Source organism: Alteromonas lipotrueae (assembly GCF_019249255.1).
GTDB classification, from domain to species: Bacteria; Pseudomonadota; Gammaproteobacteria; order Enterobacterales; family Alteromonadaceae; genus Alteromonas; species Alteromonas lipotrueae.
This window is the reverse complement of sequence record NZ_JAESDJ010000009.1, coordinates 1-57,671: the sequence shown is the minus strand read 5'-3', so window position 1 is coordinate 57,671 and position 57,671 is coordinate 1. Positions and strand designations below refer to the sequence as shown.

The following is a 57,671-nucleotide window of genomic DNA, read 5'->3' as shown; positions in this document are numbered from 1 at the left end:
TATAATTTAAAAAGAAAGTTCAATTGTAATAATTGGTTACATTCAGACAAAACACTACACTAAAAAGTGCTTAACATTAACCTGTACTTTAGTTGTGCTTTTTTACTAAATACACAGTATACAAAGGGGTATGGTATTATCAGCATCGTCGATGCTATGTTGCTTATCTCGTATCATATTAGCGCCCCCTTTTTCGTAAAGGCTGAAACCGCGCCGTCTCTTTTTTTGCTACAAGGAATCGCATTTTTCAATGCCACTGTGCTTTATATCTTCTTTAAAAACGCTGCTAACGGGTATTAAAGCCTGGCGCTACCAAGGGTATGCTCTTCGGTTTTTATCGCTGTGCCTATTGGTAATTTTTATCGCCTCAGCTCAAGCGGTTACCTATAAAATCAATGGGGTAAAGCAAGACAAGCTTAAAGATAATATTCGCTTGCACTTGAATAATTTAGATGTAGAAACTGAACTACTGAACGATCCATTCTGGCAGGACGAGGTTATCGCTACAGTAGCCACCGCTGTGCAGCCCTTTGGCTATTACAATAGCAATGCAACGGTAGAAGTCACCAAGAACGATGAGGTCGTTGTAACCGTTTCACTTAGCGACCCTCTTCTTGTATCAAAAGTCACTCGAGAAATTATTGGTGTAGGCCGAGAAGATAGCGACTTTAGAAGCCGTTTTAATGCGTTTTCACTTAAAGAAGGAGATGTACTTAATCAGCCCGCTTACGAGTCGTTTAAGTCATCGATGTTCAATTATGCCTTATCTCATGGTTACTTCGATTTTTATTGGCAGGCCACGCGGTTAGATTTAGTCAGAGAAGAAAAAGAAGCTAACATTCTCCTCATTGCCCAAAGCGGCTCTCGTTATAACTTTGGTAAATTAAAATTCATTGGGGAAGACAAAGCGAAAGCGATTATCAAACGACTAACTCCGTTTGAAGAAGGCGAGCCTTATTCCTCAGCAAAATTGTCTGACTTCAACCGTTCATTAAATCAATCAGGGTATTTCAACCGTGTTATTGCACGGCCTGTAGTGAGTGACGCTGAGGGACTGAATGTCCCTATTGAAGTTTCGTTAGCACATCGTCCTCGTGATGCTTTTGATGTCTCTATCGGTGCTGCTACCGACACAGGTCCACGTGTTACATTAGGCTGGGAGCGCCCTTGGTTAAATGATCGCGGTCATTCTATTTCCTCCGATATTTTTATCTCTCAACCCGAGCAATCGGTTACGGCTGACTATCGCATTCCTATGCAGAATATCACCAAAGATTACGTTAGCTTTGAAGCGGGTTATCAGTTCATTGAATATAGTAACACTTCGTTTGAAAGTGAAACCTTATCGCTTGCTGCCCACCGTTACTTTCAAGAAAATCATTCGCCATGGCAACACGATGGATCTATCACCTATTTACGAGAAACCTATGATCAAGGTGACACTGACAACAACACAACGTCACTCATACTGCCAGGCTACTCTATTACCTACGTTACCAAAGATAACGACCTTAATATTAACAACGGCAATTATTTTCAGTTTTTAACCCAAGTAGGGCGAGATAATCTTGGCTCTGACATCAATATTGTGAAATCTGTAATGGAAGGCATGGTCATTCGTACATTTTTTGATGTGCATCGGGTGTCTATTCGGGGCGAGCTCGGCGCAATAAAAACCAATGATTTTTCGCAAATACCTACATCACTGCGGTTTTATGCTGGTGGCGACCAAAGTGTTCGAGGCTTCGATTATCGAGAAATATCTCCTACCGATGAGGTTATCGACCCTGAAACCGGTGACATCGTAACCGATGCTATTGGCGGAAAATACTTGGCCACGGCTAGCGTGGAATATGCCTATCGCATTGCACAAAATTGGCGTATTGCGGCCTTTACTGATGCGGGCACAGCAACCAATGATTTAGATACTACATTAACTTACAGCGTGGGGACGGGGTTTCACTGGCTGTCTCCCATAGGTCCAGTTCGGGTATACGTAGCCCGAGGCTTTGCGCCAGATGAAAAGACATGGCAACTGCACCTGATGTTGGGGCCTGAGTTATGAGAAAGCGAACGATTTCAACCATTCTATTAACGCCTGTAATTATCGTAGTGTTTGTTTATGGTTTATTAATTAGTCCATTAGGTGGGCCGACCATTCGCGTTATTGCCAATAACCTAGTGAATGGGCTAAGTATTAAGAGCATTGAGGGCGGCCTTGCTGACAACATCACCATTTCACATGTAAAGTGGGAAAATGCACAGTGGCGGGTGCACGCTGACTATGTGTACCTTGATGTCACGTGGCGCTGTATTTTTGAACCTAGAGTCTGCGTGAACGAAATGAATGCCAACGATATTATTGTTGAGCAATTAAGCACTTCACCGAAAGCAGAATCAACCGAAGAAACAGGAAGTTTTACGCTGCCTTTACCTATTGAGGTAAGCCTAGCCAAGGTTGAGCGCTTTACGCTAAAAATGCCGGGGGAGACGGTTGAATTAGGAAAATTAAGCTTAGATGATTTCTTGGGTAACGATACGCTGGCGATTTCATCGTTATCGCTTGAAAATTTAGCCGTTACCCTTCATCAAGATGAAGTTTCCTCTCAAGCGACAGCCAGTTCAAGTAACGCTAACAATAGTGATGCTGCCTCTGAGACTTATGCTAGTAACTCTAACAATGCACCTGAAAGTCGTACTGACAATAGTGCCACTAACAAATCACTGCCAAAGTCCTATTCGCTATCGTACACCGCTCCAGAACTGCCGACGGTTTCATCGCCTATTCCAATAAAAATCGGTGAGTTTTCATTGACCAATGGCACATTAAACCAAGGCGATTCAGCCCAAACCTTATCGGTATTCGCTTTTGAGGATTTTGAATTCGCGAATGCCAGTGTGTCCCTCGCCAATTTGAATGTGGAACACCCTCAAGGAACACTTAGTGGTGACATAGCCATTACCCTAGATGGTGCCTATCCGTTGTCAGTTTCACTGAACGGTAGCGGCCTTATAAGCGACAACCAGCAGCAAGTAGACTTTCAAGCATCAGGGTCGTTAGCAGCACTTGAAGCTGACCTTAAAACTGAAGGGGCGATGAATGCAAAAGTGAATTTGTCAGCCGATGTACTTAGCGACAACCTGCCCATTTCATTTAGCGCAACGTGGAAAAAACAACCCTTACCAACCATGAAATCCGGCACCTTACACGATGGCGCGCTAACCCTTAATGGCACCATGGGCGACTACCTCTTAGATGGCGGCGCTGCAGCTACCTTGCCTGATATCGGCAAGGTGCCTGTGGCGCTAAATGTGGTGCTAAAAGAACATAATATTTTTGTGAACGAGGCCAAAATTGAAGCATTGGAAGGCAGTATTAGTAATACCGGCACCTTGTATTTAGATGAGGCTATCTCTTGGGAAGGAAACACCACTTTTACCAATGTCTCTGGTGTTCAGTTTTCCAAGTACGCGCCAGCGCAATTAGAGGGCGGTTTTACCAGTGTGATGCAGTACACAGAAAAAGGCCCCCACGTCAGTATTCGGGAATTAGATCTTAAAGGCATTTTGCAAAACAAGCCCTTTTCAGTAGCGGGCGCTTTCGTTTATTCCGGCCCCAGCGACTTGCTTGTTGCCTCACTTACCGTAGAGCAAGCCGACAATAAAATTGATGTTATAGGTCAACTGCTAAACAAACGCTATATCAACGCCGATATTGGCCTTAATGTAGCGGCCATTGCCGACCTTTACCCTGAAATAGCTGGAGCGATTTCTGGCAACATAAAAGCCACCGGTCCGTGGACTAACCCTATTGCGATCGGCGCACTTAATTTTTCAAATATTACGGTGTCGCCAGCGCTTTCAAACGCAGTAGCCCAACAAGGCGAAATCAACGGCAAGCTTGTCATCGACGGCTCATACACAGACCATAAGGCCGACCTTGATGTAACCATACCGGAACATAGTGTTGCCCTAAGCGTTGCAGGAAAATGGCAAGACAACACATGGGCAGGACAGGTAGAACAGAGCAAACTAAAGCTCGCAAACATGCAATGGGCGTTATCTTCTCCTTTTGCGCTAAATATAGGCAGCGCCCCCTTTAGCGCAAGCGTGGGCGAACACTGCTGGCACTCTAGGGAAGATGGTGAGCTTTGTATCACCAGCTTGAACTACCAAGAGAATAAAGCGAAGTGGAATGTATGGGCCAAGGCATTACCTGTGGGGTTATGGGCATACGAGCTTGCGCCAGATATGATAGCGGCAGCCGCACCGGCAACCTTATCGATGAAAACCCAAGGGCAATATTCTCAAGCCGATCCTATCGATGCGACTTTTACGGCGTCTTTATCACCTGCCACCTGGCAGTTAGGAAAAGAAAGGCCACTAGCAATAACGGTTAACTCTGTGGAAACAACAGGAACGTTCAGGCAAGGAGAGCTTAAGTCCCAGTCGCTTATTAACAGTGAAGATTTAGGTAATGCCACCCTTAATGTAAATACGTCTCCCTTTGAAACGCGCAAACCCATTAGCGGTAACCTAGAACTGGTTAACATTGATGTAGCGCCACTGAAGCCTTTATCTCCAGCTATTCGCACCCTCACAGGTGTGATGAATGGCACTATCACATTGGCTGGGTTTATCGACTCACCAGACCTCACGGGTGAATTACAAATAGAAAACGGCGCCATTGATATTCAGGACACGCCAGTGTCATTAGAAAACTGGACTCAATCAATTACGTTAAACGGACAACAAGCCAACTTCGACGGCACGTTTTTGCTGGGCGGTGGAAAAGGGGCGCTAAACGGCGATCTCAATTGGTCTGATGTACCAAGCGCGAATATTAATTTGAAAGGTGACAAATTTGAGGTGCGCCAGCCCAATATGCGTTTACGGGTATCGCCAGATTTGAAAGTAGCGGCTACCGCTGACAAGGTTGATGTAACAGGCAGTGTAAATATACCGTGGGCGCGAATAGAAGTTGAGTCGCTACCTGAAAGCGCGGTGTCACCGTCTAAAGATGTTCACCTTCGCGGCGAACCCCCCAAAGAAGAGCCCCTTGATATTGTGCATGCGTCTGTGATGGTCAATATTGATAAAGCTAAAACCGGTGAAGTGAAGCTGGAAGCATTTGGTTTAACGGCAAGCTTACACGGTGGTGTAAAAGTGAATAACCAACCCGCCTTGGTGGGATTTGGTGATTTACAAATACTCAACGGCCGTTATAACGCCTATGGTCAGCAACTTGTTATTCAAACGGGTGAAGTACAGTTTAATGGTCCTATCGATCAGCCTATGCTGCTGATTGAAGCCATTCGCGACCCAGATAAAACTGACGATGATGTGATTGCCGGCATTAGGATAGACGGGGCAGCCGATTCTCCTAGTATTAATTTGTTCTCTGAACCTGCCATGGATCAGCAAAACGTACTCTCGTACCTGCTTACAGGGTCGGGGCCAGACGCTGAAAGCGAAGATCCTAACTACGCTGCATTGCTAGTGGGTTTTGGGCTTTCAAATACCAAAACCTTAACTGGCCAAGTTGGCAAAGCATTAGGTATTGATGATTTCAGCTTAAGCACTAACGAGAACAAACTATCTGTAACTGGCCAGATTAACGACAGGTTAACGGCTGAATACAACGTGGATGTGGGGTTAAGCAACAATGACTCAAGCAGCACCCTCCGCCGTCGGCAAGAACCACCCGATTTAGCATTGCGATACCGCTTGCTGCCTCGTTTGTTTTTAGAAGCGGTACAAACCACCATTGAAGATCAGTCTGAATTCGCTTTAGATTTATATTATGAATTCTTCTTAGGTGAAGAGAAAGACGATGACGATGATGTTGTTAGCAAGGATGAAAGCAGCGATACCAGTAACGGTGAAGCTGCTACCCCAAAAGCCGCGAACAGCAAAAATTAGATAACTAATATTGACGAGGTCGGCAGGCTCCGTATTACTCGTCAATAGAATTCGCCACTCTTCAACTGAATAAGAATATGGCTATCGTTTTTAATGGTCTTTGTTGGTTGACATCCATTCGATAGGCTTTCACGAATAGCTAGCCACCGTCACTCATATCCTCTAATGCCTTTAGCTTTTTTTCAAATTGCTTCTGTCTTCGATGGGCCCAAACATACCACACCGCCATGATGCCAGCGGTGATTGCCGTTACCAGCAGTACTACCCCATACTCCCTTTCTTCAGCTGCCTTAGCCAAAGTAAAAATGGTATTAAACGCAATAACAATAAATACGGCTACCCAGGCAGAGTGTTTATTAATAAAGGCAATACGTGCATTGTTTTTAAACTGCTTTTTCAATTGTTGTACATGATTGCTAGTTTGCGCATTACTGCCAAACGCAGCCACTCTTCTAAGCCAAAGCTGATAGCCAAGCAAAGGGATAACGAGAGACATAAGACCAAAATACAAGACGCGAGCTGCAACCGGAAGCTCTTCCCAGTAATGTATAAAAATCCAAATGCCTGGCACCAATGACAAACAATCCATTAAAAAATAAAGTCGCTGCTTTCTTATTTGGCTTTTAAACGTTTTTTTCACCTCTTCCACATCTACATTCGACACGGGTTGGGCTTGCCATAGCGCGCTAAGGTCATTGTCACGGCTATTATCAGCGCTTTTGTTGTTATCATTCATCAGAGTTTCCTTCCAATACACTTGCTTTAGCACGCTTTAAAATAACCCCTACATGCGATTTAGTGAGGCCGCATATATCTGCAATCTCATCGTAAGATAAGCCTTCTAAAGAAAGGGTAAGTACTTGGCGTGGCTGTACCGCGAGAGCGCGTACTTTAACGAGTAATCGCGATAGCGATTGTTGCTGGCTGGTGGCGGTTTCAGGGGAAATTTGCGACGCTTGCTCAATAACAACGTCATCATTGTACTCGTCGGTGTCGATGCGCTTCACCTGATTGGCCACGTGAGTAACGGCGCGGTTATGGGCTATTTTTAGAATATAGGTTTTTACACTGCTATCGCCTTTGAAACGAGTAAGCCCCTGCCACACAGCTATGGCTATTTCTTGTAGCAACTCTTGCTGTAGCGCATGGTTAGCCTCGTAACTGTTTGCGACACGGCTTAATAAACTGCCGTACTGCGCAAACACATCTTCAAATCCTTGCCCCAATCTCTCGTCCTCAGTATTTCTTATTATTAACTGCGCTGCATTGCCAACTATTACGGTAAAAGCCACTCATTTACTTTTCTAACATGCATGTTTTGACAGAAATCATTCGTGCTTATTTTGTGTAGTCTGGGGCTAGCGAAAAAAATTACATCTATCTGTAATTTTTTTTGAAAGCCAAAGACTAGTAATGATGAAGAGGGTGGTGAAAGCACCTTCATCGGTTACAACACTTTTACCTTGGAGCACACTATGTCTACGCTAAGCATTTTTTTACTTATTGGTTTTATTGCCACTATCGCCCTTGGCGCAAGTTACTTAGATGCCAAGTTTCAATGGCGCCTCAACGACTGGATGAACGGCACCTGTAGCAATCCTTTCATTGCTAGTAAAGCGACACAGCAACAACAGCTTATTGAGAAAAAAGATAAGCAAATTGAGGCTTTAATTGAACGGGTAGAAACCTTAGAGGCGATAGTCACAGAGCCCGCATTCGAGCTTAATCAAAAAATAAATGCACTTAAGTAAGGCTTAACTACTTAGGGGTGGTCGACGCATAAACATGGGTACTTTACCCATCGCTATGGCGTTGCCCACCAGCACCACTACTACGCCAAGTACAGACAGCCAGCTCCACCTATAACCTTCAAAAAAAGTGGAGATAACAAGTGCCACAATGGGATAAACCAGTACCACATAAGCCGCTTTGTCTGCGCCTATTTGCTTTAGTAGCTTCATGTACGAGCCAAACGCCAACACCGAACCGAAAATAGCCAAATAAAGCAACGAAATATAGAACTCAGGGGCAGTAGGAATGACCAAGGTGTCGTTTGTGAACCACGCGGTAACATAGAGCATCATCATGGCATAGCTCATGGCGTAAAAATTCATTTGAATAACCGGTGTGCCCGAGGTGAGGATCCGCTCTGAAATAACGTTACCAATTGATGCACTGAAAAAAGAAACAAATGCAATGGAAAGGCCCGCCACTAACGCAGCGTCCATCGATACTTTTGAAAACTCAGGCACGAACAAGCAAATAATACCCGCAAGCCCAAACGTAGCGCCCACCACCACTTCTAAACGAATAGGCTGCTTTAACCACCACCGCCGAAGTACCACATTAAAGTAAATAATGCTGGAACTCATAAGAGCGAGTAACGCGCTGATAATATGCGCCTGCGCCATATATAGCAGGGTATAGTTGAGGCAATATAGAAAGAAGCCTACTCCAGCCATTTTAATGTGTATGTGCAGCGGTAGCTTAAACGGCAAGCCGCGCACTATACAAAACAGCCCTAAACACACTGCAGCTAACGTATAGCGCCATGCAACGGCCAAGGTTTCAGCGGTATGCCCTATCTGATACGTGATGGCAATCCATGTAGATCCCCAAATGAGTGTACAAACAGCAAAGAGCACGCCATTGCTCATGGTTGAGCATCTATAAACTGAATTAGATGGTTTATAGCCATGTTAAACAGCCGCTGACGAGACTCATTCGCCATCCACGCCGTATGAGGGGTAACAATAAGATTGGGAATAGTACCCGTTAACAATGGATGATCGGCTGGGGGAGGTTCTTGAGATATAACATCAACCGCCGCGCCGCCTATTTTTCCGCATTTAAGCGCATCCACCAGCGCGGCTTCGTCAATTAGCCCGCCTCTGGCGGTATTAATAAGAAAACTGGTAGGTTTCATCAACGACAATCGACTTTCGTTAAAAAGGTGGTAGTTATCATCCGTTAGTGGGCAATGCAGGCTAACCACATCGGCGATAGGTAATAATGATTCTAATGAAGGTCGAGTGTCTCGCTTGTTATCGATGCGCCCCTCTGAAGAAACGCCGCCTGGCCGCGCTGCAATACTCACCTTCATACCCATTGCGATAAATAGCGCTTCAACTCGCTTTCCCAACTCTCCATGACCTACTATAACCGCGTGCTTTCCAGCAAGCTCCACAATGGGATGCTCGGTTAAGCAAAAGTGCGGCGATGTTGCCCATTTACCTTGGTTTACATCGTTATGATACTGAGGAAACGCAGTGGCTAAATTGAGGAGCAACATTAAAGTATGCTGGGCAACACTGTCGGTGCCATAACCTTCCACATTCTGCACGGGAATATTGTGCGTTTGGCAGTAACTAGTATCTACGTTGTTAGTACCTGTGGCCAATACACCCACATACTTTAGCACCTTGGCGTGTTGCAGCGCCTCGCTATCTAATACTACCTTGTTGGTAAGTACGATATCGGCATTCGCTATTCTGGCAACGACCTCTTCCGGAAGGGTGTTGTCATAGCAAGTTAGCTCAACATTTACGTTGTTGAGCAATGACGTATCTAATGTGTCTGAATTCAGTAAATCTGCACTAAACGTTTCAGCATCAAGAAAAACCCCTGTTAGCTTTTTATGAGTATGTTTTTTCGTGCTTTTAGTGCCTGCTTGGGCGGCTTGACTATTGGCCACCGGCATTTCCTTGATTGACTACCTCGCCGATAGACTCGCAAATAGACTCAAGGGCGGTTTTTATATTAACGGGTATAGGCACTGCTTTGTCAGAGAGTCTGTCGACAAATACATGTACAAACTGACCGTGCGCCACGCGGCGTTTGGCGTCACCGGCATATACCGACAAACCGTAAGTAACCGAACTTCGTCCTAACTTTATTACCCTTAACCCAACGTAAATTGTTTCGGGGTAGGCGGCGGGAGCAATGTATTGGCATTGACTGCTAACGACATAAGCAACAGCGCTACTTTCTTGAATATTAAGGCCACCTTCATCAATTAAAAAGCGATTTACAGCAGTATCAAAAAAGCTGTAATACATCACGTTATTAATGTGACCGTAGGCGTCGTTGTCTTGCCAGCGAGTGGCAATTTCAAGGTGATAAGGGTAATCGTTGAGCGATGGAGTAATGTCTGTCATGCGTGGCGTTATCCCAAAAGTTAAAAATGTGGAAACTAAAGCAATACCAAATCGTCGCGATGTACAACCACGTCGGTCGTTTCATAACCTAACACATCCGCGATGTGCTGCGACTTCTTCCCTTTTATCAGTATTAAATCTCGAGCGTTATAAAGGGCCAAGCCTTTGGCAATAACTTGGGCTTCAAAGCAAATTTCTACTGCTTCCCCTTGGTTAAAGTTACCTTCTATGTTCGTTATACCTGAAGGTAACAATGATGCTCCGCGGTCAACCAAAGCGGCTTTCGCACCTTCATCTACATGAATACGGCCACACGTTTTAAGCGTATGCGTTAACCATAAACGTCGTGCTTTTTTAGGTGAATTGCTGGCATGAAATAAGGTGCCAGGAATAGAACCGTTTAGCATCGCATCGAAAGACGCCCCTTTTCTACCATTCACGATAATAGTTTGTATACCACTACTGGTGCATTTATCTGCCGCTTCAATTTTTGTTTGCATACCACCTGTACCCACTGAAGTACCCGCACCACCAGCGAGTTTATAAATCGATTCATCGATGTTGTGCACTTCACTGATTAATGTAGCGTTTGGATCTTTACGGGGATCAGCCGTGTACAACCCATCAATATCGGAACAAATAATCAGTGTATCGGCTTGAGCGACGAGCGCGGTATATGCACCAAGGTTATCGTTATCACCCACTTTTAGCTCGTTCACGGCGACGGTATCGTTCTCATTAACAATGGGAAGCGCATTATGATTTAGTAGTTCTCTTAGGGTGTTTTTAATATTCACATAGCGAGTGCGGTCTCGAAGATCGTCGGCTGTAAGTAAAACCTGCGCACAAGGAAAGTCGAAAAAGCGTTGCCAGTTTGCCATCATTTGGGTTTGACCAATGGCGGCCATCGCCTGCTTTTCGGCAATAGATGCATTGTGGCGAATTTTCACTTTGCTTCGCCCTGCTGCCACGCTGCCCGAGGAAACCAAAATAATTTCTTTGCCAGATTCACGGCTTATCGTGATGAAGCGTGCTAATGCCAATAAAAATCGGGCGCTACACTCATCGCCATTTGGCGCAATAAGGGCGCTACCTACTTTAATTACGGCACGCTGCCAATTGAGACGGTTCATAAGAAGATGATGCAAGAAAACAGGGGTTAAGAATACGACACTTCGCTTTTTAAACAAACGTTATGTTACAGTTTTTTGCGTTAAAATAGGGCGAGTTTACGGCCAAAAACTGGGATAAAAGTAAAAGGGCTTATATAATAGTTCGCTTATTTTATTATAAAAATAACCGGGAATCTCCATGAATAAGCACCAACGACACCTTTTCTGGCTTGCGCCAGTGTTGTCTATGCTGATTTATCTTCCATTCGCCAACGCAGCAATAAATCAAACAAAAGGCGATTTTGAAGATAAGTTCCGTCAGCTAGATGAATCACTTCCTACCCCCAATGTATATCGAAATGCAGCGGGTGAGCCGGGTCATCAATACTGGCAACAACAAGTAGACTACAAAATTGACGTTAAACTGATTGAAGATACACGCCGTATTGAAGCCAGTGAAACCATTACTTATCACAACAATGCACCCGATACGTTGAAGTATTTATGGATCCAATTGGATCAGAATAAATTCCGCGACGATTCTATGTCAGCTCTTACCACTACGTTTGGTGGCATAGGCAACCGAGGCCCTGCAACGAAAACAGCCAGTGGCAGTAAGCCTGCTCAACTGAGCATGGCAGCACTTCGCCGCCAGCAGTTTGTTGACGATAACGAGTTGGGTTACACCATTTCACGAGTGCAAGACAGCGCAGGTAACGATTTACACCACGTTATCGTTGGTACGCTAATGCGTGTAGATTTAGCGCAACCTCTTCAACCTAAAAACAACGTCACTTTCGATATCGATTTTGCGTTCAATATTGTTGAAGAAGATGCCGTTTCTGCTCGTGCGGGTTACGAACACTTCCCAGATGACGAACGTGAAGGCGGTAACGATATTTTCTTACTAGCCCAATGGTTCCCTCGTCTAGCGGCTTATACCGATTACGAAGCATGGACAAACAAAGAGTTTATTGGCCGTGGTGAGTTCACCTTAGAATTCGGTAACTACGAAGTTGATATTACGGTTCCAGCCGATCATATCGTTTCTTCTACCGGTGTATTGCAAAACGCTGACGACGTGTTAACTAGCACGCAACGTAAACGTTTGAAAGAAGCGGAAGATGCTGAGCGAATTGTATTCGTGGTTACGGCTGAAGAAGCGCTAGAGAACGAAAAAGCGGGTACCAACAAGCAAAAAACATGGCGTTTTAAAGCCGAAAACGTACGTGATTTCGCATGGGCTTCATCACGTAAATTTATGTGGGATGCCCGTGGTTACCAGCAAGGTGGGGATACGCAACCACTAGTGATGGCGATGTCTTTCTACCCGAAAGAAGGTGGTGAACTTTGGGAAAAGTACTCTACTGAATCTATTATCCACACTATGGATGTATACAGCCGCTTTAGTTTTGATTATCCGTATCCTGTAGCCCAGTCTGTAAATGGACCTGTAGGCGGCATGGAATACCCAATGATTACCTTCAACGGCCCACGCACCGAGCTTCGCGATGATGGCTCTCGTACTTATTCTTTGGCTGAAAAGCGCTTTTTAATTGGTGTAGTTATTCATGAAGTCGGTCATATCTACTTCCCAATGACAGTAAACTCTGATGAGCGTCAGTGGACATGGATGGACGAAGGTTTAAACAGTTTCCTAGACGGGGTTGCTGGACGTGAATGGGATCCAACCATTCCATGGGGCGTTGAGCCTCGCGACATTGTCAGCTACATGAAATCTGAAACACAAGTGCCTATCATGACCCAGTCTGATTCGGTACTTAAACTAGGTCCTAACGCTTACACCAAGCCAGCCGTCGCACTAAACATTCTTCGTGAAACCATTCTTGGCCGTGATTTGTTCGATTTCGCCTTTAAAGAATATGCACAGCGTTGGATGTTTAAACGCCCTACACCTTCTGATTTTTTCCGTACTATGGAAGAAGCTTCTGGTGTTGATTTAGATTGGTTCTGGCGCGGTTGGTTTTATACTACCGATCACGTTGATATCAGCCTAGATAGCGTTTACAAGCTTCGTTTGAACACTGAAGATCCTGATATTGATTTCGCCCGTGAGCGTGAAGCCGAACTTGATAAACCAAAGTCACTTACCGATATTCGCAATAAAGAAGAAGGGAAAGAGCTTTGGGTAGACCGTTTCGAAGATATCAAAGATTTCTATGACGAAAACGATCGTTACACAGTAACTAACAAAGAGCGCAACAAGTACCGTAGTTTCTTGAAGAAACTTGAGCCTTGGGAACGTAAAGCGTTTGAACGTGCGGTACGTGAGGACAAAAACTACTACGTGCTCGACTTTAGCAACAAGGGCGGCTTGGTTATGCCGATTATTCTTGAGCTAGCATTCGAGGATGGCACTACACAAGAGATGCGTATTCCTGCTGAAATTTGGCGTCGTACACCGAAAGCGGTAAGCAAGCTGATTGTCACTGAAAAAGGCAAAGAGCTAGTAAGCGTAACGGTTGACCCACATTGGGAAACCGCAGACGTAGATGTTGAAAACAACCATTATCCGCGTCAAATCATTCCTTCACGTATTGAAGCGTACAAGTCTAAGCCTCGTAACACTTACGAGTATCGCGATCTTATGAACGACGTAAAAACCGAGCTAAAGACCGACGATGATGACGAAGACGAAGATGACAACTAAGGTTATGCCTTTTCAGTTATCTGCTAAAAACCACAAGCAGAGCCTAACGGCGCTGCTTGTGGCTGTTTTTTTATGTACCGGTTTATTCAGTACTTGGGCTAACGCGCACCAAGTTAAAGCCGCTATCACAACAGTGTTGTTCAACCCTAGAACGCAAAACATTGAAGTAATGCACCGCTTTAACCTGCACGATGCCGAGCATGCTGTAAAAGTGCTGTTTGATAAGCACGCCGATATTATGGAAGAAGAGAAAACCCAACAAGCCTTCGCTGATTACGTGAGCAACCATTTTGCGTTGTTAAACGGTGAGGAAAAGTCATTAGACTTAGGTTTGGTCGGTTTTGAGTTGGATGGTAATCACTTTTGGGTGTACCAAGAAACCGCTCAACCGCCAGAGTTAGATGGTTTGATGATTCGTCACGATGCCTTACGTGATTTGTGGCCAACGCAAGTTAATACGTTAAACGTAGAAGGGAATGGGCCTTTAAAAACCCTGACCTTCACCGACAACGTCACCTTGCTTGAAGTGGAATTTGCTAGCGACCATCATTAATGCACTAAGCGCATTATGTACGTGTTACTTAATCTTTATTCAACTTCCTATTACTGATTTAAAGCACTGCCACTTCGCAGTGCTTTTTTATATCCCCCTGAAGTCTTATTCCCATTTGCGTTAATCCCGCCTAAGTTAACCTAATACCCAGTTTTTAGAACAATCGGTTTATATTAATAAATGAATGTCGATTTTTATAAAAAAGGGACAAGTAAGGGCATGCTTTTAACTCACACCATGGGGACTTTCTATGAGCGATAATACAACCACCAATGCGTTTTCCAATAACAAGAATATTATGTGGGTGCTACTTAGCGGCGCCATGGCACTTACCTTCATTGTGATGATGTTTTTACCTAACAGCGGCACGGGTGAGGGCATGATAGCGGTATATTCAGCCATGCTATGGTGTGGAATATTTGGCGCGGCATTATTTCGCTATATGACAAGAAATGGCTGGGTAGGGTTCGCAATAGGCAGCGTAGTTGGCCTTATACTACAAATGGTAGCTCAGATAGTTTAAACGCCTATATTGAGCACCGGTAATTTGAGAGCTGATTGTGTGATCATCGGTAGTTTTATCCCCAGTAGCGTAGCTAGAGCTTCGTAACACCTCAATGCAGCACTATTTAACTAAGCAATATACAAAAAATTAAGAAGTAATCGACCAACGACACTTTAGCGTATAAGTACTAAGATAATTTGGTACTCGTAGGCTGGATGCCGTAGGTTGGACCTCACAGATTGGGTCTCACAGGGTGGTCTTCATTAAATGGGGCTGCCCGCGTTTCATAAAAGATTAAAGGCTTCCAAGGTTACTTCATGGCAAAAAATACCGATGAACGAAAAGCGCGAGCAGTACCGTCTTCTCGAATTGGGAGAGTAGGGCGCCTAGGTGCTTTGGCAGGCAAAATTGCGGGTAATGTTGTTACTAATGGTGCCAGCCAATGGATTAAGGGCGAACGCCCTGCACTTAGCGCATTGTTACTGACACCAAAAAATATTACCAACATTGCCGATCAGCTCGCCACCATGCGTGGTGCCGCCATGAAGCTAGGTCAGCTTATCTCTATGGATACGGGCGACTTTTTACCGCCAGAACTCGCTACTATATTAGCTAGGCTAAGGGAAGATGCCGATCCTATGCCAAAAGCCCAATTAGATACCACGCTAAAGGCTCAATGGGGAGAAAGTTGGCATGATGACTTGCTATATTTTTCCTATGCGCCCGTTGCCGCCGCTTCCATCGGTCAGGTACACAAAGTGATTACTATGGACGGGAAAATGCTGGCCGCAAAGGTACAGTATCCTGGTGTACGTAAAAGTATCAGTAGCGATGTTGATAACGTAGCAACACTGATTAAACTCACAGGTTTGGTGCCGAGTTCGTTAGATATTGGCCCGCTGTTAGAAGAAGCAAAAATTCAACTTCATCAAGAAGCCGACTATCACCGCGAAGCCAGCATGCTATCGCGCTATAAAGACGCGGTTACGCAGCATAACGATGCTGAATTCGCTACCCAATTTGTAATACCCAGTGTTCATCCACAATTAACAACAGACTCTGTGCTGACAATGGACTTTATTGAAGCTAGCCCCCTTGATGCTGCAATGAACGCTCCCCAAGAAACTCGCAACAAGTTAATGACGTCACTATTCCAATTATTTTTTAACGAGATATTTGGCTTTAAGCTACTTCAAAGCGACCCGAACTTAGCCAACTATCGATACAAAGAAGATACTCAGCAATGGGTATTACTAGACTTCGGGGCAACGCGTGAAGTACCAGACGATATTGCGATGGGCTACCAAGCTCTGCTTCAAAGTGCTGCCAGCGGTAATAAACAAGACATGCAACACGCTGCCCTACAAATTGGCTTAATAAACCAAGAACACAGTGTTGCACAGCAAGATCTTGTTGTGGCATTGGGAATGGAAGCGTGTGAAGCAATTAGAGAAGACGGCCCCTACGATTTCGGCAATAGCGACCTGTTGCCAAGACTTCATGACAAAGGCGTGGCGTTAACCATGCAGCATGATTTTTGGCACACACCGCCAGTTGATGCATTGTTTATTCATCGCAAGTTAGGGGGGCTGTACATGTTGGCTAAGCGATTAGGCACACAAGTTAATATGCGCGCCGCCGCAGAGCCTTGGCTAAAGCCCTGAGATTACAGCCCTGACCTAACGCCTTGGCGGCCGTCCAAATATCACCTTAGCACCGTAAGTAACTAATAAGGCAACTGCATGCTAAATGGTAACGCCATTTGTTCTGCACTTTTGGGTGGGTTACCAATCATTTCGTCATAGGGGGAGTCGTGTTTCATAACGGCTTGCTGGACAGTGCAGTGAGAAAATACTTCTCGTATTTGGCCTGTACTGAAAAAACGCATGGGTCGGTCTTGCTTGTCGTACACCATGCCGCTTTTGTCCCCCACGGTTAGGTAGACCAAATAAACGTTCATCTCATACGACTGAACTTCAAGATAATCGATGTTTAAAGACTTACCTTCAATATGGGTAAATAGAAACTTGTGCATAACCGCCCCTCAGCGCACGTAAATCAACCGATGACTTTTTTGATAATTTTTACGCTGCTTCTTACGGTGCTGGGGATAAACAGGTTCATTACGATGGTATTGATGCTTGAGTATCGGTATCCTCTGAAGACACGCTTTCAGCCATATTGCTGAGTGTCACACTAGAGCGCACAGCCCTAACGAGCATGATCATACTGACCAAACACGCGCCACCAAATATGGCCGAAGGAATAACAAGCCCACTTCCTAGCCACATCAGTGGAAATATCAGTAGTCGAGGCCCTTCTAGCGCTAACGCCAATTTTGAACCGGCCAAAACAAACCCATTTTGGATACTCATCGCCACTATTGTCGCCACCAATATTAACTGGTGAGCACCACTTAATTCTTCAATAAAAAGCAATAAGTATGCGGTGATAGACAACACGATAACGTGCTGCACCACACTGTAATAAGTAACAGGGGCAGCCAATGTAGGATTAAATTTTTTGAACGAGGACAGCGGCGCCTTTTCGAAGGGAAAGCGTTCGGCCACGTCTTTGGGGCGCCACCCCGTGCGACCAAACCACACACGCAGTTTATCTTGCCAACGTGTGGTGTAAAAGCTGTCTTTGGCTAATTGACTATAAAGCTGTGCATTCGCCCACAAAGGGTTAAAACTTTTCAATGCACCGCGAATGCCGAATACCGGTTTGTCACTTTCTAATTCTGGAATAAAGGTATTGAATAAACGATCCCATATGATGAACACACCACCATAATTCTTATCGATATAAACACGGTTTTGGGCGTGATGTACACGATGGTTCGAGGGGGTAACAAACCATTTTTCCATCCAGCCTAGTTTATCAATATGCTGAGTATGTACCCAGAATTGATATATCAAGTTAAGTGCACCAACGGTAATTATCATCTCGGGCGGAAAGCCTACCAACGCCAATGGCAGATAGAAAATCCAACTGAAAATAGCACCACTTGTTTGTCGAAGTGCGGTAGTTAGGTTGTAATCTTCGCTAGAATGGTGCACCACATGCGCAGCCCATAAAATACTCATTTCATGGCCCATGCGATGATTCCAATAATAAAAGAAATCGTACAATATGAACGCAGCTACCCAGACCCAATGCGAATAACTCAGCTCGGTAAATGCAAAAGTATTAAACACCAACACATAAAAAGTGAGCGGTATAAGTTGATGCCCAAGGGCCATTATTCTCGATAACACGCCCATGCTTAGACTGGTAATCGCATCGTTTGCACGATAGTGACCTGTTTTTTTTCGCTTATCGACAAGTATTTCAATGGCGATAAGAAGAATGAATACAGGAATAGCAAAAAGAATGACAGTCATAATATCTACGCATTTTAAACCCATTTGAATTGTTAATAATATGTAGCAAATAATCAAGTTATTTTATATTTCACTGCAAAATTAAGGAATTTATAGAATGATGACACCAAAGTTTCTCCTTGTAACATTTCTTAAAACTAGCTGCTATCGCTAAGAAATTGCTACAAATTACGATCGAATTGCGAACCAATTACGTTAAAAAGTGTTCTAAATAAGGAAATTACCTTCATCAGAGAACAATTCTCTTGCGTGATATCCAAATATTGGGTGTTATCTCTGATAGTATTAATATTAGATCAGTTATTGCAGCGGAGATATTATGAGCGAATCGTCAGAAAAGCGTACGTTAGGTCCCCATTTTCTTATTATCGGGGTAATAATTGTAGTCATCTTGGCTCTCGTGTTTTGGCCTTCGAAAGAAGAAGAGCCCGTCGCCCCCGAGCCTGAAGTTATTCAGCCAGATGCGGAAGCGCCTGTTGAAAAAGTGCCCGACGTTTTTGAAACTAAGCCTGCTCCGCCACCTTTAGAGCTTGAAGAGCCAGACGAAGTCCCTCCAATGCCGGAACCTGTAGAGCCAGATCCTGAGCCGTTAGATGTGAGCGACCCAGCCATAAAATCATCACTGCTGGATATTTCTACCGCCACTGACGACAGCGTAAACCGCATGATTGTGAATGAAGGTTTATTACAGCGATTTGTGGTCTCGGTTACCAACTTAGCGAATGATGAAATGGCGCCCAATCACCAGTTGCTTACGCCTCCTGAACAAACATTTCGTGTTTATTCTCAGGCTGGTAAGCAATGGATTGATGCCGCAAGCTATAAGCGCTATACACCTTATGTAAACATGCTTGAGTCGTTTGAAAGTGAAGCGTTATTGGGCATGTACGATATTTATAAAGGCGACATTCAAGACAAATACGCAGAAATTGGCGATTCGAATAAAAACTTCAATGAAGTGGTATTAGATGCTATCGATCAGTTGCTCGATACACCTGAAGTGCCGGTACCTGTTGAAGTGTATACCGATTCAGTTACCTATAAGTACACCGATCCTCGTTTAGAGAATCTAAACGAGCCGCAGAAGCAGTTGCTTCGTACAGGCCCAGACAATATGCGCCGTATTAAAGCAAAGCTGCGTGAAATTAAAGTGTTACTTGAAGAAAATGGATCTAACTAGATTTCAACAGCAATTAAAGGGCACGTCTGACAAGGCGCGCCCCCTTCCGCCGGTGGAAAAGTGGAACCCGCCTTTTTGCGGTGATATCAATTTAACCATCGCGCTAGATGGCCGTTGGTTTTACGAAGGTAGCCCCATAGGTCGAGCAAGCCTAGTTAAGTTGTTCGCTTCTGTGCTTAAAAAAGAAAACGACAATTATTTTCTGGTTACCCCTGTTGAAAAAGTGGGCATTACCGTAGAAGACGTTCCTTTTTTGATTACCGAGTGGCGTTTTGATAACGATTGCTTAGAGCTCACCACGCAAACTGGCGATATCGTTACACTGAGCTCGGCAGAACAACTCAGCTTACGCAAGCCCCCCCCCGACTTACAAGATACCGAAGCAACGCCCATTCCCTATGTTTTAGTTAGACGCAATTTGTGGGCGCGCTTGCACCAAAACGTTTATTACCAACTGCTTGAGCACGCTACCGAGCAGCAAGAAGGTGATGAAACGCAATTTGTGGTTACCTCGAATTCTATCCCCTACATTATTGGCGCCGTGCCCACGAAATAGTGGTGCAAGGCTTTAGCATTAAGCTTCGATGAAAGCCTTTGGTTAAAAGTCTCTGTTTAAAAGCTTGGGCAGAAGCTGAAGATGGCGAAGGTGATTGCGAGCAGTTTTAAATATCACAGCAAGTAAAATAGCACCGGTAAATAGCGCAAAGTTTTGCGTTAGCTTTACTGGTGTTTTACATTGGTTCTTCGTCTATTCAAACATCATAAGAAGAACCATCATGAAAAAGACACTGACTTCCTTAGCTATTTCCTTAGGACTGGCAACACTTGGCACAATTGCTCTTTCAGCGCCTGCCTTTTCCGCCACCTTAGTGCACGCGGGTAAAGCCTTCACCGGTACGTCGGACAAGCTTAAAAGCGAAGTGACCATTATTATCGAGGGCAACAAAATTGCGTCGGTAGAGTCTGGCTATAAAACACCCTCAGAATCAGACACGGTTATCGATTTAAAGCATGCCACAGTAATGCCTGGCTTGATGGATATGCATGTTCATCTATCTTCCCAGCATGGTGGCCCTCAAACCTATTTAGAACGCTTTTCATTGAATGAGGCTGACTATGCACTTAAGGCCGCTAACTATGCTGAAATTACGCTAGATGCTGGATTTACCACAGTACGTAATTTAGGTGACGGCTATCATGAAACTGTCTCTCTTCGAAATGCGATCAGTAAAGGTTATGCCACCGGCCCGCGTATATTCACGGTTGGAAAATCAATAGCCACCACTGGCGGACATGCCGACCCAAGCAACGGATTATCTCACTTACTGCGCCCCGACGTTGGCCCTAAACAAGGCGTGGTTAACGGCGAAGTAGAAGCCCGTGAAGCCGTTCGCTCCCGTTATCAAGACGGTGCAGATTTAATTAAAATCACTGCCACTGGCGGCGTATTGAGCGTAGCGAAAAGCGGTCAAAACCCACAATTTATGACCGATGAATTAGACGCTATTGTACAGACCGCAAAAGATTACGGCATGACGGTAGCGGTTCACGCGCACGGTAAAGAAGGCATGAAACGCGCTATTGTCGCTGGCGTTGACTCTATTGAACACGGCACCTATATGGACGACGAAGTGCGCGAACTAATGAAACAAAAAGGGACTTACTATGTGCCAACGATTTTGGCGGGTAAATTTGTTGCCGATAAAGCGAAAATAGACGGTTACTTTCCTGAACTAGTGCGCCCAAAAGCCGCGGCAATTGGCCCGCTAATTCAAAATACCTTTGAAAAGGCTCACAACGCAGGCGTAAAAATTGCTTTTGGAACAGACAGCGGAGTTTCTGCACATGGCGATAACGCGCAAGAATTCTCCCTAATGGTTGAAGCAGGCATGTCTGAAGCAGACGCGCTATTGAGCGCCACCGCTAATAGCGCGGCATTGCTGGGCGTTAGTGATACATTAGGTACATTAGAGGCTGGAAAATTGGCCGACTTGGTGGCCGTGGTAGGTAACCCGCTAGAAGACATATCGCTTTTAGAAAGTGTGTCTTTTGTAATGAAGGACGGCAAAATTTACAAACAATAAAGGAAGGCTTTGGGTATCAGGGCCGCATTAACGTCAAGGCAGTAAAAATAAAAGATGGCACTGGGTAAAAAGGTAAAGAAAAAGACAAAGCAACTGGTAGACTCCAAACACATGCTTACCAGTATTACGTTTGCGTCTTTTTTAGAGTCGACTATTGTGCCGGTGCCTCTTGAAGCGGTTATGGTGCCCTTGATGCAAGCCCGTCGCGATAAGCTTTGGCTGATAGCGCTAATGGCAACCTTGGGCTGTGTAGTGGGTGCAATATTTGGCTACGCGCTAGGGTATTATTTATTCGACCTACTCGGCCAGTGGGTAATTGATACTTTTTCTAGCCAACAACAATTCGACAGTGTTAAACAACAAATGCAGAACCAAGGTTTTTGGTTTGTGATGACATTAGGTATTGCCCCCATCCCCTTTCAAGTGGCCATGTTAGCAGCAGGTGCTACCAAATTCTCACTCGGCCTTTTTCTGTTAGCCACGGTGATCGCGCGGGCCATCCGCTATTTTGGCTTAGCCGCCGTAGTGTATTTCGCGGGAAACAAGGCCGAGCAGCTTATTAAGAAATATAAAATTGCCGCCATCGCCGTGCTCACTGTATTGGTTATTGGCTTATGGTTTACGGTTAATGTGTTGAAAGGTTAGTGGTTTTTCTAGCACTATTTAATGCGCACTTAACGCACTAATCTGCTTTGTAAATTACTTCGATAAAATTTTTCAATTTTACATTTGATAATAATTCTCATTTGCACTAATGTAGTTTTTAGGAGGTGCAAATTATGAATTTACAACGGTTATGCCCAGTCTACAGGAAGTGGTTACAGCTAAACCCTTCACACGCCCGCGAGCACAGAATCGCTATGCAGGTACAAACGCAGCAAGCTCACCAAGCGGGCAAATATAACGAGGCGAGGAGCCTTGGCTATCAAACCTTCGAAGCCGCTAAAGTTGTTCTTACCGCCTTACAGCCGGTTTCCGATACGATTGATAAATCTATTCACGAAGATGTATTGGCCTTTGGCACAATGGCCATGTATTTATCTTCGTTGTTACACAAAGAAGATAAAAAACACGAAGCGCACCAAATTCTACAAGAGTGTCACCAGCAACTTATCGCCATACTGCCTTTGCATGCCAGCAAGCCCTCGGTATGTAAGCTTATTTGCGCCATACAAGTTGCGCTTGAGCAGGGTAGCGGTTGTATGCCAGTTGAGCATCAGCAGGCGCTATCGTTGCACTAGTGATACAACCAATCAACCGTAAAACATACCCCATGAAGGCGAGGGACATCAGCATGACAGTAGAAAACTTTCACGACAAAAATGATTTTATCTCACTCAACGTTAAAGCATCAGTGCTTCGAAAAATGTTAAGCGGGCAAAACTTGCACGTGTCAGACATACATTGCAACTGCTCTCGTAGCAAACAACAATTGCAGCAACTTCTGTTACAAGCCGTAAGTGGTAACAACAAATAGGTAATAGCAAGTAAAACGCACTACCGAGGCACTGCGCAGGTTTTTTTATTTACGCTTCTATTATTCACGCCTTTATAACTAGTGGTTCGATTCTTGATAATCGTAATAAACGAAATTCAATTATACGAACGAGGAGCGCACCGTGCGCGATACATCAAACTGGCTTTCCGCCGTTGCTAGCGCAGGTTATAGCGCGAAAACCATCATGTACTCCATGCTTGGTCTCTTTATTCTTTCCTCGGTAATTACTGCTGCAGACCGTGAAAAAGCGACACAAGAACACGTGTTTGTCACACTCAAATCACAGCCGTTTGGTCAAGTGTTACTAGCTATTTTAATAGCGGGATTAGTGAGCTACGCCCTGTGGCGATGGCTTCAAAGTATTTTAAACACCGAATCACTAGATATGACAAAAACCAAAGACATTATTATGCGCGTGTTTTTGTTTGTATCGGGACTATTCTATTTTGGTGCCGCGTTCTTAGGTGCAAAGGTACTTATTGGCAGCAACTCAGGCAATAGTTCGACTGGTAGCGGTGGCTCAAAAGGGGAGCAGGTAAGCCATCAACTTCTGCAGTATCAATGGGGAACCTATTTGGTTGCCGCTATTGGTGCAGGTGTGCTTATATTTGCTTTTATGCAGTTTAAACACGCTTACAAAGCAGACTTCCTCAAAAAATTTGAACAAGCAAAGCTAACGGGTCACAAACGGAAAACGACCAAAGTGGTTGGTAGAATAGGCTATTTTGCCAGAGGTGTGGTGTATTTGCTGGTGGGCAGTTTCTTTGTCATATCTGCGGTAAAAAACGACCCATCTGAAGCGGGAGGGCTGCAACAAGCACTACAAACCCTTACCCAGCAAACGTTCGGGCTCTACATGCTAGCTGCCATGGGAGTCGGGTTTATTATGTTTGGTATTTATTGCGGGTTTGAAGCCAGATATCGTCGAACCTGAGTTGACTAAAAGCGCTAAGCGCGCCCTACCCCCCTTTTTTGATCACATACTGATACGGCATTACATCGGTTTGTGATGCCACAAGGGTATGTTCCATAAATCGACAAAAACTGGGTATATCCCGTGCCGTTGAAGGGTCATCTGCCGTTACCGACAAAGTCTGACCGTCTTCCAGCTTACGTATTTGCAAACGCACCATCATCACGGGCTCTGGGCAACGAAGCCCCAACGCATCTAAATGCGTTGTGGCTTCATCAAAGGCTTGTTGAAATTCAGTCGCCATACTTAGATACCATAGGTTTCACGGTATGTATTTATCGCGTTGATTTCATTGGTCATATTGTCTTGCTCAGTTAAGTAAGTCACCACATCAGCTAACGTGACAATAGCAATCACGGTAGTACCAAAATCGCGCTCGACTTCTTGAATAGCAGATAATTTACCCTTACCGCGTTCTTGCCTGTCTAGCGCAATAAGCACGCCGGATAAACTCGCCTTGTGCTGCTCTATTAAGGTCATAGACTCACGAATAGCCGTACCTGCGGTAATTACATCATCCACTAACATGATGCGACCTTCCAGCGGGCTACCTACTAAGTTGCCCCCTTCACCATGAGTTTTCGCCTCTTTGCGATTAAAGCAGTAAGGCACATCACGATGATGGCTATCGGCTAAGGCTACCGCAGTCGTTGTAGCAATAGGAATGCCTTTATAGGCAGGGCCGAACAATACGTCGAATTCCACCCCAGCATCCACTAATGCATCGGCATAAAAGCGCCCCAACTTTGCTAAGTCGCCGCCAGAATTAAATAATCCAGCGTTAAAAAAGTACGGGCTTACACGGCCAGACTTTAAGGTGAACTCACCAAATTTAAGTACACCACGCTCAATGGCAAATTCAATAAAACTGCGCTGAAACGCTTTCATGGTAACTCCTTACGCCAGTGCTGCTTTTTGAATGTCGAACAATTCGCGCAAGCCGTGCTTAGCAATCGTCAGCATTTCATCAAGCTCTTCAAACGCAAACGGTTCACCTTCTGCAGTACCTTGTACTTCAATAAGCTTACCGGTTTCGGTCATGACGATATTCATGTCTGTTTCGGCTACTGAATCTTCGGTGTACTCAAGGTCAGCAATAGGCGTACCTTTATAAATACCTACCGACAACGCCGCAATCATGTGCTTAAGAGGGTTGGCTTTCAAAATGCCTTTGCTACGCATATACGTTAACGCATCAACTAAAGCCACACATGCACCCGTGATAGACGCAGTACGTGTACCGCCATCAGCCTGAATAACATCACAATCAAGCGTGATCGTGTTTTCGCCTAGTAGTTTCAAATCTACTGCAGCGCGAAGCGAGCGCGCAATAAGGCGTTGAATTTCTAGCGTACGGCCACCTTGCTTACCACGAGCAGCTTCACGACCACTTCGAGTATGAGTAGCACGAGGAAGCATGCTGTATTCCGCCGTGATCCAACCTTTGCCCTGGCCTTTCATGAAACGAGGCACGCCTTCTTCAACCGTGGCGTTACACAACACTTTAGTGTTGCCGAACTCCACCAGCACTGAGCCTTCAGCGTGACATGTGTACTGACGAGTAATAGTAACGGGGCGAATTTGATTGGCGGTTCTGCCGCTTGGACGCATAGAGTTCTCCACGAGATGAATGCTTATAAAAGAAATAGTTCTGGCAAGTAACACACGGAATATTGGATATGTGTGCAGACAAGCCTGAGTTTGGGGCGTAAGTATAACGCACTAATACCAGCTGTTAAAAACGAACTTTCGCCCTTTTAACATATCGAACTCTTATCAATGTAGGCTACTATAGTGAATACAAGAAAACCTGCCTGATGATAATGATGACACAATGCGCGACAGCGGGTTGTTTTTGCAGGCTTTCATTTGCAAAAAGTGCAATAAAAGGACTATTTATGATTTACAGCATGACCGCATTCGCGCGGGTAGAAACGAAAAAAGACTGGGGCTCCGCGGTATGGGAAATACGCTCTGTTAACCAACGTTTCCTAGAAACCTACTTCCGCTTACCCGAGCAATTTCGCTCTTTAGAGCCTGTGCTTCGCGAACGTTTTAGAAAGAAACTGGCGCGCGGAAAAGTAGAGTGCGCGTTACGTTTCACCGCTAACGATGCTGCTGTAACCACACTTAACCTTAACGAAGCGTTAGCTAAGCAAGTACTTCACGCCGCCGACTGGGTGCAAGCTCACGGGCAATCTACCGGTGTAAACCCGCTAGACGTATTGCGCTGGCCTGGTGTTATTGCTGCCGAAGAAGCCGACATGGACACCATTCATGGCGATGTTATGGCTGCGTTCGACCAAGCACTTAACGATTTTATAAGCGCACGCGCCACCGAAGGCGAAGCGTTGAAAGGTATGATCACTCAGCGTTTAGACGCCATTGAAGTAGAAGCCGAGAAAGTAACCGCCCGTATGCCTGAAATTATGGTGTGGCAGCGCGAGAAAGTACAAGCCCGCTTCGAAGAAGCCAAAATTGAGCTAGATGCAGGCCGCTTCGAACAAGAAATGATTATGCTTGCGCAAAAAGTAGATGTTGCCGAAGAGTTAGACCGCTTAAACGCTCATGTAATAGAAACCCGCAACATTCTTAAAAAGGGCGGGGCAGTTGGCCGTCGTTTAGATTTTATGATGCAGGAATTTAACCGCGAGTCGAACACGCTTGGTTCAAAATCAATTAATACTGATATCACCCAATCGGCGGTTGAACTTAAGGTGTTGATTGAGCAGATGCGCGAGCAGATCCAGAATATAGAATAAAGCTCTCTAGCGCTTGGTAAATCGAACAATAAACTTAGAAACCTCGCTATATCGCGAGGTTTTTTTAAGCTTTTACCATAAGTACTCTTAGCGCCTTCCCTACCTATAGTTACAAATCAAAAGAGGTTATTTGAGCTATATATCTGTTGCTTTATATTTGAGTAAGCAGTGAGTAAATCAGTCGTACTCAATAACAATAAATTCATCAGGGGCAGTGGATGTTTTCAATTCATGTAGAGCGCATTATCGACCAGCCAATAGACTTTGTTTTTGCCACGTTAAGTGACCATGCAAACTATGCACAATTTAAAGGCGTGGAAGCATCCAACCTTATTGTTGAAGGTAAGTTGGAACAAAATGGTCTTGGTGCTGTGCGAGAGATTATTGCGGGTGGAGCCAACTTGCATGAAGAAATAGTCGCTTACGATCCTCCCTATAAATTGGGCTATAAAGTGGTGAAGTCAAAACCGCTTCCTTATGATCACCAATTAGGTGAAATTACGTTGAAGGAAATCGACGGCAAAACCCATGCGACATGGCGCTCAATAGGCCACATCACCGTTTTTGTTTTAGGTAGTTTATATTTCGATAAGCAAATTCAAAAAAATGGTGGCAAAGCCTTCGGCAGTATTCTAAAGCAGATTGGGAATATGCCACGCTAATTGATAACACTTCCATTCGCACTAGGCCGAGCTTGGATAGATAATTCATCTCCCCACTTCCGGCATAGTGCTTACGGCGTGTTGTTAAAGAGCCAACGCGACACTAATGCGGCGGACACTGCGCTAACGCAATATCAGGCTTTGCCTTCAATCAAAAAGTGATTACTGATGGTGCCGGCTTGACGTGCCTTTAAATGGGGAATATAAGCTGGGTCTGACATAAACGCTTTACCAGCATCTACAGATGGCCACTCGATAATAACCCGCGCCGCTTCTTTATTACCGCTACCTTCTACAAATTCGTAGTTAGTGCTATTAGCTAAATATACCCCACCGTGTTTCGACACTATGTCACCCACGCTTTCCATATACGCTGGAACCCAACTCTCATCTTTAACGATTACATCCAATACTGAGTAAGCTTTCATCTGGCTATTTTCCTATTTAAGAATATTTGTGCACCACGCTAAGGGGCGAACTATGCATGCACTGTGAGTAGGCGTTATTGGCAACGTCTTTACTAATTTAGGCGCTAATGCTTAACGTTGGCTATAGCTTAGCAGTTCACAATAACTAAATAATTAGCCTAATCATTGAATGAGTTTATGGCGAAACAGAATAATCAAATTCGCTGTATTAATTACAGGTATTTCTCAAGGAAGTCTTGATGAGACGGTAACGCTGATACCTGGTTGTCTACCTGCTGTTTTAAGCCGGCTAGAAACCGCTCAAGTTCGGTTTCAGACATTTCATCGGCCACCCTATGGTATTGCTGTGGCACCACGCCTTGCCCCATCATAACTTGTGTCCATGAATCTACGCGGAAAATATCACCGTCATCTAAGAACACTCTCCCAGTTTGTTTAAACAGATTTATTTTGTGGGTGAGGGAGGACGGAATGTCCATGCTATTGCAATGTTCCCAGAATGGGCTGTCTTTTCGGTTGGTCACTTTATAATGCATCACAATAAAATCGAGAATGGCTGCCATTTCACTGTTGTACTTATTATTGTATTCATTTACCGTCGATTGGGTTATTCCATCAAATGGAAACAAGCGCATTAAGCGTACAATACCGGTCATGATCAGGTGAATACTAGTAGACTCCAAAGGTTCGATAAAACCACTGGCTAACCCTAATGCAACACAGTTTTTATTCCACCCTAACCGACGTTTACCTGGTGTAAATCTTATAATTCTTGGTTCATTTAGAGTTTCGCCTTCAATGGCACTTAATAAGGTGTCTTTGGCTTCGTCATCGCTCATATAATTGCTGCAATACACTAAACCATTGCCCACTCGATTTTGAAGCGGAATTTTCCAGCGCCATCCCGCAGTATGTGCCACACTTTTTGTATAAGGAATGGGCGCGCCCGTCGACGCGGTTTGTACTGCCAAAGCGCTGTCGCAGGGAAGCCAATGGCTCCAGTTTTCATACCCGGTATGAAGTGATTTTTCTATCAACAGTCCTTTAAACCCAGTGCAATCGATAAATAAATCGCCTGTAACTTCCTGACCATCCGATAGCTTTACACTAGATATACAACCAGTATGTGAGCATTTACTTACATGTTGAATATCACCTTCAATATGCGTCACTCCCGCATCTACTGCCAGCCCTTTTAAAAAGCGTCCGTAAGCCACGGCATCAAAGTGATAGGCAAAGTTCATTGGCATGCGTTCGCCATAGGCAAACTTGCCTTCTTGTGCCGCTTTTAATTCGGTGCAGTAGTCACCAAAGTCACCACCAAAACCAAGGGCTTTTGCTCGCAGCCAAAAGTGATGAAATTCGCCCGCCCAGCACTCTCGACCCGTTACGCCAAATGAATGAATATAACTGTGATCTTGCTCTCGCCAGTTTTCAAACTCTATACCCAGTTTAAAGGTGGCATTGGTGGCACGCATAAAGGCTTTTTCGTCTATGCCTAATAACTTGTGAAAAGTGCGAATAGGAGGAATTGTCGCCTCGCCCACACCAACAATACCTATATCTTTAGATTCCACCAGCGTAATGGATAGTGATTTGCCAAGTAACTTTGAAAGCGCAGCAGCGGCCATCCAGCCAGCGGTGCCGCCCCCTGCAATTACTACACGCTTCACTGGGCTGTTTTTCGCCCCTGTACCCATAGCGTTTAGATTATCGGAAACCGATGACATCATGGCGAGGTCCTTCTTTCTTGTCGTTATTATTTGCTGTGGTGTCTTTCTCTAATTGATGAGAAATGGCGGAGAGTAAATCGCGGTTGGTCGGCAACCCAGCAAGTAGTTGGCTTTTGCCTTGTTGTAGACTTTGTTTTAACGCGAAGGCTTTTTTAACCATGTTGCTGTTTTTATCAAGCTGTCTGTCGTTGGTGTGAAACCCCATACCGTACAAAATGTATTGATAGCTTGCCGAGGGAAAGATTTCTTCGTTTTCAATAAGATCGTAACGAGAAGGGGCTTGATATTGCCACAAATCGAGTAGCGCGTTTAGCGAATCTGGAATGCTTGACTCGCTTCGCTGTGCCAACCAATAGGGCTCTTCTCTTTCGCTTAACACATAGTGTAGTTTTAAAAAGTCGATAACTCTTTCCCAGCGATAGGTAAAACGCTGATTGTAACGCGTGGCCACGTGGCTCATGTGTTGTCGGTTCTGCGGAAACTGGTCGCACAGCATGCGAATACCTAGCTCAACCATCGCAATTGCCGAGGCCTCTAACGGCTCGATAAAGCCTGCTGACATTCCCATACCAATACAATTATTTACCCAAAACTGCTTTCGATAGCCTGGGTCAAACTGTAAATGTCTATATTTAAGGTTTTCTATTTCACTTTGGGGTAACCGCTTCGCCAAGTGCTCGCGCAAGAGAGATTCTGCGTTTTCCTCGCTTACATAGTCACTGGCATACACTAGCCCCACACCACGACGGTGTTGCAAGCCAATATCCCATGTCCATCCGCAGGTTTGGGCAGTGGCGATTGTCGTTGAAGCAATTGTATCGGCGGAAGCCTTTATGTCGCTGCTGCCATAAGGCACCTGTACTGCCACGGCGCGGTTATTTAGCAGCACCGACGACACTGAATGCCATGGCACATGATAATGTTTGTCGATTAATAGCCCTTGTTGACCGCTACAATCAATAAACAAGTCACCTTTTATCGTATCGCCGTTTTCAGTCACCAGCGACTCGATATCGCCATTATCCTGACCAACCACATTCGCAATATGTGCTTGGGTGTGCTTTACACCTAGGTTGTTTTTACAATGGTTGGTGAGCAAGGTTGCCAGTGCAGTGGCATCAAAATGATAGCCGTAATTGAGCACGTAGGCATATTCTGGTGTTGAGCTTTGCTTTGGTGCTAGCCCAGCATCACAAATATCGGGTTGTAAGCAGAAACTTTGCTCAAACGATTCGCTGCTGAAAAGCTGTTGCCAGCAACGGTGAATATCCAGTTCAGTATAGCCTGTGGGTGTAGTGAAAGGGTGTTGGTATTTGTCATCTTGATGGCCGTTTCGCCAACCCGCAAAGGTAGAGCCTTGTTTGAAGGATGCATTACAACAAGTAAGAAAATCCGCTTCCTTGATACCTATTTCTTGCAGTGTATCTCGTAACGAAGGCCAAGAGCCTTCTCCCACGCCGATACTTGGCACATTAGGCGATTCCACCAGTGTAATGTGTATGGCACTTTCATCACTGATGTTTTGTGCGTGGTTTGGGTTGTTGCTATTGGTATTTGTTCTGTTGCTTATTCTTTTACCCAGCCTAGCGGCTAATACTCCAGCGCACAGCCAACCAGCGGTTCCACCGCCCACAATGACTACATGCTTAATAGGTTGGTTCGACACTGTTTACCCTTTTCATTTTTTGTAGGGGGTTGTTTCTTTATTACTAAGCGTTGTGTTTAATTTAGTATTTTCTTTAGGATCCACTATGACAAAAAAGCCCATTGAGGTGAATACATTCCACCCCAATAGGCCATTTATCAATTTAGCTTACCAGTTACTTAGAAGGTGTAACGAGCACCCAATGCGTAACGTGCGCCTAATTCATCTAGTTTCCATAGCATTGCGCTAGTTCTTCCGTGTCGACGAATATTTTCATCGGTAATGTTTATCCCTTCGAACGATACCGTCAATGCGTCCGTCACCTCATACGACATACTAAAATCAATTTGTGAGTATGCTTCAGTATAACCTGGCTCATTCACATATTGAGACGTCGTATCAAGGAACTTATCACGCCAGTTATAGGCAATACGTGCTTGAAGTGCATCCATTTCATACATGAATATCAGGTTAGCGGTATCACTTAAGCCGACTAGCGCAAACTGAGTAATACTTGGGTTAGCGTTGTTATCAAACCCGATGTCACCGGTAACCGTTGTATAGTTCGCTTGAATACCAAAACCGGTATCGCCGAAGAAGTGCTGTGCAGCCAGCTCAAATCCGTAAATATTGGCGTTTTTGTTATTCACAGGCTTCGAATTGATAAAAGTCATCAATGGGTCATCACCATTTGGAATAATGTCGTATTCCGCTTCGAACTGTTCGTCGGTCATAGAGTCGTAATCGACACCATTTTCCATTGCAGCGACCATGTTAAATAACGAGGTATCGCTGATAGGAATGCCGCGGGCTTCAAGTTCGTCCATAGCTGCCTGTGCACGAGGACCTGCCGTAGCATCCGTCAACCCAAATATGTTCTCTTCAACTTGTTCGTTACCAATAAAGTTTTTAACCCGTTTATCGTAAAAACCTACTGATACGTAGCTGGTTTCATCAAAGTAATATTCTAGCGATAAATCTACATTGTCTGACTCAAGAGGTATTAGCGCAGGGTTACCTGAACTCGCCGTAGCCGTTGGGCCATCGCTAAGGAGGGTGGGGCTACTTGGCGTACCAACAGTAGAAGCCGCACTTAAGTTGTTATAAGTCGGTCTAGCAATGGTTTTGCTATAGGAGAAACGCGCAATCACATTTTCCATCACTTCGATATCGAAATCTAACGCAGGAAGGAAATGGTCATAGCTTGAATCAACTTCAACATCTTCCATGTCGCTACCAAAACGAACGTTAAAGTCGTTGTTACCTTCCCATGCGATCCCGCTAGGTAGGCTGATATTCGCAATAGACGTGACATCCGTATTTTCGTAACGAATACCGGTCAATAAGTTGTATTCCATACCATTGAGTTCACCGGATAAATCGAGTTCAAAATAAACCGATGTAATATCTTCTTCAATAGTCCGGTTAGTGGCAAATGGGTTGTTGGCAAGTAAATCGAAACCATACTCTTGGGCAGCGAAGGCACCAATTTCAGCCACGCTTCCGGTAAACCCTTGTGAAAACATACCTGTGGTATTGAAGTCGCTAAATTCACTGGCTAAATCGAGAGGGGTTAATGAACCTGCTGGCAATTCACCTGGATTTTCAATACCCCAGTTACCCATAGTATGTCGGGTTAGTGATTGTAGTGATGTACTTTCCATAGCACGAGATTCAATACCGAAGTTAATACTTCCGGTATCCATAGCATAACTACCGTCAATGCGAGCTTGGGTAATTTCCGTTTCTTGCGAAGCAAAGTTCATATCAAGAATTGATGTACCCACATCGTCTTGGTCAAGCACGCCGTTTCCGTTTAGATTCGTACGAGAAACATCGTCGAAATCTAGCATCATGATAGGGAATTCACCGGAGAAATCGACACCTTGACCGCGGGCAACGTTCGCACCAAGACCAAGGTTTGTCCATGTACCGTAAGGTGAATCTGGTCTACCTTCTGCAGTAGAATTATGCAAGTCGAAATGCAGCGTTAAATCATCGGTAGCAAAGTATTTAACGTTAAAACCTACTGACTTATTTTCGTTAACCTGATTAAGCTCTTGTATCGCTAAGCCTAAGTCACGAGGCAATAAATCTCTACGCTCTTGCGTAATCAGCACGGGTGTTTTAACCGTATTGTCATCGAAGGTTAGGTTAGTAAAGTAACGGTCGTCCATCCAAATCGACTGTTCTGCACGAGCTTCATATAAGTCTTGTTTTGAATACGTGTAGTCTAGGGTAGCCACGAGATCATCACTTGGCGCATACTGAAAAGTAAGCTGGGCGTTTGTACGCTCACGCTCTCTGTCCGCCATGTAGTAACGTAAATCTGAAGGGATACCAAATAATTGCCCCATCGCTGGTGCATTATTTAAAACGATAGGATCACCACTATCTGGATTAGCCGGATCTGGAGACTGTGGTACCGTGCCATTAAATGGATTTACTCGCCATTCATTGACGAATGCGCCTTGTGCGGCACTATCACGTTGCTGATAAGAACCAGTAAAGGTTACGCCGAATTTTCTGTCGTCGTCTAAGTAGTTAATAAAACCAGATAACTCTGGCGTGACATCGTCACCCACGCGGTTTGTGGTGTCGTGTAATGCTTTCGCGCCTACGCTGGCCATGATCCCAGTTTCAGAAGCATCAAATGGTCTTGCGGTACGAATATTAACTGAGGCACCAATACCACCAGTAGCTATACTTGCGCGACCGGTTTTATAAACCTCTACAGCACGAACACTTTCAGATGCTAAATCAGAAAAGTTAAATGCACGGGAATTACCAACACTACCACCATTAGGTAAAGCGGCGCCTGGCATCGTTCTTCCATTTAGCGTCACCATATTGAAATCTGGTCCGAAACCACGTGCCGTAATTTGGCTACCTTCACCGTTATTTCGGCTTATTGATATGCCCGTAATACGTTGAAGGGATTCCGCCAAGTTAGTATCAGGAAATTTACCAATGTCTTCAGCGGAGATAGCATCAACAACACCCGCTGAATCACGCTTAATGCCCATCGATTCTTGAACACTGCTTCGAATCCCAGATACTTGAATGACTTCTATATTGTCACTTTCGCTAGCCTCCTGTGCTTGTACTGGGAACATCAGGCCTGTTCCCAATATTAAAGACAGACTAGTAGCGATTTTAGATTTGTATAGCTTGTTATGTGTCACTGTCTTTCTCTCTTATGTTGTGCTGAGTGATGAGCGCTTCCCAAGAAAGGGCTTTCTCAGGTTTACCAACGAAACACCCACAGGAGAAAGCGCTTTCTCAAAACTAAGACATCCCAGACTAAAGATCAACATATTTTTCACACAAAGTTCACAACGAAAATCCAACTTTACATCGCTTATTTATTAAAAATTAAATTTATAATTAAAAATCAGCGATTTAAAGTCTTATCTGAAGCGGCCATACCGAGCGCCCCAGTCCAAATGTAAACGGTGATTTTTCAACGTAAAGATAAAAAATAACAACTTTACAAAGAAAGCGCTTTCTCAAAATGTTGAGTTCATGCTATAAACAAAATAGGTGAAGTCATCTGTTGCGCTTATCTCTCAAGCATTACTAAATCTTCACCCTGCTACATTATCCAGAATTGTAATAGGACCCTATGAAATGATGAAAGACATCGAGCTACCCAAAACAAGCCCAATGCTAGATAAACAATTTACATTTGGAACAGCGACTTCTTCTTTTCAAATAGAAGGGGATGCTGAAAATCGAATGGAAAGTATTTGGGACGTTTTTTGCCGCACGCCCGGGGCAGTAGCTGATGATTCTGATGGTGTTGTAGCTTGTGAGCATATTCTTAGGTGGCGTGATGATGTTGAAATGCTCAAACAACTTGGTGTAGATGCGTATCGCTTTTCTATTTCTTGGCCACGAGTGATGAATCAGGATGGAGAGCTAAATGAGAAGGGCGTTTCTTTTTATATTCAATTACTTGACGTGCTAAATGAGGCGAATATAAAACCATTCGTCACTCTTTATCATTGGGATTTACCACAGTATTTAGAGGAAAAAGGCGGGTGGCTGTATCGTCAAACCGCTTACGATTTTGCAAACTATGCAGACAAAATTACTGCAGCCCTTGGTGAGCGAGTTTATTCCTATGCTACCTTCAACGAACCATTTTGTTCTGCATATTTAGGCTATGAAATTGGTGTGCATGCGCCTGGACGGAAAGGAAGAAAGTTCGGTCGAACTGCCGCTCATCACATTTTACTCGCCCACGGATTAGGTATGCAGGTGCTAAGGAAAAATGCACCTGATGCCTTAAACGGTATCGTGTTAAATTTTACGCCATGCTATAGCGCATCAGATTCAGACGCCGATAAGCTCGCCACGGAAATGGCAGATCAATATATAAATCAATGGTATATGCAACCAATAATGGAAGGGAGTTATCCCTATGTTATCGACGCATTAGCAGACAATGACAAGCCACCTATTGAATCAGGCGACATGGAAATTATTTGCCAGCCTTTAGATTTTCTTGGCATTAACTTCTATACCCGTCTTCATTACTCTGCACCACATAAAGCAGAAGACTTATTTCACGAGCACGCCCACAAAGCACCCATGACGGATATTGGTTGGGAAATTTACCCGGAAGCCTTGCGTGAACTACTCGTTTCTTTACATGAACGCTATAACCTCCCCCCTGTATACATTACCGAAAACGGGGCTGCCATGGCAGATGTAGTTCAAGATGGTATGGTAGACGACGAAGATAGAATAGACTATTACATTGGCCACCTAAATGCAGTTAACGAAGCGATTGAATCTGGAGTGAAAGTGAGTGGTTACTTCGCCTGGAGCCTCATGGATAACTTCGAATGGGCAGAGGGCTATGAAAAGCGGTTCGGGCTCGTATACGTCGATTTTAATACGCAAGAGCGTACTTTCAAAAATAGCGCGAAGGCTTACCAACGTTTATTAGCTAGTCGTAAATAACAAATACAAAAGGAACACGCTGTGGATCATTCGTTGAGTGTAAGGGAAAAGATTGGTTATGGGTTGGGCGATGCAGCGGCTAATTTAGTCTGGCGCGGCGCCCTTGCTTACTTAGCGGTGTTTTACACAGATACCTTTGGGTTAACTGCTGCTGCGGCTGCCATGCTTTTTCTTGTGGTACGTCTTACGGATGGCGTTACTGACATCATCATGGGAATGATTGCCGATAGAACGCAAACTAAACTCGGTAAATTTCGACCCTGGATATTAGGCTCTACCCCTTTTTTAGGCTTATTCATGGTGCTGTGTTTCACCACACCTGATTTTTCTTATACGAATAAGCTCATCTATGCCTACCTAACCTACATAGGGCTAACCTTAGCTTACACGGTTAATAACGTACCCTATTCAGCGCTAATGGGCGTAATGACAAGCGACGACCGAGAGCGAACCAGCTTATCCGGCTTTCGGTTTGCTGGGGCTTTTATGGGAGGACTGCTCGTCATGGGGTGCTTACCTATGCTAGTTGCGTTCTTCGGTGAAGGTAATACTGCAAAGGGTTATCAATATGCCATGTACCTTTTTGCTACTCTCTTAGTCGCATTGATGTTCACGACTGTGGCCACCACCAAGGAGAGGGTTCCAGTAGTGCAAAACGACGGAGCAAGCTTACTTCAAGAACTAAAAGACTTGTCTCGTCAGCTGCCTTTAATTCTGCTCCCACTGTCGGCCATTACTGCCTTTTTCTATTATCGAAATTGGCCAAGTGGCATCGCTTTCGTTGTGGTCATTTCAATAACATCCATCTTTATTAAGCGCCTTGTAAATCGACCTGAAGCGAGCAATAGTCGTTCACAACAAGACATCATTGATTTACTTACCAATAAACCCTGGGTCATTTTGCTAGGCATGGGCTTCCTTACTATGATGTTTAACGGCATAAAGTACGGTGTCATTGCCTATTACTTTAAGTACTACATTGGTGATGAGTTGCTCACCGGATATTATTTTATTGCCTTATTGGTGGTATCGATATTAGGCGCTTTGGCCACGTCAGCATTATCGCGTTTTATGGGCAGGAAAAAGCTATTTATTCTCTCGTTATTGGCTAGCAGCGCCCTGACATGTGCAATTTACTTTGTGCCACAAGGTTCTGTGACGGGCATATTTGTATTGGGATGTAGTGCGGAGTTTTTCGCTGCGATCATGCCAACCTTATTCTTTTCCATGCTTGGCGACTCTGCAGATTATAACGAATGGCGTACAGGCCGAAGAGCGACAGGCTTAGTTTATTCAGCAGGCTCTTTTGTACAGAAAACCGGTGGAGGCTTTGCAGGTGCTCTAGTTCTGTTGGTGCTAGGAAGTTATGGTTATGACGGCATGCAAGTCGATTCTATATCGCAAACCTTACCTGGCATGCAAGCATTGATGAGCTGGATACCTGCCTGTTTCGGTATAGCCGGCGCACTCCTTATTATGCTTTATCCGCTTACCGATGCGCGACAGCAAGAAGTAACAGAGACTTTACTTAAGCGACGTAGCGCAACTGCCTGAATAACGGCATAATGCATAAAAAATGCGAACATGGCATTAATGAGCATCAAAACTAAGTTAGGGGAAGTAATACGTGGCAACAATCTATGAAGTAGCTGATAAGGCAGGGGTATCGTTGTCGACGGTATCTCGGGTGTTAAACGGTAAAACTACTGTGAACCCCGCCTTAAAAGCCAAGGTTGAAGAAGCCATGTTAGCGCTAAACTATCGCCCAAATTCTGTCGCCCGTTCACTGGCCACCAGCCGTTCAGATAGCGTAGGCATTCTGGTATCAGAATTAAACTCGCCATTTTTTGGCGACTTGATGCAAGCGGTAGAGTCAACCCTAAGAGCCGCTGATAAGCACGTTATTATTACGGTAGGGCACAATAATTTAGAAACCGAACAAGATGCCGTCGAGTTTTTAATTGGTCGTAATTGCGATGCTATTATTATGCATGCAGAAGCAATGAGCGATGAATACTTGCAAACGCTTAATTCATCTCGTCTCCCAATTTCTTTGGTTAACCGCCAAGTTGAAGGTGTGGGTGAGGGATGTATTGTGTTAGACAATGAAAAAGGCGGCTATTTAGCCACGCAGCACCTTATTAGCTTAGGCCATAAAAATATTGGTTATATATCGGGCCCATCTGATAAATGCGATGCCAATCAACGATTAGCGGGTCATAAGCGCGCGCTTAAAGAAGCAGGAATACCCTTTACGCCGAACTTGGTGTTTGAAGGAAACTACGCCGAAGAAGACGGCAAAGCAGGTCTATTAGAGTTACTTTCTGGAGACTCGCCTTTTTCAGCGCTGGTATGTGCGAATGATTGGATGGCCTCAGGCGCAATGAGTTGTGCGAGAGATTTAGGAATGAACCTGCCTCAAGATTTGTCTATCGTAGGTTTTGATGATGCCGTTTTTGCTCACCATGTTTTCCCACGCCTAACCACGGTTAGCAATCCTATCTCTGACATGGCCGCAATGTCAGCACGTCATATTTTAAATGTAGTTTATGGCTACAAAGATGAGGTAAAAACCTTGTTTCAACCTTCACTGATAATACGAGAGTCCACCATGACCTTCGAAGCCTAAGTACTCCCTACACGTGCTCCCCATAATTGCCCATTAACACATAAGTAATACATAAACTGCTCTATGGCGCTGTTTCTATTTAAGATAAACTGCTTCTTCACTGTTTCATGTGAAACCTTTGATGCCCTTAGGGAGCGAGTTATATGCGTTTAACTATTACCGTCATTTTATTTCTAAGTTGTTTTAATGCATTTGCTGCTGAGGTATTAACCTCGACGACACAACTTCATACTAGTAACCAAGTTCAAAGTAGTAAAGTTCAGCCATTGTTAGAAGCCGAAGAAAAGGTAAATAAGGTGCTCGACTTACTGCACCAAATGGCCTCTGACGCGAACTTCGACGAATACTTCTCTCTATACAGCGACAATGCTGTTTTCATAGGTACAGATGCTTCTGAGGTATGGACTATTAGTGTTTTTAAAGCATACGCACAACCTCATTTTTCGAAAGGGCGGGGTTGGACATATATCCCTCATTCAAGACATATATATTTTTCAAATAATCGCGATGTGGCGTGGTTCGATGAACGTCTAGATAACGATAGCTTAGGACTAACACGTGGAACCGGTGTATTAATACTCGAAAACAATGAGTGGAAAGTCAGCCAATACCACTTAACCATTCCCATTCCAAATGCGCTAGCCGATAGTGTTGCTGAGCAAATTAAATCGCATAGAGAAAAGGGCCAATAGAGGCCCTTTTTTAATTTTTATTGCTAGCAATTATAACTACGACTGAGTTAGCGGCTGAATTTCTAGTTCTACACGACGGTTCATCGACCTGTTTGCAGCAGTGTCGTTTGGCACTTTAGGCTGATATTCACCCATACCAACTGTGGTGATACGCGTAGAGTTGACGCTGTAATTCAATAACACGTTCCTAACCGCGCCAGCACGGCGCTCAGACAAACCTTGGTTATACTGCTCCGAGCCTGTGTCATCAGTATGGCCTTTTATCATCAGTACTGTTTTTTCGTAGTTATTTACTACCTTGGCGACATCTTGAAGTACTGGGTTAAAGTTAGGGCTGATAGAAGAACTGTCTGTGGCAAACGTTATATCACCAGGCATGATCAAACGTAAGTTGTCACCTTCTCGAACCACTTGAACTCCGGTATCGGATAATTCGCTACGAAGCGCTTCTTCTTGCTTATCCATGTATCCGCCAATCGCGCCACCCGCAATAGCGCCAACCGCCGCACCCCAAGCGTAGCGACTTTTATCATTATCTCCCGTTGCCTTGCCTAACAATGCGCCCATGACAGCACCTATGGCTGCACCTTTCTGAGAATTTGATGGATCGTTAGCACAGCCTGCAACGGCTAAAGATGCCGCAATTAAAGTAATTCCTATCGTTTTTTTCATAACATCCTCGGTACGTCGTTATCAACTTTTAAAGTGAACGCGATCTTACGCTTACTTTTAAACTTTCCAATTATTTGCTCGTATCACTACTATTTTTACTGTTAAAAAAACTATCGCCAATATCTATTCAATAGTTTGCAGCAATATGCATTCCACATTCATCAACTGCCATGAGTGTAACCAATAAACCAAAATCATTAAGGGCATTATAGAGGAAGTTAACTGAACGTAAGCTAAATGGCATCGTGTAAAGCAGGCTGCACAACGCCATGTTATAACAGACTGTATTTTGATATGCACTTGCAAACCACGCTTGTAAACTCGCTAAAGTTAGGTAATTAAGTTGTAAATTGCGAGCGTGTTTGTAAGGGGTACAGACATAAGCAACTTTTTTACTTAGTCGCTTTTACCCGACAGTGTATGCCGAAGGTCTGACGAATTTGCGCGCTATTTTTGTTCTTTAAGTCTCTTTAAGCGCTTACCCGATAGATACCGAGCGTTCGAAAAAGGCTTTCACATCAATTTTATAGTCAGAAGCAATAGCCGCTTTTGAGACCTTAACGTTTTTTTCCGAGGCTAAATCGATATCTTTCGGCTCAAGAAAGTGTGCATTTCGAACAGAGTAAAATACCTTAACTTTAGGCGCTAATGGCGAGTCTGTTTGTTCCATCACCATGGCAAGTCGTTCATTCGACAGCAGTACTAGGCTTCCTACCGGATAAATACCCATGCATTTAATAAATTGTTGTACCAATGGTAAGTCCAATTGAGACGGCGCATCACTTAGTAAAATAGAAAACGCTTTTTGGCTCGACATACCAGATTTGTAAACTCTATCTGCGGTTAGGGCATCATACACATCCGCAATAGCCAACATACGGCCTTCACGACTGATATTATCGCCTTTAGTGCCCATAGGGTACCCTAAACCATCTAAGCGCTCATGATGCTCGCTGATAGCTCTAATTAGCGTCTTGTCTAAGTCGGTACCATTTAAATAATCTACACCATGTTTAACATGCCCTTTCATGATGTCCATTTCACCATCAGTTAAGCGGCCAGGCTTATGCAGAATTTCATCCGGTATTTGAATTTTACCCAAATCATGTAGAAAACCTGAATATGAAAGATCTTGAACTTCACTTTCGGACATCCCTAAATGACGACCAAAATTAGCCAGCAATATGGCGACATTTAAAGAATGCTCTAGGAGGTAATCGTCTTTTTCACGAATTTTCGTCAAACACAGCAACGCATCGGGATTACGGTCTATCGACGAAACCAGCTTCGCTGAAAATTCTTTAGGAATACTACTATCAAAGGGCTGTGTTTTTTTAACACTGTTAAGAAGTTGCTTCTGGATGCGCTTACCTTGTACATGCAACTTAGTCGCGCGGGTCAATTCGTTTTCAAGACTTGCCTTGGGCGCTTTCTCTTCGCCTTTTTTGCTTACCGGTACTTCGTTTGTAGGCGTAGATTTAGTTGATGATACGCTAAAGGCTTTATCGGTATCGACAACAAGGGTTAACACTCCCCTTTTTTTAAGGGTATCAGCAACAGCCTGCGAGGTAACTCGCCCTTGGCTTTTAACTGAAAGCTGACCTTTTTGCTCCAGTATTTGATGAACAAACATCCCTGGCTTTAAGTCTTTTATAGTGATTTTTTTTAGCATTATGAGTGAGGTACCACTTTTAAAAAAACGCCACACCTAACGGTGATAAATTGTGCTACACATGAATATTTAACTTACTGGTCAAGTTCTGCGAGTAAAGTATATAAACTAGGCTTCCAACCATAAGTTTTCATGTTCACTCTATGGTTTCTAACTAAAACACCTTCCGATACTAGCAATGAACGTTGCTCTTCTGCAGGTTCAGACCCCAACGGAAATGCTATTTTCCCATCAGCTCTTACAACTCGATGCCAATGAGTAGTAACATAGGAGTCTTTCAAGTACTTTCCTACAAGTCTAGCTCTACCCGGCAAACCTGCAAGGTCTGCTAACTGACCATAGCTGACGACATAACCACTAGGTACAATTGAAAGTGTTTTTAATATTCTGGATTCTACTGCTACATTAGCCATATTGCATATTATCCATTCTACCTATTTTCTGCCGAAGAAATTTGAGTACAAATCTATACTATGAGAACAAAATGTATACGATGTCATTACCCAACAACCACCTGTATTTGCAACGCTATTTCTTCGGTCAGCATACCCATCAAGGTTATCGTTATACAGCATGTTAAAGAGTCTTCCAATGCTAAGAACACCGCGAGATTAATCAAACTTTGTACTAACAATGTAGAGATAATCACCACTGACAATAGTAGCGAAATGGAAAGATTAGCTTCAACATGTAATGCTCAATCAACAGCTCTTTTATACCCCAGTGACAACAGTATTGTCCTTGAGTCACAACGGGAACATATTGCTTCATCACTTAAAAACCTATTGGTTATAGACGGTAGTTGGAAACAAGCCTACGCTGTGTTGCAGCAATTTCCATGGTTATCGTCTATACCAAGCTTTCATTTCGAGCAGGCCCCGGCTACACAATATAGAATAAGGCATACTCGAATTCGTGAAGGGTTATCAACTCTTGAAGCAACGGCCTACACATTAAACACATTGTATAAAATTGATACTCAGCCTTTCATTGAGCTGCAAGAAGCTATGCAAGATAATTGGAGAGGCCCCAAAGCCCACCAGCGAGAGACTTAATCACAACGCTCCCATAGGGATAAACCCTTTTTGCTCTTTAATTAGTGTTATCCAGTTTCTTATCGCTGGATAAGCGGCAAGATCAAAGCCCCCCTCATGTGCAACATGGGTATAGGCAAATAATGAGATGTCAGCCAGCGAAACATGATTACCTAACAAAAACGGGGTTTGACTAAGTTGTTTATCCATTACTTCAAGTGCTCTATAGCCGCCTGCGTGCTTCGCCTCATATTCTGCTTTTCTATCTTCGGGTAAGCCAAGGTAAAGATTGATATAGCGCGCAACCGCAATATAGGGTTCGTGACTGTATTGCTCGAAGAACTGCCATTGCAACAATGTGGCAAAAGTAAAAGGTGAGGAGGGTATAAACGTAGAACCCGACGCTAAATAATGCATGATGGCATTAGACTCAGACAACACACGCCCATCATCCAGTTCTAAAATGGGAATTTTACCATTAGGGGACTTCGCTAGAAAAGCATCTGTTCGGCACTCTCCTTTAAGAATATCGACATCAATCCACTCACATGCCTTCCCAAGTAATGCTAGTAAAAGCTGTAATTTATAGCAATTACCAGAGCGTTTATCGCCGTAAATCAGCATTTCACTCTCCTAATGAATATGTGTTTACTCTATAAACTACCCTTAGTAAAAGGATTCTACAAACAGAAAGAAAAACCAAGATGCGGGTAAAGGCATCATGCAAATAAGCAATCTTAGCTTTTGGGTTTTGCTTAAAATTCTACGTAAGGTTTCTTTATTAGTTTCTATCGACTCTATTTTCTTACTTAACGACAGCTTTACGTCGCAGCTTACTTGCTGACGAATAAGGTGAGTAAGTTCACTTTCCTGTTCTTTCATGACTATGTTTGACACGGTACGCATCCTTTTAGCCACTATAATCATAGGTAAAAACAAATACGTTGAAATGAAAATGGCATAGACAGTGAGAACACCAATATCGAAGACGGGGACTGGCTTGTTGATCCAAAAAATTGGCGTTAACGCAAATCCACAGACCGCTATCAAGGTATTAGAAAGGGCCATGTCAAATACTTCTCGCAGCAAGTTTAGCTCTTTACTAGAGTCTGGTTCTTCTGTTGATGCAAGCTGCTGCAAATAATGAGTATTACTGAAGACCTGCAAAATAAAGAGCGTTAATAATAACCAAAAAGGAATTGATGTAAGCGCGATAACAAGTACTTCTGGCTCATCTATTCGTGTCACTAAGCCTTCGGATAATAGATAAACGACGGGCATGATCACCCCAATTGAAGTTGACCACATAAGGTGTTTAGCGAACTGCCTACCTAAAACACGGCGATGATGATTAAACTTGCTTAATTTTTCTAAACTTAATAACGCTGCAATTAATGTACTTGCCGCATTCTTATGTACATTTCTAATCGTTAGCCAAAAAAAGCCTGAAAGCATCGTGGTGCCTAACGCAGTATTAAAATCTCGTTGATGATCGGCGTCTAGAATGGGCCAAGTTAATGCGCCCGTCCAATTATGTATAAGTAGGAGAATCAAAACTAAGAAGAGTGGGTACGCCCATACACTTACTACATTGCGGTTACTTTCGTAAGCACTGAACTTCATCGTAATTTTTTATCGCTAGTTATAATAATAGAAAAGGGGGTATACGCGTCGACTAAACGCTGAAGGCGGAATTATACGGGTAACTGAAGATCAAACCAAATTTAAAAAGTGTTTAAATATCGCCTTTTAATTTTAGCCGCAAGCCCGACAAATTAAATGAACGTTTCGACCATTGAAACCAATCCCCACGACAAAGGAACCAGTACAACCGCCATTATTGTTTTTAGTTTATCACTGTTTGTGCATAGATCACTGTGGGCACGGCCCAACTTCGACGGCCTACTATCGTTAGTACAATTGCTATTTTCACTGTGACTTTGGCTTGAGGCTCGTATTTTCTGCTGTTTCAACGTCGCTTTTAATTTTAACAAGGGCGTAAACGTATAAGCCATCATTAACAGTGACAAACTCATTACCGCTATCACTTCCAAAGGTGACACTACTACGTTGAACCAAAAGATAGGCAGAACAGTTAATAGTCCCAAGGCAATAATGGCATTGGTCAGAGAAAGCTTAGTTATTACGCTAAATGACGCCCAATAGTCTGAAGGTTTATTGGTTCCTGGGAGTACCTGCTTAAGTAGGTAGGTCACATTTGATCTTACTTGAAATAAAAATAAGGTTGTAAGAAGAATAAGTGTAACGAACGATGCGATGAATGAAATGCCTTTGATGCTGTAGCTTTCTTTACTAACATCGCCTAGAAATACTAATACAACCAAAAACATAGATGAAATTATTAACGAGTTGATAATTTGGTGATGAAACACCTTGGTTAGCCTTTGCCTGTGTACGGTAAACTGACCTAGCTGATTTTTTTTTACCAATAACGAAATTAAACTGCTTGCTACGTTTTGGTGAATGTAACGAAATCCAAACCAGAAATAGCCAATAAATAATGAAATGCTTACAGCAGAATTAAAGCTTCGCTGAGCAGCCATATCGCCAGATTCCGGCCAGTTAAAAGCCCCCGAATACATATTCAATAGCGGTATAGCTAATAAAACTAATAGAGGAAATAAGCCAATAAACTGTTGTGGTTTACTAGTTGGAGGAGCTATCTTCATAAAACCAACGTATCTACTAACGAGAGGATACAGACAGAGTGCGTTTGTAATACTACAAATTAGCCACAATCTGCGTAGACAATCATTATATTCAGCAATCCTTATGTTAATCCATTGACGTTTTGATTTACACTGTTTATGTATTAATTCAAATAAAAAAACCCGCCATTAGGCGGGTTTTTATAAACAGCTATTAGATTACTTGCGTAACTTCTGAATAAGGCGAAGTTGTGCGATAGCTTCAGACAACTCTTGAGCTGCTTCTGCGTAATCAAAGTCTGCGCCTGGGTTGGCGATGTGCTCTTCAGCACGTCGTTTGGCTTCTTCTGCTGCTTGCTCGTCTAGATCTTCTGCACGAACCGCAATATCAGCCAGTACGGTGACGTTACCAGGCTGTACTTCAAGTACACCACCTGCAACGTAAATAACTTCTTCTTCACCGAACTGCTTAACCAAACGCACCATACCAGGTTTAATAGCAGAGATAAGTGGCGCGTGACCGGGGTGTATACCTAGTTCACCTTCGCTACCTGTCACTTGAATCGTTTCAACAAGACCAGAAAAAATTTCTTTTTCTGCGCTTACTACGTCCAAATGTACTGTCATTGCTGCCATAGAACCTCCTGATTAGGTACGTTAGCACATTAATAGGCTGACAGGGTCAGCCGCATAATTATGCTTTATTGGCTTTCTCTTGAGCTTCTTCGATAGAACCAACCATGTAGAAGGCTTGTTCTGGTAGAGAGTCATACTCACCTTCCAGGATACCTTTAAAGCCACTGATAGTGTCTTTAAGCGATACATATTTACCTGGAGAGCCAGTGAATACTTCTGCTACGAAGAAAGGCTGAGAAAGGAAGCGCTGAATTTTACGAGCACGTGATACCACTTGCTTGTCTTCTTCAGACAACTCGTCCATACCTAGGATGGCAATGATGTCTTTCAACTCTTTATAACGCTGAAGTACAGTTTGTACGCCACGTGCTACGTCGTAGTGCTCTTGACCAATAACAAGAGGGTCAAGCTGACGTGAAGTTGAATCTAGTGGGTCTACCGCAGGGTAGATACCAAGAGAGGCGATATCACGAGAAAGTACAACTGTTGCGTCTAAGTGAGCAAAGGTTGTTGCCGGAGATGGATCTGTCAAATCATCCGCTGGTACGTATACCGCTTGGATTGAAGTGATTGAACCCGTCTTCGTTGACGTAATACGTTCTTGAAGTACACCCATCTCTTCTGCAAGCGTAGGTTGGTAACCTACCGCAGACGGCATACGACCTAGAAGTGCTGATACTTCAGTACCTGCTAGGGTATAACGGTAGATGTTATCTACGAAGAATAGTACGTCACGACCTTCGTCACGGAACTTCTCAGCCATTGTAAGACCTGTCAAAGCAACACGTAAACGGTTACCAGGAGGCTCATTCATTTGGCCGTAAACCAACGATACTTTATCAAGTACGTTAGAGTCGTTCATTTCATGATAGAAATCGTTACCTTCACGAGTACGCTCACCAACACCGGCGAATACAGAGAAACCACTGTGTTCGATTGCGATGTTACGGATAAGCTCCATCATGTTTACCGTTTTACCTACACCAGCACCACCGAATAGACCAACTTTACCACCCTTAGCGAATGGGCAAACTAAGTCGATTACTTTGATACCAGTTTCTAGTAATTCTACTGAGCTAGACTGATCTTCGTAGCTAGGCGCTGCACGGTGAATAGACATACGGTCTTCTTCGCCAATTGGGCCTGCTTCGTCGATTGGGTTACCCAATACGTCCATGATACGGCCAAGAGTAGCTGTACCCACTGGAACCATAATAGGGTTTTCAGTGTTCTCTACAGCCAAACCGCGCTGTAAGCCATCAGTAGAACCTAGGGCGATAGAGCGAACTACACCGCCACCTAATTGTTGTTGCACTTCTAGGGTTAACCCAGACAAGCCACCTTCGGTAACTCGTAGTGCGTCATAAACTCTTGGTACCGCAGTTTGTGGAAACTCAATGTCCACAACGGCGCCAATGATTTGGACGACCTTACCTTGACTCATAATTTGTCCTCGTTATCTTTTAGAAACCTTTGCCTACACCGCTGCGGCACCGCTCACAATCTCACTAATTTCTTGAGTGATTGCAGCTTGACGCGCTTTGTTATATATCAGTTGCAACTCATCAATTAAGTCGCCAGCGTTGTCGGTTGCTGCCTTCATGGCAACCATTCGCGCAGCTTGTTCTGACGCCGCGTTTTCTACAACACCCTGATACACCTGAGACTCAATGTAACGTACCATCAATGCTTCCAAAATTTCTTTTGGATCTGGTTCGTAAATGTAGTCCCAACGATGCTTATATTCTTCGTCTTCAGACTTTGGCAAAGGCAATAACTGATTGATCACAGGGCTCTGTGTCATGGTGTTGACGAAGTCATTAAATACCAAGAAAACTCGGTCTAATTTGCCTTCGTCGTAAGCTTTAAGCATTACACGTACAACACCTACTACATCGCTCGCAGACGGCTTATCACCCAATCCAGATTCAGCGGCAAGCAAAGTGCCACCAAAACGGTTGAAGAAAGAGCACGCTTTTGAACCTAATGCAGCGAAGTCCACTTCTACACCTTGGTCACGCCATTTTTTGACGTCCTGAGTGACAAGCTTAAATTCATTACTGTTTAAGCCACCACACAAGCCTCGGTCAGTGGAAATCACAATGTAGCCGACGCGCTTAACTTCACGCTCTTCCAAATAAGGATGGCGGAACTCAAGGTTACCGTTAGCAATGTGACCAATCACTTTTAGCATGTTTTGCGCATATGGACGGCCAGAGGCCATACGTTCTTGCGCCCGTTTCATTTTGGACGCAGCAACCATTTCCATTGCACTGGTAATTTTTTGAGTATTTTTAATACTCCCAATCTTACCTTTTATTTCTTTACCGCTGGCCATGACTATTTCTCCGATTACTCAACGTGAAGCCGATGGTGTTTACACATCATCGGCTGCATTGATTACCAAGTTTGTGTCGCTTTAAATTGTGTTAAAGCGTCAGCTAACTTAGCGGCGATTTCGTCGTTGAAGTTACCAGTTTCGTTGATAGTCTTCATAAGGTCAGCGTTTTCGCTGTTCATGTAAGAATGAAGAGCAGCTTCAAAATCTAAGATTTTGTTAAGCTCTACGTCCTTAAGGAAACCTTTTTCAACCGCGAACAATGATACGCCCATATCTGCAATAGATAGTGGTGCATATTGTTTCTGTTTCATTAGCTCTGTTACGCGCTCACCGTGCTCAAGTTGCTCACGGGTTGCATCATCAAGGTCAGATGCGAACTGCGAGAATGCCGCCAATTCACGATACTGAGCAAGTGCAAGACGAATACCACCGCCCAACTTCTTGATAATTTTAGTTTGCGCAGCACCACCAACACGAGATACCGATACACCAGCGTTAACCGCTGGACGGATACCTGCGTTAAACAAGTCAGTTTCTAGGAAGATCTGACCATCTGTAATCGAGATTACGTTGGTAGGTACGAAAGCAGATACGTCACCAGCTTGCGTTTCGATAATTGGAAGCGCAGTTAATGAACCGGTTTTGCCTTTCACTTCACCGTTTGTATAACGCTCAACGTATTGTTCGTTTACACGAGCAGCACGTTCTAGCAAACGAGAGTGAAGATAGAAAACGTCACCAGGGTATGCTTCACGACCAGGAGGACGCTTAAGTAGCAATGAAATTTGACGATAAGCAACAGCTTGCTTAGACAAATCATCATATACGATTAGCGCATCTTCACCGCGGTCACGGAAGTATTCGCCCATAGTACAGCCAGAGTATGGTGCAAGATATTGCAATGCAGCAGACTCAGACGCAGAAGCTGCAACGATAATGGTGTGACCCAATGCATCGTGCTCTTCAAGCTTACGTACCACGTTAGCGATAGTAGAAGCTTTCTGACCAACCGCTACGTACACACATTTAATGCCTGTACCTTTTTGGTTGATGATAGCGTCAATTGCCATTGCGGTTTTACCACACTGGCGGTCGCCGATGATAAGTTCACGCTGACCACGACCCACTGGGATCATGGCATCAACTGACTTATAACCAGTTTGGATTGGCTGATCTACTGATTGACGCTCGATTACACCAGGTGCAATCTTTTCAACTGGCTCAAAGCCAGCTGCATCAATGGCGCCTTTACCGTCGATAGGCTCACCAAGTGTGTTTACAACACGACCTAGTAGGGCATTACCAACAGGTACTTCAAGAATACGGCCTGTAGATTGTACTTTTACGCCTTCCTGTAAATCCGCATATGGACCCATTACAACCGCACCTACAGAGTCTCGCTCAAGGTTTAGTGCAATAGCGTAGCGGCTTCCAGGAAGCTCAATCATTTCACCTTGCATTACATCGGCAAGGCCATGAATGCGGATAATACCGTCAGTAACTGCGACGATAGTACCTTCATTGCGTGCTTCACTGCTTACATTGAACTGTTCAATTCTTTTCTTGATCAGTTCAGCAATTTCAGTGGAATTAAGTTGCATGCTCTTATCCCCGTTATGCTTGCAACGCGTCTGCTAGACGGTTCAATTTCGATTTTACGGAACCATCTATTACTGTATCGCCGGCTTTAATAACCATTCCAGCGATCAGGTCAGGATTCACGTTACAATTAAGCTTCACTTTACGTGCCAAACGTTTTTCCAACGATGCAACCAAATCGGTTTTCTGTGCATCGTTCAGCGCAGAGGCTGAAGTTACGTCTACTTCAATTTCTTTGTCGTAATCAGCTTTAAACGCATCAAACACATTTGAAATTTCAGGCAACGCGGCTAAACGTTTATTTTCAGCCAGTACCTTTACAAGGTTCTGGCCATGATCATCGAGTTGCTCACCACAAACATTGATGAAAACGTCAGCTAGAGTATCTGCAGCTACTGCGCCAGATAACAACTGATGCATATCATCGTTTTGTGCTACTGCACCTGCAAAGGTCAGCATTTCTTGCCACTTCGCAATGGCATTCTTCTCGACGGCGAAATCGAAAGCTGCTTTAGCGTAAGGACGAGCAACGGTTGTCAATTCAGACATGGCTCATCTCCCTCTTAAAGCTCAGCGACAAGTTTTTCAACAATGTCGTTTTGTGCGTTAGCATCAATTTCACGTTGTAAGATTTGCTGTGCGCCAGCTACTGCTAATGCAGAAACTTGCTTGCGCAAATCTTCTTTGGCACGATTGCGTTCAGCTTCAATTTCGGTGTAGCCAGAAGCAATAATCTTCTCGCGTTCTGCATGGCCTTTTTGCGTTTCTTCGTCAACCAACTGGTTGGCGCGCTTTTTGGCTTGCTCGATAATTTCGGCTGCTTGCGCTTTCGCATCTTTCATTTGCTCAGTGGCTTTCGCTTGAGCAAGTTCTAAGTCTTTCTCTGCCCGTTCAGAAGCTTCAAGCCCATCGGCTATTTTCTTCTGACGTTCTTCAATCGCTGCCATCAGCGGTGGCCACACATATTTCATGCAGAACACCACGAACACAGCGAAGGCGATTAATTGACCAATAAAAGTGGCGTTAAAATTCACAATCGCCCCTCCTCTAAAAGTTCGCTAAAAAAGTGTGTAGTAAAATTAGGCACCAACAGCGAACAATAGGTATAGAGCGATACCAACACCGATCATCGCGATAGCGTCAATAAGACCTGCTACGATGAACATCTTAACTTGAAGTTGAGGTGCTAGTTCAGGTTGGCGAGCAGCAGATTCTAGGAATTTACCACCCAGCAGACCGAAACCAATAGCGGTACCAAGGGCACCAAGACCGATCAGTAGTGCAACTGCGATGTATAACATGTACGTCTCCGATTTAAGTTAAATTTAAAGTTAATGTTAAAAGTAGAACTCGGTTATTAACCGCGCCGGTCAATCCAGGTATTACCAGCGCGGATCAATGCTTACTAGTGGTCTTCACACGCCAAGCTTAAGTACACGATGGTTAGCATCATGAAAATAAACGCTTGTAGAGGGAGAACCAAAATATGGAATACAGCCCACATAAAGTGTAAAGGTAACTGGAAGTAACCAATGGTGGCTATCAAGATAAAGATTAGCTCACTGGCGTATAAGTTACCGAATAAACGCAGTGCTAATGAAAGCGGGCGTGCAAGTAAGGTAACTGATTCCAGAATAAAGTTTACTGGGATGAATACAGGGTGACCGAACGGTTGCATAGTAAGTTCTTTCGCAAAACCGCTGATGCCCTTCATTTTAATTGAATAGAAAAGAATGAGGATGAACACGCCAGACGCTAATGCAAACGTTAGGTTAAGGTCAGTAGTAGGCACAGCCTTCATGTAAACATCATGAGGGTCCATACCGAACGCATGCTGACCCACAAGACCGGCAATCCAAGGAATAAGGTCAACTGGCACTAAATCCATCAAGTTCATTAATAAAACCCAGACGAAAATAGTTAGTGCAAGTGGCGCAATTAGCGCGCTTCTTCCATGGAAGGTACTTTTCACGTTGTCGTCAACGAACTCAATAACCAATTCCACAAACGCCTGCATTTTACCAGGAACGCCAGTAGTGGCTTTCGAAGCTACGCTTCTAAAAACAACAAGAAATAGTATGCCAAGGCCAATTGACCAGGCTAGTGTGTCGACATGCCACGCCCAAAAACCTGCATCAGAGCATGCTTTGTTAAAAGCAATTCCGTTGTCGGTTGAGCACATGGTGGCATTGGTCAAGTGGTGCTTGATATATTCTGAGGTAGTGTATTCAGATGCCATTGTTTAACCTAAGTTGTAAAGTGTAAAAATTGGTGACTGGTTCCAGTACATATTCGTAAGCAAGTATTCAGTAGTTATTTATTAATCGTTATTGTTTGACTACTTCGTACCATAACGGAACATGGCCAGTGCGTGACTGGCGGTTGTAACGACATAAGCCACAAAAACTTCTAGCGGCGCGGCATTTAAGCCTGCAAATGTCACTACAAATAAAATGATTGTCAGTGCCAGTTTCAATTTTGAACCTTGGCTAAAACTTTGGGCAACAAGTTCGTTTTTACTTGCACCAGCATATTTAAATGCAAACCCCGAAAAAATCGCTGTTGGCAGTATGCTTATCACTGCGCCAGCGGCGGTTGATATTGCAGAATGTTGACCTGCGATAATACCCGCCAAAAGGGTTATTATTAGTGCCGTGACTACCTGAAACAGAATGCCTTTTTTGGCTATAAATAATCCGTGTTCAGCTAACTTGTTTTTCACGTTGCCCTACTGCTTGTTCATCTCTAACGAAAAGCGTCAGAAGTATACTGTTTTACCGACATTTTTCAACAGTACATCGCATTTTGAAAGCTATTCTGAAAATATTCTAACGCTATAACCGGAAAGGAGGCTGTCCACAGCCGAAGCTTTAGGAATGAATGATCGCAATATTTATGCTAACTTCCTTTCAGCACAGAAATATAACCTATTGAATTTTAGTTATTATTCCGTCTAACTGTTGTAAATCGTCGAAGCTAATGACTAATTTACCTTTCCCTTTTGCGTTATGGTCTATTGTTACCGGCGCCCCTAAATTTTCTGAAAGTCGGGTCATAAGGTTTTGAACATTAGGATCAATTTGCTTCTCTTGCTTCGGTTTTTCTGGTTCAAGTAGCTTTTTGACCAGCTTTTCTGTATCACGAACCGTTAAACCTTTACCCGAAACAACATTTGCCGCTTCTGATTGCTGATTGCCATCAAGGGCTAGTAATGCGCGCGCATGACCCATTTCAATATCACCATGCTCAACTAGCAACTTAACGTCATCATTAAGATTGTTAAGGCGAAGCAAGTTAGTCACGGTTGTACGAGATTTACCCACAGCTTCAGCAACTTCTTGGTGGGTTAAGGAGAATTCATTCATTAGACGGTCTAATGCTTGCGCCTCTTCCATCGCGTTTAAATCTTCACGCTGAATATTCTCAATTAGTGCGATGGCAACCGCGGCCTCATCAGGTACATCTTTAACAAGACAAGGTACTTCATCCAATTGCGCAAGTTGCGATGCACGCCAGCGACGTTCACCCGCAATAATTTCGTACTTGTTGTCGTCAACTTTACGAACAACAATGGGTTGAATAACACCTTGGGCACGAATAGAGGAAGCAAGGTCTTCAAGGGCATCAGGTGACATGTCTTTGCGAGGCTGATACTTGCCAGGCACAAGAAATTCTATAGGTAATTTACTAAGTTCGCTTTGTGTAGCTTCTGTCGCCGCAGCATCTGTTTCTCTTTGCGACGTCGATTGACTGGTTGCTAATAGCGCATCCAAACCGCGACCTAGCCCTCTTTTTCTTGCTGACATATTTCCCTCAATGGCCTATTTGCTGATATGCATTACGCTTTATTATAATTTAACTGGCTTTCGCCTGACTTGGCGCAGATTTATCACGACGACGAAGAATTTCACCCGCCAATGCTAAATATGCTTTAGCCCCTGTAGAAGACTTATCGTAGTACATCGCCGGTGTACCGAAACTTGGCGCTTCAGCTAGGCGCACGTTGCGCGGAATGACAGTACGATATACTTGCTCACCAAAGTGACGTTTAAGCTGTTCGGAAACGTCGTTGGCAAGGCGATTACGAGGGTCGTACATAGTACGCAATACCCCTTCAATCTTCAATTCAGGATTTACCACTGATGCGAGTTTTTGAATGGTATCCATTAACGCCGTTAACCCTTCGAGTGCGTAATATTCACATTGCATCGGTACCATGACTGAATCAGCCGCAGCTAATGCATTCACCGTAAGTTGGTTTAGTGAAGGAGGGCAGTCAATAAAGATAAAATCGTAGTAATCAAGAACAGGTTTTAACGCATTTCTAAGACGTACTTCACGGGCAAACATTTCCATCAACTTAATTTCAGCTGCCGTCACGTCACCGTTCGCAGCCACTAAATCAAATTTACCCGCTGTATTTTTTACAATAACATCGTTGATAGGTTGTTCTTCGATAAGCAATTCAAACGCGGTAGCGTGAACATCGTATTTGTCGACGCCGCTTCCCATGGTTGCGTTACCTTGTGGATCAAGATCAATCAGTAGCACTTTACGTTTTGTTGCAGCCATTGATGCTGCAACATTCACTGCAGTAGTGGTTTTACCCACACCACCTTTTTGATTCGCGATCGCGATTACCTTTGCCACAATAAGTCCTGTTATGCCTTTTTAATCCAAACGAGGTGTCGTTCGCCCACCAGATTCGGAACAGTGAGACTTTCCGTTTTGATCACCTGATAGTGATCACTCACTTCTTTTAATTCGTCTTCTGGAAACTGCCCTTTAAGTGCAAGGAACTGCCCGTCTGAATTTACCAGATGTTGGCACCAGTGCAACATATCTTTTAACGAAGCGAACGCTCGGCTAAGTACTATATCATACGGTTGCGCTGGGGTATGTGCTTCAACACGACTTTGAACAGGCGTCACATTAGATAATTTGAGGGCATGGACACATTGGGTCATAAACCGAACGCGCTTACCCAAACTATCTAGTAACGTAAACGCCGTATCGGGAAACGCAATCGCAAGTGGCATACCTGGCAAACCCGGGCCTGTGCCTACGTCACTGATGTGTTTGGCCTCATGTTTAGCTAAATATGGATATATCGCTAATGAGTCCAAAATATGTTTTACCATCATTTGTTTCGGATCACGCACCGATGTCAGGTTGTACGCTTTGTTCCATTTATCAATCAGCAGCACAAACCCCACTAGCTTTGCTTGTTGATCATCGCTTAATTGGAGTGATTGTGCCGTAAGGCCAGAGGCCAGTATTTCGTGTAATTCTTGGTCTAAACTCATAAATTGAAATCTACTTAAGCGCTTAATTTATCGTGCTTTCTTAACATGCCGTGCTTTTTCAAATACACTAAAAGCAACGAAATAGCGGCCGGTGTAATACCCGAAATACGAGACGCTTTACCAATAGTTTCAGGCCTCGCTTCGGTAAGTTTCGCCACCACTTCGTTTGATAAACCTGAGATCTTAGTAAAATCGAGATCTACCGGTAACAGTGAATTCTCGTGACGCTGTGTTTTGGCTATTTCGTCCATTTGACGGGCAATATAACCAGCGTATTTAATTTGGATCTCAACTTGTTCTGCCGCAATGGGATCGGTTAAACCAGGCCCAATACTTTCAATCTCCATCAATTGACGATAGGTCATTTCAGGTCGACGTATCAGTTCTTCTAGCGAATGCTCTTTGCTTACTCGCGTTTTAAGCAGGGTGTTAAGTGCTGGCGTAGCACCATGATCTTTATGTACCCATTGACCGCGCAGGCGTTGCAATTCACCTTCAACCGCTTCCATCTTAGTGTTGAATGCCGCCCAACGTGCATCATCTACCAAACCTATCTCACGACCTAGCGCGGTTAGGCGGCTATCGGCGTTATCTTCTCGAAGCAGTAATCGATATTCTGCACGGCTTGTAAACATACGGTAAGGTTCTTTCGTTCCCATGGTTGCCAGGTCGTCAATCAATACACCCATGTAGGCTTGATCGCGACGCAAAATAAGCGGATCTTTTTCTTGTGCTTGAAGCGACGCATTTGCGCCAGCAATTAGGCCTTGTGCACCCGCTTCTTCGTACCCGGTTGTGCCATTAATTTGGCCAGCAAAAAACAAACCTTTGATAAATTTATTTTCTAAAGTTTGTTTCAAATCTCTAGGATCAAAGAAATCATATTCAATCGCATAGCCTGGACGAACAATATGCGCGTTCTCAAAACCTTTGATTGAGCGTACGAGATTCATTTGAATATCGAAAGGCAAGCTTGTTGAAATACCATTTGGGTAAACCTCAATGCTATTTAACCCTTCTGGCTCAACAAAAATTTGATGCGAATCTTTGTCTGCAAAACGAGTGATCTTATCTTCAATGCTTGGGCAATAACGAGGGCCAATACCTTCAATTACGCCAGTGAACATAGGAGAGCGATCAAGTCCGCCTCGAATAATATCATGTGTTTTTTCGTTAGTGTGCGTGATGTAACACGGGATCTGTTGTGGATGCATTTCACGGTTGCCCATGAACGAAAATACCGGTGTTGGGTTATCACCAGGTTGTGCCTGCATCACACTAAAATCTAACGAACGGGCATCTAATCGTGCAGGTGTACCGGTTTTTAAGCGGTCTACACGAAACGGTAAGGCACGTAAACGATCTGCGAGGGCTATCGAAGGGGGATCGCCTGCGCGTCCACCACGATAGTTCTCAAGGCCTATGTGAATCGTGCCGCCTAAGAAGGTTCCTACTGTGAGTACCACGGTTTTGGCTTTAAATTTTAGCCCCATTTGGGTAACCACACCAGTCACCTGATCGTTTTCAACGACAAGATCGTCAACGCTTTGTTGAAACAACGTGAGGTTTTCTTGGCTTTCTACGATTTTACGAATGGCTTGGCGGTAAAGGGTTCTGTCAGCCTGAGCACGCGTTGCTCGTACAGCTGGTCCTTTGCTTGAATTTAGCGTTCTAAACTGAATACCACCTTGATCGGCAGCCAAACCCATTGCACCACCAAGTGCGTCAATTTCTTTTACCAAATGACCTTTGCCGATCCCACCGATCGCTGGGTTACAAGACATCTGTCCAATGGTTTCAATGTTATGAGTTAACAGTAAGGTGTTTGATCCCATGCGAGCAGCAGCTAGCGCAGCTTCTGTTCCAGCATGACCACCACCGACTACGATGACATCAAATGCTTGGGTGTAATACATATCGAACCTCACTATTAACGTAAATGGAGTAACTTTTTTCTTTTCTGTACAAGTCGAAAAAAGGGCGCGTATTTTAGCTGACTTATTGCATAAAGAAAATGGTTAAATTTTCTTCAATGCTGTTGCTCATTTCTTTTCGACCTGGCTCTATTGATCTTAAGATCTTATATAGATCTGTTTATTTTTATTATTATTAGGATCAGCAAGATCTGTTAGTAACCCTTTAAAGCAGTTTCAGATCATGAAGTTACACGATCTAAAAG

The 57,671-nt window shown here is 44.0% G+C and carries 55 protein-coding genes; 21 read left to right on the top strand and 34 right to left on the bottom strand.

Translation table 11 applies throughout. The annotated features are described in order from the left end of the window. Nucleotides 1–250 precede the first annotated feature (250 nt). A complete protein-coding gene (locus KYS23_RS13410; RefSeq protein WP_218397552.1) occupies nucleotides 251–2,065 on the top strand; it encodes an autotransporter assembly complex protein TamA in 1,815 nt (604 codons plus the stop codon). Next, a complete protein-coding gene (locus KYS23_RS13405; protein ID WP_218419063.1) occupies nucleotides 2,062–5,922 on the top strand; it encodes a translocation/assembly module TamB domain-containing protein in 3,861 nt (1,286 codons plus the stop codon). The genes KYS23_RS13410 and KYS23_RS13405 overlap by 4 nt, the downstream gene beginning before the upstream one ends. Nucleotides 5,923–6,061: 139 nt before the next feature. On the opposite strand, the gene KYS23_RS13400 is transcribed toward KYS23_RS13405, so the two are convergent. Both KYS23_RS13400 and KYS23_RS13395 read right to left on the bottom strand, forming a co-directional pair. Then, nucleotides 6,062–6,658 (bottom strand): hypothetical protein, encoded by a 597-nt coding sequence (locus KYS23_RS13400; protein ID WP_159534172.1) that lies wholly within the window; start codon nucleotides 6,656–6,658, stop codon nucleotides 6,062–6,064. Beyond that, nucleotides 6,651–7,148, bottom strand: a complete 498-nt coding sequence (locus tag KYS23_RS13395) for an RNA polymerase sigma factor (RefSeq protein WP_129740708.1) — start codon at nucleotides 7,146–7,148, stop codon at nucleotides 6,651–6,653. Before KYS23_RS13395 ends, KYS23_RS13400 begins: the two co-directional genes overlap by 8 nt. A 249-nt stretch (nucleotides 7,149–7,397) precedes the next feature. Between KYS23_RS13395 and KYS23_RS13390 the strand changes: the two genes are divergently transcribed. Continuing rightward, nucleotides 7,398–7,673 (top strand): hypothetical protein, encoded by a 276-nt coding sequence (locus tag KYS23_RS13390; RefSeq protein ID WP_159534174.1) that lies wholly within the window; start codon nucleotides 7,398–7,400, stop codon nucleotides 7,671–7,673. Between the two features lie 3 nt (nucleotides 7,674–7,676). Here the strand turns inward: KYS23_RS13390 and KYS23_RS13385 are convergent, their stop codons facing one another. The 4 genes from KYS23_RS13385 to proB are packed head-to-tail and all read right to left on the bottom strand — an operon-like array spanning nucleotide 7,677 to nucleotide 11,212. Next, complete coding sequence (locus KYS23_RS13385; RefSeq protein ID WP_159534176.1) at nucleotides 7,677–8,579, bottom strand: DMT family transporter; 903 nt, start codon at nucleotides 8,577–8,579, stop codon at nucleotides 7,677–7,679. Continuing rightward, nucleotides 8,576–9,616: a D-2-hydroxyacid dehydrogenase gene (locus tag KYS23_RS13380; RefSeq protein ID WP_218419062.1), complete on the bottom strand. Its 1,041-nt coding sequence runs from the start codon at nucleotides 9,614–9,616 to the stop codon at nucleotides 8,576–8,578. Before KYS23_RS13380 ends, KYS23_RS13385 begins: the two co-directional genes overlap by 4 nt. Next, nucleotides 9,606–10,079 (bottom strand): acyl-CoA thioesterase, encoded by a 474-nt coding sequence (locus KYS23_RS13375; RefSeq protein WP_159534180.1) that lies wholly within the window; start codon nucleotides 10,077–10,079, stop codon nucleotides 9,606–9,608. The genes KYS23_RS13380 and KYS23_RS13375 overlap by 11 nt, the downstream gene beginning before the upstream one ends. 35 nt (nucleotides 10,080–10,114) lie before the next feature. Beyond that, a complete protein-coding gene (gene proB / locus KYS23_RS13370) occupies nucleotides 10,115–11,212 on the bottom strand; it encodes a glutamate 5-kinase (RefSeq protein WP_218397556.1) in 1,098 nt (365 codons plus the stop codon). Nucleotides 11,213–11,438: 226 nt separating this feature from the next. On the opposite strand from proB, the gene KYS23_RS13365 reads away from it, so the two are divergent. From KYS23_RS13365 to KYS23_RS13350, 4 genes are all read left to right on the top strand, one after another. After that, nucleotides 11,439–13,862 (top strand): M1 family metallopeptidase, encoded by a 2,424-nt coding sequence (locus KYS23_RS13365; protein WP_420838760.1) that lies wholly within the window; start codon nucleotides 11,439–11,441, stop codon nucleotides 13,860–13,862. Continuing rightward, nucleotides 13,852–14,415 (top strand): DUF6702 family protein, encoded by a 564-nt coding sequence (locus KYS23_RS13360; protein ID WP_201299289.1) that lies wholly within the window; start codon nucleotides 13,852–13,854, stop codon nucleotides 14,413–14,415. The genes KYS23_RS13365 and KYS23_RS13360 overlap by 11 nt, the downstream gene beginning before the upstream one ends. A 250-nt stretch (nucleotides 14,416–14,665) precedes the next feature. Further along, complete coding sequence (locus tag KYS23_RS13355; protein ID WP_013786762.1) at nucleotides 14,666–14,938, top strand: hypothetical protein; 273 nt, start codon at nucleotides 14,666–14,668, stop codon at nucleotides 14,936–14,938. Between the two features lie 299 nt (nucleotides 14,939–15,237). Continuing rightward, nucleotides 15,238–16,584 (top strand): ABC1 kinase family protein, encoded by a 1,347-nt coding sequence (locus tag KYS23_RS13350; protein ID WP_218419058.1) that lies wholly within the window; start codon nucleotides 15,238–15,240, stop codon nucleotides 16,582–16,584. A gap of 62 nt (nucleotides 16,585–16,646) precedes the next feature. Here the strand turns inward: KYS23_RS13350 and KYS23_RS13345 are convergent, their stop codons facing one another. Further along, the gene (locus tag KYS23_RS13345; protein ID WP_159534186.1) at nucleotides 16,647–16,955 is read right to left on the bottom strand and encodes a DUF6482 family protein; all 309 of its coding nucleotides are present in this window, start codon (nucleotides 16,953–16,955) and stop codon (nucleotides 16,647–16,649) included. Nucleotides 16,956–17,043: 88 nt separating this feature from the next. Continuing rightward, on the bottom strand, nucleotides 17,044–18,306 hold the full coding sequence (locus tag KYS23_RS13340) for a sterol desaturase family protein (RefSeq protein ID WP_218419056.1): 1,263 nt from the start codon (nucleotides 18,304–18,306) through the stop codon (nucleotides 17,044–17,046). A 319-nt stretch (nucleotides 18,307–18,625) separates the two neighbouring features. On the opposite strand from KYS23_RS13340, the gene KYS23_RS13335 reads away from it, so the two are divergent. From KYS23_RS13335 to KYS23_RS20930, 7 genes are all read left to right on the top strand, one after another. Further along, on the top strand, nucleotides 18,626–19,486 hold the full coding sequence (locus KYS23_RS13335; RefSeq protein WP_218419054.1) for a DUF3014 domain-containing protein: 861 nt from the start codon (nucleotides 18,626–18,628) through the stop codon (nucleotides 19,484–19,486). Further along, complete coding sequence (locus KYS23_RS13330; protein ID WP_218419052.1) at nucleotides 19,473–20,042, top strand: DUF1285 domain-containing protein; 570 nt, start codon at nucleotides 19,473–19,475, stop codon at nucleotides 20,040–20,042. Before KYS23_RS13335 ends, KYS23_RS13330 begins: the two co-directional genes overlap by 14 nt. A 220-nt stretch (nucleotides 20,043–20,262) precedes the next feature. After that, nucleotides 20,263–21,570 (top strand): metal-dependent hydrolase family protein, encoded by a 1,308-nt coding sequence (locus tag KYS23_RS13325; RefSeq protein ID WP_218419051.1) that lies wholly within the window; start codon nucleotides 20,263–20,265, stop codon nucleotides 21,568–21,570. Nucleotides 21,571–21,624: 54 nt separating this feature from the next. Beyond that, nucleotides 21,625–22,215 (top strand): YqaA family protein, encoded by a 591-nt coding sequence (locus KYS23_RS13320; protein WP_218419049.1) that lies wholly within the window; start codon nucleotides 21,625–21,627, stop codon nucleotides 22,213–22,215. A gap of 134 nt (nucleotides 22,216–22,349) precedes the next feature. Continuing rightward, entirely contained in the window at nucleotides 22,350–22,811 is a 462-nt protein-coding gene (locus KYS23_RS13315; RefSeq protein ID WP_159534196.1) for a hypothetical protein, read from the top strand. Nucleotides 22,812–22,864: 53 nt separating this feature from the next. Continuing rightward, on the top strand, nucleotides 22,865–23,047 hold the full coding sequence (locus KYS23_RS13310) for a hypothetical protein (protein ID WP_159534198.1): 183 nt from the start codon (nucleotides 22,865–22,867) through the stop codon (nucleotides 23,045–23,047). Nucleotides 23,048–23,189: 142 nt separating this feature from the next. After that, nucleotides 23,190–24,002 (top strand): DUF1206 domain-containing protein, encoded by an 813-nt coding sequence (locus tag KYS23_RS20930; RefSeq protein WP_218397567.1) that lies wholly within the window; start codon nucleotides 23,190–23,192, stop codon nucleotides 24,000–24,002. Between the two features lie 25 nt (nucleotides 24,003–24,027). On the opposite strand, the gene tusA is transcribed toward KYS23_RS20930, so the two are convergent. Genes tusA through rph form a run of 3 tightly spaced genes read right to left on the bottom strand, consistent with a single transcriptional unit; the run spans nucleotide 24,028 to nucleotide 25,652 of the window. Next, on the bottom strand, nucleotides 24,028–24,285 hold the full coding sequence (gene tusA / locus KYS23_RS13300) for a sulfurtransferase TusA (RefSeq protein ID WP_159534202.1): 258 nt from the start codon (nucleotides 24,283–24,285) through the stop codon (nucleotides 24,028–24,030). A gap of 2 nt (nucleotides 24,286–24,287) precedes the next feature. After that, entirely contained in the window at nucleotides 24,288–24,929 is a 642-nt protein-coding gene (gene pyrE, locus KYS23_RS13295) for an orotate phosphoribosyltransferase (protein ID WP_218397569.1), read from the bottom strand. Nucleotides 24,930–24,938: 9 nt separating this feature from the next. After that, nucleotides 24,939–25,652, bottom strand: a complete 714-nt coding sequence (gene rph / locus KYS23_RS13290) for a ribonuclease PH (protein WP_013786776.1) — start codon at nucleotides 25,650–25,652, stop codon at nucleotides 24,939–24,941. Nucleotides 25,653–25,939: 287 nt separating this feature from the next. On the opposite strand from rph, the gene KYS23_RS13285 reads away from it, so the two are divergent. Further along, entirely contained in the window at nucleotides 25,940–26,803 is an 864-nt protein-coding gene (locus tag KYS23_RS13285; protein ID WP_159534206.1) for a YicC/YloC family endoribonuclease, read from the top strand. Between the two features lie 218 nt (nucleotides 26,804–27,021). Next, nucleotides 27,022–27,465, top strand: coding sequence for an SRPBCC family protein (locus KYS23_RS13280; protein ID WP_218419047.1), 444 nt, complete (start codon nucleotides 27,022–27,024; stop codon nucleotides 27,463–27,465). Nucleotides 27,466–27,599: 134 nt separating this feature from the next. Here the strand turns inward: KYS23_RS13280 and KYS23_RS13275 are convergent, their stop codons facing one another. From KYS23_RS13275 to KYS23_RS13260, 4 genes are all read right to left on the bottom strand, one after another. Continuing rightward, nucleotides 27,600–27,893: a DUF1330 domain-containing protein gene (locus tag KYS23_RS13275; RefSeq protein ID WP_218419046.1), complete on the bottom strand. Its 294-nt coding sequence runs from the start codon at nucleotides 27,891–27,893 to the stop codon at nucleotides 27,600–27,602. Nucleotides 27,894–28,105: 212 nt separating this feature from the next. Then, nucleotides 28,106–29,626, bottom strand: a complete 1,521-nt coding sequence (locus KYS23_RS13270) for a tryptophan halogenase family protein (RefSeq protein WP_218397597.1) — start codon at nucleotides 29,624–29,626, stop codon at nucleotides 28,106–28,108. Further along, nucleotides 29,604–31,292, bottom strand: coding sequence for a tryptophan halogenase family protein (locus KYS23_RS13265; protein WP_218419044.1), 1,689 nt, complete (start codon nucleotides 31,290–31,292; stop codon nucleotides 29,604–29,606). The genes KYS23_RS13270 and KYS23_RS13265 overlap by 23 nt, the downstream gene beginning before the upstream one ends. Before the next feature lie 158 nt (nucleotides 31,293–31,450). Next, nucleotides 31,451–34,387 (bottom strand): TonB-dependent receptor, encoded by a 2,937-nt coding sequence (locus tag KYS23_RS13260; protein WP_246604401.1) that lies wholly within the window; start codon nucleotides 34,385–34,387, stop codon nucleotides 31,451–31,453. A gap of 517 nt (nucleotides 34,388–34,904) precedes the next feature. On the opposite strand from KYS23_RS13260, the gene KYS23_RS13255 reads away from it, so the two are divergent. The 4 genes from KYS23_RS13255 (at nucleotide 34,905) to KYS23_RS13240 (ending at nucleotide 39,563) form a co-directional block, all read left to right on the top strand. Then, nucleotides 34,905–36,242, top strand: a complete 1,338-nt coding sequence (locus KYS23_RS13255) for a GH1 family beta-glucosidase (RefSeq protein WP_159534764.1) — start codon at nucleotides 34,905–34,907, stop codon at nucleotides 36,240–36,242. A 21-nt stretch (nucleotides 36,243–36,263) separates the two neighbouring features. Then, nucleotides 36,264–37,796 carry an MFS transporter gene (locus tag KYS23_RS13250; protein ID WP_218419043.1) on the top strand — a complete coding sequence of 511 codons (1,533 nt, stop codon included), beginning with the start codon at nucleotides 36,264–36,266 and terminating at the stop codon, nucleotides 37,794–37,796. 73 nt (nucleotides 37,797–37,869) lie between these two features. Further along, nucleotides 37,870–38,871 (top strand): LacI family DNA-binding transcriptional regulator, encoded by a 1,002-nt coding sequence (locus KYS23_RS13245; protein WP_159534220.1) that lies wholly within the window; start codon nucleotides 37,870–37,872, stop codon nucleotides 38,869–38,871. A gap of 143 nt (nucleotides 38,872–39,014) precedes the next feature. Next, a complete protein-coding gene (locus tag KYS23_RS13240; protein ID WP_159534222.1) occupies nucleotides 39,015–39,563 on the top strand; it encodes a nuclear transport factor 2 family protein in 549 nt (182 codons plus the stop codon). Nucleotides 39,564–39,599: 36 nt separating this feature from the next. Here KYS23_RS13240 and KYS23_RS13235 read toward each other — a convergent pair whose 3' ends face one another. The 3 genes from KYS23_RS13235 to KYS23_RS13225 form a co-directional block, all read right to left on the bottom strand. After that, entirely contained in the window at nucleotides 39,600–40,235 is a 636-nt protein-coding gene (locus KYS23_RS13235; RefSeq protein ID WP_159534224.1) for a YiaD family glycine zipper/OmpA-like lipoprotein, read from the bottom strand. A gap of 478 nt (nucleotides 40,236–40,713) precedes the next feature. Further along, nucleotides 40,714–41,907, bottom strand: coding sequence for a cyclic di-GMP phosphodiesterase (locus KYS23_RS13230; RefSeq protein WP_159534226.1), 1,194 nt, complete (start codon nucleotides 41,905–41,907; stop codon nucleotides 40,714–40,716). 74 nt (nucleotides 41,908–41,981) lie between these two features. Next, nucleotides 41,982–42,320 carry an MGMT family protein gene (locus KYS23_RS13225; RefSeq protein WP_159534228.1) on the bottom strand — a complete coding sequence of 113 codons (339 nt, stop codon included), beginning with the start codon at nucleotides 42,318–42,320 and terminating at the stop codon, nucleotides 41,982–41,984. 60 nt (nucleotides 42,321–42,380) lie between these two features. On the opposite strand from KYS23_RS13225, the gene KYS23_RS13220 reads away from it, so the two are divergent. Continuing rightward, nucleotides 42,381–42,962 (top strand): tRNA-uridine aminocarboxypropyltransferase, encoded by a 582-nt coding sequence (locus tag KYS23_RS13220; RefSeq protein WP_218419041.1) that lies wholly within the window; start codon nucleotides 42,381–42,383, stop codon nucleotides 42,960–42,962. Here the strand turns inward: KYS23_RS13220 and KYS23_RS13215 are convergent, their stop codons facing one another. The 16 genes from KYS23_RS13215 to mnmG form a co-directional block, all read right to left on the bottom strand. Continuing rightward, complete coding sequence (locus KYS23_RS13215; protein WP_159534232.1) at nucleotides 42,963–43,565, bottom strand: glutathione S-transferase family protein; 603 nt, start codon at nucleotides 43,563–43,565, stop codon at nucleotides 42,963–42,965. Between the two features lie 42 nt (nucleotides 43,566–43,607). Then, complete coding sequence (locus KYS23_RS13210) at nucleotides 43,608–44,564, bottom strand: hypothetical protein (protein ID WP_218419040.1); 957 nt, start codon at nucleotides 44,562–44,564, stop codon at nucleotides 43,608–43,610. Between the two features lie 152 nt (nucleotides 44,565–44,716). Further along, the gene (locus KYS23_RS13205) at nucleotides 44,717–45,631 is read right to left on the bottom strand and encodes a hypothetical protein (RefSeq protein ID WP_218419038.1); all 915 of its coding nucleotides are present in this window, start codon (nucleotides 45,629–45,631) and stop codon (nucleotides 44,717–44,719) included. 198 nt (nucleotides 45,632–45,829) lie between these two features. After that, on the bottom strand, nucleotides 45,830–46,246 hold the full coding sequence (locus KYS23_RS13200) for a F0F1 ATP synthase subunit epsilon (protein ID WP_159534238.1): 417 nt from the start codon (nucleotides 46,244–46,246) through the stop codon (nucleotides 45,830–45,832). Between the two features lie 58 nt (nucleotides 46,247–46,304). Continuing rightward, nucleotides 46,305–47,690, bottom strand: a complete 1,386-nt coding sequence (gene atpD / locus KYS23_RS13195) for a F0F1 ATP synthase subunit beta (protein WP_013786810.1) — start codon at nucleotides 47,688–47,690, stop codon at nucleotides 46,305–46,307. 33 nt (nucleotides 47,691–47,723) lie between these two features. After that, complete coding sequence (gene atpG / locus KYS23_RS13190) at nucleotides 47,724–48,584, bottom strand: F0F1 ATP synthase subunit gamma (RefSeq protein ID WP_013786811.1); 861 nt, start codon at nucleotides 48,582–48,584, stop codon at nucleotides 47,724–47,726. Nucleotides 48,585–48,646: 62 nt separating this feature from the next. Further along, entirely contained in the window at nucleotides 48,647–50,188 is a 1,542-nt protein-coding gene (gene atpA, locus KYS23_RS13185) for a F0F1 ATP synthase subunit alpha (RefSeq protein WP_013786812.1), read from the bottom strand. Nucleotides 50,189–50,201: 13 nt separating this feature from the next. Continuing rightward, nucleotides 50,202–50,735 (bottom strand): F0F1 ATP synthase subunit delta, encoded by a 534-nt coding sequence (atpH, locus tag KYS23_RS13180; RefSeq protein WP_159534239.1) that lies wholly within the window; start codon nucleotides 50,733–50,735, stop codon nucleotides 50,202–50,204. A gap of 14 nt (nucleotides 50,736–50,749) precedes the next feature. Continuing rightward, nucleotides 50,750–51,220 carry a F0F1 ATP synthase subunit B gene (gene atpF / locus KYS23_RS13175; RefSeq protein WP_013786814.1) on the bottom strand — a complete coding sequence of 157 codons (471 nt, stop codon included), beginning with the start codon at nucleotides 51,218–51,220 and terminating at the stop codon, nucleotides 50,750–50,752. Between the two features lie 45 nt (nucleotides 51,221–51,265). Further along, a complete protein-coding gene (gene atpE / locus KYS23_RS13170; protein WP_012520222.1) occupies nucleotides 51,266–51,487 on the bottom strand; it encodes a F0F1 ATP synthase subunit C in 222 nt (73 codons plus the stop codon). 104 nt (nucleotides 51,488–51,591) lie between these two features. After that, on the bottom strand, nucleotides 51,592–52,425 hold the full coding sequence (gene atpB / locus KYS23_RS13165) for a F0F1 ATP synthase subunit A (protein ID WP_013786815.1): 834 nt from the start codon (nucleotides 52,423–52,425) through the stop codon (nucleotides 51,592–51,594). A 99-nt stretch (nucleotides 52,426–52,524) separates the two neighbouring features. Then, a complete protein-coding gene (locus KYS23_RS13160; RefSeq protein WP_218419036.1) occupies nucleotides 52,525–52,908 on the bottom strand; it encodes an ATP synthase subunit I in 384 nt (127 codons plus the stop codon). A 205-nt stretch (nucleotides 52,909–53,113) separates the two neighbouring features. After that, nucleotides 53,114–53,992 carry a ParB/RepB/Spo0J family partition protein gene (locus KYS23_RS13155; protein ID WP_218419026.1) on the bottom strand — a complete coding sequence of 293 codons (879 nt, stop codon included), beginning with the start codon at nucleotides 53,990–53,992 and terminating at the stop codon, nucleotides 53,114–53,116. Nucleotides 53,993–54,041: 49 nt separating this feature from the next. Then, nucleotides 54,042–54,836 (bottom strand): ParA family protein, encoded by a 795-nt coding sequence (locus KYS23_RS13150; RefSeq protein WP_013786818.1) that lies wholly within the window; start codon nucleotides 54,834–54,836, stop codon nucleotides 54,042–54,044. Between the two features lie 11 nt (nucleotides 54,837–54,847). Further along, on the bottom strand, nucleotides 54,848–55,492 hold the full coding sequence (gene rsmG / locus KYS23_RS13145) for a 16S rRNA (guanine(527)-N(7))-methyltransferase RsmG (protein ID WP_218397610.1): 645 nt from the start codon (nucleotides 55,490–55,492) through the stop codon (nucleotides 54,848–54,850). Nucleotides 55,493–55,506: 14 nt separating this feature from the next. Next, complete coding sequence (gene mnmG, locus KYS23_RS13140) at nucleotides 55,507–57,408, bottom strand: tRNA uridine-5-carboxymethylaminomethyl(34) synthesis enzyme MnmG (RefSeq protein ID WP_218419016.1); 1,902 nt, start codon at nucleotides 57,406–57,408, stop codon at nucleotides 55,507–55,509. Between the last annotated feature and the right edge of the window lie 263 nt (nucleotides 57,409–57,671).

Coding starts and splice junctions, on each gene's coding strand:
- KYS23_RS13410 (WP_218397552.1), top strand. CDS start 251: ATGCCACTGTGCTTTATATCTTCTTTAAAAACGCTGCTAACGGGTATT.
- KYS23_RS13405 (WP_218419063.1), top strand. CDS start 2,062: ATGAGAAAGCGAACGATTTCAACCATTCTATTAACGCCTGTAATTATC.
- KYS23_RS13400 (WP_159534172.1), bottom strand. CDS start 6,658: ATGAATGATAACAACAAAAGCGCTGATAATAGCCGTGACAATGACCTT.
- KYS23_RS13390 (WP_159534174.1), top strand. CDS start 7,398: ATGTCTACGCTAAGCATTTTTTTACTTATTGGTTTTATTGCCACTATC.
- KYS23_RS13385 (WP_159534176.1), bottom strand. CDS start 8,579: ATGAGCAATGGCGTGCTCTTTGCTGTTTGTACACTCATTTGGGGATCT.
- KYS23_RS13375 (WP_159534180.1), bottom strand. CDS start 10,079: ATGACAGACATTACTCCATCGCTCAACGATTACCCTTATCACCTTGAA.
- proB (WP_218397556.1), bottom strand. CDS start 11,212: ATGAACCGTCTCAATTGGCAGCGTGCCGTAATTAAAGTAGGTAGCGCC.
- KYS23_RS13365 (WP_420838760.1), top strand. CDS start 11,439: ATGCTGATTTATCTTCCATTCGCCAACGCAGCAATAAATCAAACAAAA.
- KYS23_RS13360 (WP_201299289.1), top strand. CDS start 13,852: ATGACAACTAAGGTTATGCCTTTTCAGTTATCTGCTAAAAACCACAAG.
- KYS23_RS13355 (WP_013786762.1), top strand. CDS start 14,666: ATGAGCGATAATACAACCACCAATGCGTTTTCCAATAACAAGAATATT.
- KYS23_RS13350 (WP_218419058.1), top strand. CDS start 15,238: ATGGCAAAAAATACCGATGAACGAAAAGCGCGAGCAGTACCGTCTTCT.
- KYS23_RS13345 (WP_159534186.1), bottom strand. CDS start 16,955: ATGCACAAGTTTCTATTTACCCATATTGAAGGTAAGTCTTTAAACATC.
- KYS23_RS13340 (WP_218419056.1), bottom strand. CDS start 18,306: ATGACTGTCATTCTTTTTGCTATTCCTGTATTCATTCTTCTTATCGCC.
- KYS23_RS13335 (WP_218419054.1), top strand. CDS start 18,626: ATGAGCGAATCGTCAGAAAAGCGTACGTTAGGTCCCCATTTTCTTATT.
- KYS23_RS13330 (WP_218419052.1), top strand. CDS start 19,473: ATGGATCTAACTAGATTTCAACAGCAATTAAAGGGCACGTCTGACAAG.
- KYS23_RS13325 (WP_218419051.1), top strand. CDS start 20,263: ATGAAAAAGACACTGACTTCCTTAGCTATTTCCTTAGGACTGGCAACA.
- KYS23_RS13320 (WP_218419049.1), top strand. CDS start 21,625: ATGGCACTGGGTAAAAAGGTAAAGAAAAAGACAAAGCAACTGGTAGAC.
- KYS23_RS13315 (WP_159534196.1), top strand. CDS start 22,350: ATGAATTTACAACGGTTATGCCCAGTCTACAGGAAGTGGTTACAGCTA.
- KYS23_RS13310 (WP_159534198.1), top strand. CDS start 22,865: ATGACAGTAGAAAACTTTCACGACAAAAATGATTTTATCTCACTCAAC.
- tusA (WP_159534202.1), bottom strand. CDS start 24,285: ATGGCGACTGAATTTCAACAAGCCTTTGATGAAGCCACAACGCATTTA.
- pyrE (WP_218397569.1), bottom strand. CDS start 24,929: ATGAAAGCGTTTCAGCGCAGTTTTATTGAATTTGCCATTGAGCGTGGT.
- rph (WP_013786776.1), bottom strand. CDS start 25,652: ATGCGTCCAAGCGGCAGAACCGCCAATCAAATTCGCCCCGTTACTATT.
- KYS23_RS13285 (WP_159534206.1), top strand. CDS start 25,940: ATGATTTACAGCATGACCGCATTCGCGCGGGTAGAAACGAAAAAAGAC.
- KYS23_RS13280 (WP_218419047.1), top strand. CDS start 27,022: ATGTTTTCAATTCATGTAGAGCGCATTATCGACCAGCCAATAGACTTT.
- KYS23_RS13275 (WP_218419046.1), bottom strand. CDS start 27,893: ATGAAAGCTTACTCAGTATTGGATGTAATCGTTAAAGATGAGAGTTGG.
- KYS23_RS13270 (WP_218397597.1), bottom strand. CDS start 29,626: ATGATGTCATCGGTTTCCGATAATCTAAACGCTATGGGTACAGGGGCG.
- KYS23_RS13260 (WP_246604401.1), bottom strand. CDS start 34,387: ATGTTCCCAGTACAAGCACAGGAGGCTAGCGAAAGTGACAATATAGAA.
- KYS23_RS13255 (WP_159534764.1), top strand. CDS start 34,905: ATGAAAGACATCGAGCTACCCAAAACAAGCCCAATGCTAGATAAACAA.
- KYS23_RS13240 (WP_159534222.1), top strand. CDS start 39,015: ATGCGTTTAACTATTACCGTCATTTTATTTCTAAGTTGTTTTAATGCA.
- KYS23_RS13235 (WP_159534224.1), bottom strand. CDS start 40,235: ATGAAAAAAACGATAGGAATTACTTTAATTGCGGCATCTTTAGCCGTT.
- KYS23_RS13230 (WP_159534226.1), bottom strand. CDS start 41,907: ATGCTAAAAAAAATCACTATAAAAGACTTAAAGCCAGGGATGTTTGTT.
- KYS23_RS13225 (WP_159534228.1), bottom strand. CDS start 42,320: ATGGCTAATGTAGCAGTAGAATCCAGAATATTAAAAACACTTTCAATT.
- KYS23_RS13220 (WP_218419041.1), top strand. CDS start 42,381: ATGAGAACAAAATGTATACGATGTCATTACCCAACAACCACCTGTATT.
- KYS23_RS13215 (WP_159534232.1), bottom strand. CDS start 43,565: ATGCTGATTTACGGCGATAAACGCTCTGGTAATTGCTATAAATTACAG.
- KYS23_RS13210 (WP_218419040.1), bottom strand. CDS start 44,564: ATGAAGTTCAGTGCTTACGAAAGTAACCGCAATGTAGTAAGTGTATGG.
- KYS23_RS13205 (WP_218419038.1), bottom strand. CDS start 45,631: ATGAAGATAGCTCCTCCAACTAGTAAACCACAACAGTTTATTGGCTTA.
- KYS23_RS13200 (WP_159534238.1), bottom strand. CDS start 46,246: ATGGCAGCAATGACAGTACATTTGGACGTAGTAAGCGCAGAAAAAGAA.
- atpD (WP_013786810.1), bottom strand. CDS start 47,690: ATGAGTCAAGGTAAGGTCGTCCAAATCATTGGCGCCGTTGTGGACATT.
- atpG (WP_013786811.1), bottom strand. CDS start 48,584: ATGGCCAGCGGTAAAGAAATAAAAGGTAAGATTGGGAGTATTAAAAAT.
- atpA (WP_013786812.1), bottom strand. CDS start 50,188: ATGCAACTTAATTCCACTGAAATTGCTGAACTGATCAAGAAAAGAATT.
- atpH (WP_159534239.1), bottom strand. CDS start 50,735: ATGTCTGAATTGACAACCGTTGCTCGTCCTTACGCTAAAGCAGCTTTC.
- atpE (WP_012520222.1), bottom strand. CDS start 51,487: ATGTTATACATCGCAGTTGCACTACTGATCGGTCTTGGTGCCCTTGGT.
- atpB (WP_013786815.1), bottom strand. CDS start 52,425: ATGGCATCTGAATACACTACCTCAGAATATATCAAGCACCACTTGACC.
- KYS23_RS13155 (WP_218419026.1), bottom strand. CDS start 53,992: ATGTCAGCAAGAAAAAGAGGGCTAGGTCGCGGTTTGGATGCGCTATTA.
- rsmG (WP_218397610.1), bottom strand. CDS start 55,492: ATGAGTTTAGACCAAGAATTACACGAAATACTGGCCTCTGGCCTTACG.
- mnmG (WP_218419016.1), bottom strand. CDS start 57,408: ATGTATTACACCCAAGCATTTGATGTCATCGTAGTCGGTGGTGGTCAT.